At 66.7% G+C, this 56391-nt stretch carries 46 protein-coding genes (1 of these 46 cut by a window edge); 19 read left to right on the plus strand and 27 right to left on the minus strand.

Features of this window, described 5'->3' with window-relative positions; genetic code table 11:
* Positions 1 to 412, minus strand: partial view of an MFS transporter gene (locus AB1A62_RS15175; protein ID WP_366662292.1) — the 5' portion only. Its footprint begins 842 nt before the window's first position; only the first 412 of its 1254 coding nucleotides appear in the window; it begins with the start codon at positions 410 to 412; its stop codon lies beyond the left edge, outside the window.
* A 245-nt stretch (positions 413 to 657) separates the two neighbouring features.
* Here AB1A62_RS15175 and rffA point away from each other — a divergent pair, with 245 nt between their 5' ends.
* The 5 genes from rffA to AB1A62_RS15200 all read left to right on the plus strand — a co-directional run bounded on the left by rffA (position 658) and on the right by AB1A62_RS15200 (position 5344).
* The gene (gene rffA, locus AB1A62_RS15180) at positions 658 to 1803 is read left to right on the plus strand and encodes a dTDP-4-amino-4,6-dideoxygalactose transaminase (RefSeq protein WP_366662293.1); all 1146 of its coding nucleotides are present in this window, start codon (positions 658 to 660) and stop codon (positions 1801 to 1803) included.
* Positions 1803 to 2366 carry a hypothetical protein gene (locus tag AB1A62_RS15185; protein ID WP_366662294.1) on the plus strand — a complete coding sequence of 188 codons (564 nt, stop codon included), beginning with the start codon at positions 1803 to 1805 and terminating at the stop codon, positions 2364 to 2366. Before rffA ends, AB1A62_RS15185 begins: the two co-directional genes overlap by 1 nt.
* Positions 2367 to 2400: 34 nt before the next feature.
* Positions 2401 to 3300, plus strand: coding sequence for a hypothetical protein (locus AB1A62_RS15190; protein WP_366662295.1), 900 nt, complete (start codon positions 2401 to 2403; stop codon positions 3298 to 3300).
* Between the two features lie 65 nt (positions 3301 to 3365).
* On the plus strand, positions 3366 to 4442 hold the full coding sequence (zapE, locus tag AB1A62_RS15195) for a cell division protein ZapE (protein ID WP_366662296.1): 1077 nt from the start codon (positions 3366 to 3368) through the stop codon (positions 4440 to 4442).
* Positions 4439 to 5344: a bestrophin family ion channel gene (locus AB1A62_RS15200; RefSeq protein WP_366662297.1), complete on the plus strand. Its 906-nt coding sequence runs from the start codon at positions 4439 to 4441 to the stop codon at positions 5342 to 5344. Before zapE ends, AB1A62_RS15200 begins: the two co-directional genes overlap by 4 nt.
* 167 nt (positions 5345 to 5511) lie before the next feature.
* On the opposite strand, the gene AB1A62_RS15205 is transcribed toward AB1A62_RS15200, so the two are convergent.
* The 3 genes from AB1A62_RS15205 to AB1A62_RS15215 all read right to left on the minus strand — a co-directional run bounded on the left by AB1A62_RS15205 (position 5512) and on the right by AB1A62_RS15215 (position 8795).
* Entirely contained in the window at positions 5512 to 6780 is a 1269-nt protein-coding gene (locus AB1A62_RS15205; protein WP_366662298.1) for a folylpolyglutamate synthase/dihydrofolate synthase family protein, read from the minus strand.
* Positions 6781 to 6890: 110 nt separating this feature from the next.
* Positions 6891 to 7841: an acetyl-CoA carboxylase, carboxyltransferase subunit beta gene (gene accD, locus AB1A62_RS15210; protein WP_366662299.1), complete on the minus strand. Its 951-nt coding sequence runs from the start codon at positions 7839 to 7841 to the stop codon at positions 6891 to 6893.
* A 63-nt stretch (positions 7842 to 7904) separates the two neighbouring features.
* Positions 7905 to 8795, minus strand: coding sequence for a type II CAAX endopeptidase family protein (locus AB1A62_RS15215; RefSeq protein WP_366662300.1), 891 nt, complete (start codon positions 8793 to 8795; stop codon positions 7905 to 7907).
* A gap of 220 nt (positions 8796 to 9015) precedes the next feature.
* On the opposite strand from AB1A62_RS15215, the gene AB1A62_RS15220 reads away from it, so the two are divergent.
* The 3 genes from AB1A62_RS15220 to AB1A62_RS15230 all read left to right on the plus strand — a co-directional run bounded on the left by AB1A62_RS15220 (position 9016) and on the right by AB1A62_RS15230 (position 11062).
* Positions 9016 to 9792 (plus strand): hypothetical protein, encoded by a 777-nt coding sequence (locus tag AB1A62_RS15220; protein WP_366662301.1) that lies wholly within the window; start codon positions 9016 to 9018, stop codon positions 9790 to 9792.
* A 103-nt stretch (positions 9793 to 9895) separates the two neighbouring features.
* On the plus strand, positions 9896 to 10657 hold the full coding sequence (locus tag AB1A62_RS15225) for a DUF6478 family protein (RefSeq protein ID WP_366662302.1): 762 nt from the start codon (positions 9896 to 9898) through the stop codon (positions 10655 to 10657).
* A 27-nt stretch (positions 10658 to 10684) separates the two neighbouring features.
* Positions 10685 to 11062: a hypothetical protein gene (locus AB1A62_RS15230; protein ID WP_366662303.1), complete on the plus strand. Its 378-nt coding sequence runs from the start codon at positions 10685 to 10687 to the stop codon at positions 11060 to 11062.
* Positions 11063 to 11070: 8 nt separating this feature from the next.
* Here AB1A62_RS15230 and AB1A62_RS15235 read toward each other — a convergent pair whose 3' ends face one another.
* The 10 genes from AB1A62_RS15235 to AB1A62_RS15280 form a co-directional block, all read right to left on the minus strand.
* Positions 11071 to 11814, minus strand: coding sequence for an isocitrate lyase/phosphoenolpyruvate mutase family protein (locus tag AB1A62_RS15235; RefSeq protein ID WP_366662304.1), 744 nt, complete (start codon positions 11812 to 11814; stop codon positions 11071 to 11073).
* A complete protein-coding gene (locus tag AB1A62_RS15240; RefSeq protein ID WP_366662305.1) occupies positions 11811 to 12875 on the minus strand; it encodes a trifunctional transcriptional activator/DNA repair protein Ada/methylated-DNA--[protein]-cysteine S-methyltransferase in 1065 nt (354 codons plus the stop codon). The genes AB1A62_RS15235 and AB1A62_RS15240 overlap by 4 nt, the downstream gene beginning before the upstream one ends.
* Before the next feature lie 82 nt (positions 12876 to 12957).
* On the minus strand, positions 12958 to 13599 hold the full coding sequence (locus tag AB1A62_RS15245; RefSeq protein ID WP_366662306.1) for a LysE family translocator: 642 nt from the start codon (positions 13597 to 13599) through the stop codon (positions 12958 to 12960).
* Between the two features lie 243 nt (positions 13600 to 13842).
* Positions 13843 to 14541, minus strand: a complete 699-nt coding sequence (locus AB1A62_RS15250) for a hypothetical protein (RefSeq protein WP_366662307.1) — start codon at positions 14539 to 14541, stop codon at positions 13843 to 13845.
* Between the two features lie 502 nt (positions 14542 to 15043).
* Complete coding sequence (locus AB1A62_RS15255; protein ID WP_366662308.1) at positions 15044 to 16375, minus strand: S41 family peptidase; 1332 nt, start codon at positions 16373 to 16375, stop codon at positions 15044 to 15046.
* Positions 16376 to 16382: 7 nt separating this feature from the next.
* Entirely contained in the window at positions 16383 to 17516 is a 1134-nt protein-coding gene (locus tag AB1A62_RS15260) for a peptidase M23 (protein WP_366662309.1), read from the minus strand.
* On the minus strand, positions 17513 to 19030 hold the full coding sequence (gene gpmI / locus AB1A62_RS15265; RefSeq protein WP_366662311.1) for a 2,3-bisphosphoglycerate-independent phosphoglycerate mutase: 1518 nt from the start codon (positions 19028 to 19030) through the stop codon (positions 17513 to 17515). The genes AB1A62_RS15260 and gpmI overlap by 4 nt, the downstream gene beginning before the upstream one ends.
* Positions 19031 to 19120: 90 nt before the next feature.
* Complete coding sequence (locus AB1A62_RS15270) at positions 19121 to 19537, minus strand: hypothetical protein (RefSeq protein ID WP_366662312.1); 417 nt, start codon at positions 19535 to 19537, stop codon at positions 19121 to 19123.
* Complete coding sequence (locus AB1A62_RS15275) at positions 19534 to 19782, minus strand: hypothetical protein (RefSeq protein ID WP_366662313.1); 249 nt, start codon at positions 19780 to 19782, stop codon at positions 19534 to 19536. The genes AB1A62_RS15270 and AB1A62_RS15275 overlap by 4 nt, the downstream gene beginning before the upstream one ends.
* Positions 19783 to 19875: 93 nt before the next feature.
* Positions 19876 to 22800 (minus strand): error-prone DNA polymerase, encoded by a 2925-nt coding sequence (locus AB1A62_RS15280; protein WP_366662350.1) that lies wholly within the window; start codon positions 22798 to 22800, stop codon positions 19876 to 19878.
* A 247-nt stretch (positions 22801 to 23047) separates the two neighbouring features.
* Between AB1A62_RS15280 and AB1A62_RS15285 the strand changes: the two genes are divergently transcribed.
* Entirely contained in the window at positions 23048 to 23512 is a 465-nt protein-coding gene (locus AB1A62_RS15285) for a DUF1203 domain-containing protein (protein ID WP_366662314.1), read from the plus strand.
* A 151-nt stretch (positions 23513 to 23663) separates the two neighbouring features.
* Here AB1A62_RS15285 and AB1A62_RS15290 read toward each other — a convergent pair whose 3' ends face one another.
* The 3 genes from AB1A62_RS15290 to AB1A62_RS15300 all read right to left on the minus strand — a co-directional run bounded on the left by AB1A62_RS15290 (position 23664) and on the right by AB1A62_RS15300 (position 27441).
* Entirely contained in the window at positions 23664 to 25100 is a 1437-nt protein-coding gene (locus tag AB1A62_RS15290) for a hypothetical protein (RefSeq protein WP_366662315.1), read from the minus strand.
* A complete protein-coding gene (locus AB1A62_RS15295; protein ID WP_366662316.1) occupies positions 25097 to 26089 on the minus strand; it encodes a lipocalin-like domain-containing protein in 993 nt (330 codons plus the stop codon). Before AB1A62_RS15295 ends, AB1A62_RS15290 begins: the two co-directional genes overlap by 4 nt.
* 422 nt (positions 26090 to 26511) lie before the next feature.
* Positions 26512 to 27441: an ABC transporter ATP-binding protein gene (locus AB1A62_RS15300; RefSeq protein ID WP_366662317.1), complete on the minus strand. Its 930-nt coding sequence runs from the start codon at positions 27439 to 27441 to the stop codon at positions 26512 to 26514.
* 71 nt (positions 27442 to 27512) lie between these two features.
* Here AB1A62_RS15300 and AB1A62_RS15305 point away from each other — a divergent pair, with 71 nt between their 5' ends.
* From AB1A62_RS15305 to polA, 4 genes are all read left to right on the plus strand, one after another.
* The gene (locus tag AB1A62_RS15305) at positions 27513 to 27695 is read left to right on the plus strand and encodes a zinc-finger domain-containing protein (RefSeq protein ID WP_174148337.1); all 183 of its coding nucleotides are present in this window, start codon (positions 27513 to 27515) and stop codon (positions 27693 to 27695) included.
* A 43-nt stretch (positions 27696 to 27738) separates the two neighbouring features.
* Positions 27739 to 28224 carry an NAD(P)H-dependent oxidoreductase gene (locus AB1A62_RS15310; RefSeq protein ID WP_366662318.1) on the plus strand — a complete coding sequence of 162 codons (486 nt, stop codon included), beginning with the start codon at positions 27739 to 27741 and terminating at the stop codon, positions 28222 to 28224.
* Between the two features lie 113 nt (positions 28225 to 28337).
* Positions 28338 to 29150 carry a hypothetical protein gene (locus AB1A62_RS15315; protein WP_366662319.1) on the plus strand — a complete coding sequence of 271 codons (813 nt, stop codon included), beginning with the start codon at positions 28338 to 28340 and terminating at the stop codon, positions 29148 to 29150.
* Positions 29151 to 29333: 183 nt separating this feature from the next.
* Positions 29334 to 32144: a DNA polymerase I gene (gene polA, locus AB1A62_RS15320; RefSeq protein WP_366662320.1), complete on the plus strand. Its 2811-nt coding sequence runs from the start codon at positions 29334 to 29336 to the stop codon at positions 32142 to 32144.
* Between the two features lie 339 nt (positions 32145 to 32483).
* Here polA and AB1A62_RS15325 read toward each other — a convergent pair whose 3' ends face one another.
* The 3 genes from AB1A62_RS15325 to AB1A62_RS15335 all read right to left on the minus strand — a co-directional run bounded on the left by AB1A62_RS15325 (position 32484) and on the right by AB1A62_RS15335 (position 33911).
* The gene (locus AB1A62_RS15325) at positions 32484 to 32720 is read right to left on the minus strand and encodes a DUF2798 domain-containing protein (protein ID WP_366662321.1); all 237 of its coding nucleotides are present in this window, start codon (positions 32718 to 32720) and stop codon (positions 32484 to 32486) included.
* A 90-nt stretch (positions 32721 to 32810) separates the two neighbouring features.
* Entirely contained in the window at positions 32811 to 33047 is a 237-nt protein-coding gene (locus tag AB1A62_RS15330) for a DUF2798 domain-containing protein (RefSeq protein ID WP_366662323.1), read from the minus strand.
* Between the two features lie 111 nt (positions 33048 to 33158).
* The gene (locus AB1A62_RS15335) at positions 33159 to 33911 is read right to left on the minus strand and encodes a TIM barrel protein (RefSeq protein WP_366662324.1); all 753 of its coding nucleotides are present in this window, start codon (positions 33909 to 33911) and stop codon (positions 33159 to 33161) included.
* Positions 33912 to 34119: 208 nt separating this feature from the next.
* Here AB1A62_RS15335 and AB1A62_RS15340 point away from each other — a divergent pair, with 208 nt between their 5' ends.
* Complete coding sequence (locus tag AB1A62_RS15340; protein ID WP_366662325.1) at positions 34120 to 34434, plus strand: cupin domain-containing protein; 315 nt, start codon at positions 34120 to 34122, stop codon at positions 34432 to 34434.
* A 4-nt stretch (positions 34435 to 34438) separates the two neighbouring features.
* Here AB1A62_RS15340 and AB1A62_RS15345 read toward each other — a convergent pair whose 3' ends face one another.
* Entirely contained in the window at positions 34439 to 35023 is a 585-nt protein-coding gene (locus AB1A62_RS15345; RefSeq protein WP_366662326.1) for a DUF1285 domain-containing protein, read from the minus strand.
* A gap of 64 nt (positions 35024 to 35087) precedes the next feature.
* Between AB1A62_RS15345 and AB1A62_RS15350 the strand changes: the two genes are divergently transcribed.
* From AB1A62_RS15350 to AB1A62_RS15365, 4 genes are read left to right on the plus strand one after another with little or no spacing between them, the layout of a single operon-like run.
* Complete coding sequence (locus AB1A62_RS15350) at positions 35088 to 36095, plus strand: MoxR family ATPase (RefSeq protein ID WP_366662328.1); 1008 nt, start codon at positions 35088 to 35090, stop codon at positions 36093 to 36095.
* Positions 36092 to 36985: a DUF58 domain-containing protein gene (locus AB1A62_RS15355; protein WP_366662329.1), complete on the plus strand. Its 894-nt coding sequence runs from the start codon at positions 36092 to 36094 to the stop codon at positions 36983 to 36985. The genes AB1A62_RS15350 and AB1A62_RS15355 overlap by 4 nt, the downstream gene beginning before the upstream one ends.
* A complete protein-coding gene (locus AB1A62_RS15360; protein ID WP_366662330.1) occupies positions 36982 to 39777 on the plus strand; it encodes a DUF4159 domain-containing protein in 2796 nt (931 codons plus the stop codon). The genes AB1A62_RS15355 and AB1A62_RS15360 overlap by 4 nt, the downstream gene beginning before the upstream one ends.
* A gap of 10 nt (positions 39778 to 39787) precedes the next feature.
* Entirely contained in the window at positions 39788 to 41830 is a 2043-nt protein-coding gene (locus tag AB1A62_RS15365; RefSeq protein WP_366662331.1) for a hypothetical protein, read from the plus strand.
* Between the two features lie 150 nt (positions 41831 to 41980).
* On the opposite strand, the gene AB1A62_RS15370 is transcribed toward AB1A62_RS15365, so the two are convergent.
* The 3 genes from AB1A62_RS15370 to AB1A62_RS15380 all read right to left on the minus strand — a co-directional run bounded on the left by AB1A62_RS15370 (position 41981) and on the right by AB1A62_RS15380 (position 50451).
* Positions 41981 to 42829: a hydratase gene (locus AB1A62_RS15370; RefSeq protein ID WP_366662332.1), complete on the minus strand. Its 849-nt coding sequence runs from the start codon at positions 42827 to 42829 to the stop codon at positions 41981 to 41983.
* 27 nt (positions 42830 to 42856) lie between these two features.
* Positions 42857 to 44860 carry a penicillin-binding protein 1C gene (gene pbpC, locus AB1A62_RS15375; RefSeq protein WP_366662351.1) on the minus strand — a complete coding sequence of 668 codons (2004 nt, stop codon included), beginning with the start codon at positions 44858 to 44860 and terminating at the stop codon, positions 42857 to 42859.
* A 143-nt stretch (positions 44861 to 45003) separates the two neighbouring features.
* On the minus strand, positions 45004 to 50451 hold the full coding sequence (locus AB1A62_RS15380) for an alpha-2-macroglobulin family protein (RefSeq protein ID WP_366662333.1): 5448 nt from the start codon (positions 50449 to 50451) through the stop codon (positions 45004 to 45006).
* Positions 50452 to 50601: 150 nt separating this feature from the next.
* Here AB1A62_RS15380 and AB1A62_RS15385 point away from each other — a divergent pair, with 150 nt between their 5' ends.
* Positions 50602 to 52902, plus strand: a complete 2301-nt coding sequence (locus tag AB1A62_RS15385) for a response regulator (protein ID WP_366662334.1) — start codon at positions 50602 to 50604, stop codon at positions 52900 to 52902.
* An 89-nt stretch (positions 52903 to 52991) separates the two neighbouring features.
* Here the strand turns inward: AB1A62_RS15385 and yaaA are convergent, their stop codons facing one another.
* The 3 genes from yaaA to AB1A62_RS15400 form a co-directional block, all read right to left on the minus strand.
* On the minus strand, positions 52992 to 53756 hold the full coding sequence (gene yaaA / locus AB1A62_RS15390; RefSeq protein WP_366662335.1) for a peroxide stress protein YaaA: 765 nt from the start codon (positions 53754 to 53756) through the stop codon (positions 52992 to 52994).
* A gap of 41 nt (positions 53757 to 53797) precedes the next feature.
* Positions 53798 to 55864 carry a DNA helicase RecQ gene (gene recQ, locus AB1A62_RS15395; RefSeq protein ID WP_366662336.1) on the minus strand — a complete coding sequence of 689 codons (2067 nt, stop codon included), beginning with the start codon at positions 55862 to 55864 and terminating at the stop codon, positions 53798 to 53800.
* 188 nt (positions 55865 to 56052) lie between these two features.
* Positions 56053 to 56340, minus strand: coding sequence for a YggT family protein (locus tag AB1A62_RS15400; RefSeq protein ID WP_366662337.1), 288 nt, complete (start codon positions 56338 to 56340; stop codon positions 56053 to 56055).
* Between the last annotated feature and the right edge of the window lie 51 nt (positions 56341 to 56391).

Genomic DNA, 56391 nt, shown 5'->3' on the forward strand with positions numbered 1-56391 from the left:
CCAGCGACATCGAGCGGTTTTCGTCGGAACTGGCGCGCCCGACCACCGCCAGCACCACGCCGAACCCGGTGCCGGCAATGCCAAAGCCCACCAGCCACTCATAGGCCTGCATCTCGAACGGCGTGGTGGACGCCGCGCTCAGCACCAACCCCGCGGCATAGACGATGGCGCCCATCACGATCGCCTTGCGGTCGCCGATCTTCTCGGCAATGGCACCGAAAACCGGCTGCCCGATGCCCCAGGCCAGGTTCTGGATGGCAATCGCCAGCGAGAACTCAGACCGCAGCCAGCCGAACTCCTCGGCAATCGGGATCTGAAAGACGCCAAAGGAGGCGCGCACCGCAAAGCTCACCATGATGATGATGCAGCCCACGATCAGAACGGGGGTAAACAGCGGCGCGGAACGGTCCATCGGCTCTCTCCTGACAAGCTGTGGAACCCTCAGGGAAATTCGCCGCCCGGTCAAATCAGGAATTTTGCGCGCATCATTAAGAAATTTTGATGTGAGGCGGTACGGCTCCCCGGCCAGGGCCGCCGGCGCACCTGAAACGCAGCAGCCAGCCGCCTGCCCTGACAGACCCCCGCCCCCGGTTCCCTTGCGGCTTGCGGCAAAGCCAATATAAAGGTCGGCGAAGATCAAACGAGGCGGGCTGGCACATGGCCACAGCGAGAATCCCTTTCAACAAACCCTCGATGATCGGCGGGGAGCTGGCGCATATCCAGGAAGCGCTGGAGTTCGGGCAGCTGTCCGGCGACGGGCGGTTCACCCATCTGTGCAACGCCCAGATCGCGGACAAGACCGGCGCCGATGCGGCGCTCCTGACCCATTCCTGCACCGCGGCGCTGGAAATGGCGGCGCTGCTCTGCGATCTGCAGCCGGGCGACGAGGTGATCATGCCTTCGTTCACCTTTGTCTCCACCGCCAATGCCGTGGCGCTGCGCGGCGCGGTGCCGGTATTTGTCGATATCGACCCCGAAACCCTCAACATCGACCCGGAGAAAGTCTCCGCGGCCATCAGCACCCGCACCCGCGCCATCTTTGCGGTGCATTACGCGGGCTTCCCCGCCGACATGGACCGCCTGGCAGAGATCACCCGCGCCCGCGATCTGGTGCTGGTCGAGGACGCGGCGCAGGCCTTCGGCTCCACCTACAAGGGCCGCCCGGCGGGGTCGCTGGGGGATATGGCGGCGTTCAGCTTCCATGAGACCAAGAACATCATCAGCGGCGAGGGCGGCGCGCTGACCCTGACCCGCCCCGACCTGGTGGAACGCGCCGAGATCATCCGCGAGAAGGGCACCAACCGCTCCCGCTTCCTGCGCGGCCAGGTGGACAAATACACCTGGGTCGACATCGGCTCCTCCTTCCTGCCGGGGGAGCTGATCGCCGCCTTCCTCTATGGCCAGCTGGAGCAGTCGGACGCGATTCTGGAAACCCGGCTGGCGCTCTACGACCGCTACTGCGCGGCCTTTGCCGATCTCGAGGCCGCAGGCCGCGTCACCCTGCCCAAGACGCCGCCGGACACCACCGGCAACGGCCATATGTTCTATCTGCTGATGCGCGACATGGACGACCGCGACGCCTTCATCGCCGGCATGCGCGAGGCGGGCATCATCGCCCCGTTCCACTATGTGCCGCTGCATTCGGCGCCCGCGGGCCTGCGCTACGGGCGCAGCGCCGGCGACCTGCCGGTGACCAACGATATCTCCGCCCGGCTGGTGCGCCTGCCGATGTTCTTCGCGCTCGGCAGCAGCATCGAAACCGTCATCGAGACAGCCCGCAGCTGGCTGCAGCAGAACCCCTGATGGCCTATTACACGCAGGACGCCCTGGCGCAGATGGGCTTTGCCTCCCTCGGCCGCAACGTGAAAATCAGCGACAAGGCGTCGCTCTACGAGGTGCACAAGATGCACATCGGAGACAACTGCCGGATCGACGACTTCTGCGTGGTCTCGGGCAAAATCAGCCTGGGGCGCAATGTCTATATCGGCCCCTTCTGCCTGCTGGCCGGCGGCACCCCCGGCATCACGATGGAGGATTTCGCAACCCTGGCCTACCGGGTGTCGGTGTTTTCCCAGTCCGACGATTACAGCGGCGCCACAATGACCAACCCCACGGTTCCTGCCGCCTACAAGACGGAAATCAAGGAACCCGTGCACATCGGCCGCCATTGCATTGTCGGCGCAGGCTCGCTGGTGTCGCCCGGCGTGACACTGGCAGAGGGCTGCTCGGTCGGCTCGGCCTCGCTGGTGCTGAAATCCACCAGCCCCTGGACCATCTACGCTGGCAGCCCGGCGCGGCGGCTGAAGGACCGCAAGCGCGATCTGCTGGAGCTGGAACAGCAGTATCTCGCCGCCGAGGCGGATTGAGCCGCCACGCGCCAAGCCATTGACAGGACCTCAGATGACAGAGCGGCCGAACTACATTGTTTACGCCCCCGCCTTCGACCCCGACAGCGGCGGCAGCATTTTCCTGCATGAGCTGGTCAACACGCTGAACGGTCTGGGCGAGCAGGCCTTCCTGTGGCCCTGGCGCCGCCTGCCGGCCTCTGGCCTGCGGGCAGAGGTGATGTCGCGGCTGCGCCTGCCCGGCTCCCGCTGGGCGCGCCCCTACGGCATCAACCCGGCCCTCAACACCCCCGTGGCCCGGCCCGCCGATTTCACGCCGTCCAGCATCGTCGTCTACCCCGAGGTCACCCTGGGCAATCCGATGCGGGCCCGGAACGTGGCCCGCTGGCTGCTCTATAAACCCGGTGTCGAGAACCCGTATGAGTTCACCGAGGGGGAGATGTTCTTCCGGGCGGGCAGCATCTGCGACATCCCCGAAATCACCGGCGGCGCCACCGATCTGTTCATGTGGCGCCGCAACCCGGTCTACCGGAACCAGAACCGGCCGGACCGCAGCGGCGCCTGCTACATCGTGCGCAAGGGCGCGCATAAGGACCGCATACCGGAGACGGAAAACGCGATCCAGATCGACGGCCTTTCGCATGAGGAGATCGCGGAGATCTTCAACCGCTGCGACACTTTCTATTCCTATGACGAGGCGACCTTCTATTCCCAGTACGCCGCCATCTGCGGCTGCCAGAGCGTGGTGATCCCGGGGATTTACGCCAGCCGCGCGGAATGGAACGAGAACCACGCGCCGGGGCGCTACGGCATTGCCTATGGCACCAGCCCGGCTGAGCTGGAGCACGCAGCGGCGACCCGGCATCTGGTCGCGGACCTCTTGCAGGAACAGGAGGACCGCGGCAGGCGCACGGTGGAGAATTTCGTGAAGCTGACGCAGGAGCGCTTCAGCTGAGCCTCCGGGCTGCTGCCGCCAATCCCCCGCTTCCCATCCCCCGCGCCCCGCGCTATCCCTGTCCCATGACCCATTTGAGTGCGCTTTACCGGCAGAAGATCGACGCGGGCGAATTGAAGCCCGATCCGGCCCAGGAAGCAGTGCTTCCGCAATTCGACCGCATCGCCCAAGGTTTGATGGCACCGCCGGTGAAACGCGGCTTTTTCCGCAAGGCGGAATATGAACCGGTCCAGGGGCTCTACCTCTGGGGCGGGGTCGGGCGCGGCAAGTCGATGCTGATGGACCTGTTCGTCGACAGCCTCGACGGCATCCCCTCGCGGCGGGTGCATTTCCATGCCTTCATGCAGGAAATCCACGCCAAAATGCATGAGGCCCGCCAGAACGGTGTCGAGGATGCGCTGGCCCCGGCAGCGGCTGAGGTGGCGGAGTCGGTGCGCCTGCTGGCCTTTGACGAGATGCAGATCACCGACATCACCGATGCAATGATCGTGGGGCGTTTGTTCGAGGCGCTGTTTGCCGCCGGCGTCACCGTGATCACCACTTCCAACCGGGTGCCGGACGACCTCTACAAGAACGGCCTCAACCGCCAGCTGTTCCTGCCCTTCATCGATCTGATCAAGGACCGCATGGCGGTGCATGAGATGGTCAGCGCCACCGATTACCGGCAGGACCGGCTGACCGGCGCGCAGGTCTATTTCGCCCCCATTGATTCCGAGGCCCGCGCCCAGATCCGTGCAATCTGGCAGGATCTTTCGGGCGGCGGCGCGGCCCAGCCGCTGACGCTGGAGGTGAAGGGCCGCGAAGTCACCCTGCCCGCCTTCCGCAACGGGGTGGCGCGGGCCACCTTCTATGACCTCTGCGGCAAGATGCTGGGGCCGGGCGACTACCTCGCCATCGCCGGGGAGGTGAAGGTGCTGATCATGGAGGATATTCCCCGCCTCAGCCGCAACAACTTCAACGAGGCCCGGCGCTTCGTCACCCTGATCGACGCTTTGTATGAGGCCAGGGTGCGGCTGATCTGCTCCGCCGCGGCGCAGCCCGAAATGCTCTATGTCGAGGGCGAAGGCACCTTCGAGTTCGAACGCACCGCCTCCCGCCTGCGCGAGATGCAGGACAAGAACTGGGGAAGCGAAGCCCCATGATCGTCCGCGACACGCCCCGGCGGCGGGAGATTTTCCTGATCCTGAGCGGATCGGTGGTGCCGCGCATCCTGCCCAACATCATCGGCGCCGCGCTCTGGGCGCTGCTGGTGCTGGTGCTGGACCGCTATGTCATTGCGATGCCGCAGATTTCCATCGCCGCGATGGGGGTGTTCGGCCTGTCGCTGTCGCTGTTCCTCAGCTTCCGCAACAACGCCGCCTATGACCGCTGGTGGGAGGCGCGGCGGATCTGGGGCCGCATGGTCTCCGACGTGCGCAGCCTGGCGCAGGAGCTCAGGATCTTTGCAGGCAAAGGCCCGGACGAGGAGTTCATCCTCACCCGCATCCTCGCCTTTCACCACCTGCACCGCGCCCAGCTGCGCGGCGACGAGGTGGCGGAAACGGTTCAGCACTGGGTCGGGCCGGAAGATGCAGAGCGGCTGATGCAGACGGAAAACAGCCCCAACGCCGCCCTGCGCGACATCGCCGCCCGGCTGCGCGAAATGGCAGAGGACGGCCGCATCGACGGCTTCGGCCAGCGCGCCCTGGCCGAACGGCTGGCCGCCTTCCCCGCCGCCCAGGCCGGAAACGAGCGGCTGCTGACCACGCCGCTGCCCTTCGTCTACTCATTGCTGGTCTGGCGCACCACGTATCTTTACTGCCTGCTGCTGCCCTTTGCCCTCCTGGACAGCGCCGGCTGGTTCGAGCCGCTGGTCGCTGCGGTGGTGGCCTATGTGTTCTTCGGCCTCGCCGAAGTGACCCATGAGCTGGAGCACCCGTTCCGCAAACAGGCCAACGCGGTGCCGCTCAGCGCCATGTGCCGGGTGATGGAAATCTCGGTCTGCAACGCGCTGGGGCGCGAGGTGCCGCCCAAGCTGGAGCCGGTGAACTACGTTCTGGATTAGGGGCTGAACAGGTCCGGGGGCGCTGCCCCCTCGGCCTCGCGGCCTCACCCCCGGAGTATTTCCGGAAAGATGAAACGCGGCCGCGCCGCGCCAGCGGCGCCTGGCCCAACGGGGTGAGACCGGCAGGTCGAAACCGGGCGGGAGAACCTCCCCCGCCGCTGCAAATCTCAGCCGTTTTCGCGCAGGATATGGCCCGCCAGATAAAGCGAACCGCAGATCAGCACCCGCGCCTGCGGATCCTTGGCGGTGATCGCCTGCAGCGCCGCCAGGGTGCTGTCCGCCGTGCCTGCCGCGATGCCCACCGACTTGGCTGCGGCCTCGGTGTCTTCGGCGCTGAGCGTGTTGATCTCATCCGGGATCGAAATCGCGGTCAGGCTGGCCACATGCGGCGCCAGCGGCGCCATGTAGCCGCTCACGTCCTTGGTGTTCAGCATGCCGCAGATCAGATGCGTCGGGCGTTCCGGCAGTTTCGCCAGCACATCCGCCAGCGCCACCCCGGCCGCGGCGTTGTGGCCGCCGTCCAGCCACAGCTCTGCCTCCGGCGCCGCCTCGATCAGCGGGCCGGTTTTCAGCTTCTGCATCCGGGCGGGCCATTCGGCGTTCAGCATCGCGGCCTCGCAGGCGGCCTCATCCGCGCCCAGATGGCGCAGTGCTGCCAGCGCCGCACCGGCGTTCTGGATCTGATGCGCGCCCAAAAGGGCCGGCAGCGGCAGGTCCAGCAGGCCGTTTTCGTCCTGGAACACCAGCCGGCCGCGCTCCTCGTAGACGTGCCAGTGCTGGCCGTAGGCGATCAGCGGCGCGCCAAGGCGGGCGGCGGTGGCCTCGATGACCTCCATCGCCTCGTCGGGCTGCGGGCCAACCACAACCGGCACGCCGCGCTTGATGATGCCCGCCTTCTCAGACGCGATCTTGGTCAGCGTGTTGCCCAGGAACTGCTCATGGTCGATCGAGATCGGGGTGATCACCGAAACCTCGGGGGTGATCACGTTTGTGGCGTCCAGACGCCCGCCCAGGCCGACCTCCAGCAGGGTGTAATCCGCGGGCGTGCGCGAAAACGCCAAGAGACCCGCCACCGTGGTGATCTCGAAATAGGTGATGTTCTCGCCGCCGTTCTTGGCATAGCACTCGTCCAGCACCTCAGTCAGATGCGGCTCGGAGATCAGCTCGCCCGCCAGCCGGATCCGCTCGTGAAAACGCGCCAGATGCGGCGAGGTGTAGGCGTGAACGCTCTTGCCCATGCCCTCAAGACCCGCCCGGATCATCGCCTGGGTCGAGCCCTTGCCGTTGGTGCCTGCCAGATGGATCACCGGCGGCAGCTTGTCCTGCGGGTTGTCCAGCGCCGCCAGCAGCCGCCAGACCCGGTCCAGCGTCAGGTCGATGATCTTGGGGTGCAGCGCCATCATGCGGGCGAGGATTGCGTCGGAGGTCTGAGTCATCGGCCAGGTCCTGTCAGAGCGGAAAGTCATACGTGGCAAAGAACAGCGCCCGCCCTGGCGGGGACGGGCGCAGCCCGGCCGGGCGGCCGGGCGAGTCACTATAGGCCGGATTACTCGGCAGCTTCTTCGCTGGGAGCGCCATCGGCCGGCGCATTTGCGGCTTTGGCGGCGTCTTCCTGCTCCGGCACCGGCAGGTCGCCCACCACCTGCGGCGGCAGGCCCATCAGCATGCGGATGATGGTGATCAGCTCTTCGCGCATCTCGGTGCGCGGGGTCACCCGATCCAGCATGCCGTGGTCCAGTAGGTACTCGGCGCGCTGGAAGCCGTCGGGCAGCTTCTCGCGGATGGTCTGCTCGATCACCCGCGGCCCGGCAAAGCAAATCAGCGCGTTGGGCTCGGCGATATGCACATCGCCCAGCATCGCATAGGAGGCGGTCACACCGCCGGTGGTCGGATGGGTCAGCACAACGATATAGGGCAGGCCCGCCTCTTTCAGCATCTCCACCGCAACAGTGGTGCGCGGCATCTGCATCAGCGACAGGATGCCTTCCTGCATCCGGGCGCCGCCGGCCGCAGAGAACAGCACCAGCGGGCGCTTCAGCTTCACCGCTTCCTCGGCAGCCGCAATGATGGCATTGCCCACATACATGCCCATCGAGCCGCCCATGTAGGAAAAGTCCTGCGCAGCAGCGATAATGGGCGTGCGGCCGATTTCACCGGCCGCCACCAGCATCGCGTCTTTCTCGCCGGTCTTCTTCTGCGCCGCCTTGATCCGCTCGGGGTATTTCTTCTGATCCTTGAACTTCAAGGGGTCGGCCAGCGGTTCCGGCACCGCCACCTCGGTGAAGACACCGCCGTCAAACAGCGCGGTGAAACGGTCGCGCGGGGTGATATGCATGTGATGGCCGCAGCTGGTGCAGACGTTCTGATTGTCGCTCAGCTCGCGGTGAAACAGCATGGTGCCGCATTCATCGCATTTCTGCCAAAGGTTCTCGGGCACTTCGCGGCGCGAAAAGATCGAATTGATCTTGGGCCGGACGTAGTTGGTGATCCAGTTCATATTGCTTGCCTCTCCGGGGGCGCGGTTTGCCCCCCAGATAAGGCGCATTTGCCGCAATTGCAATCAGCGGCGTATGGCAAGCCGCGCGCAAAGCCAGCTGACCAGCATCAGGACAAAGTCGACGGCCATCCAGGGCCGCAGCGCCTGCACGTCCGCCAGGTCAAAGGGGATCAGGTAAAGCGCCAGCCCGTTCAGGCTGGTTGGGGAGCCGAACAACAAGAGCGCGGTCACGTTGTTGAAGAAATGCACCGCGATGGCCGGCCCCAGGGTGCCGGCCCGGGCGGTCAGGTCCGCCATCAAGACTCCGAACAGCCCGGCCCAGGCGGTGATCACCAGCGCGTTGTCCCCGGCCTCGGCCGGCAGGTAGTGGCCCAGCGCAAACAGCGCCGAGGGCACCAGCAGCCAGACCGCCGGGTGCCGGAACCGCGCCGCCAGCGCCTGCTGGATGTAGCCGCGGAACAGGATTTCCTCCGATCCGGTCTGCACCAGCACCGCGGCGATGGACAGCGGCAGGATGCCCAGCCAGGTCCAGAACGGCAGGTTCTGGGTCATCGGCGGGCCCATGTCATAGGGCGGCAGCGCCATCAGCAGCAGGCTGAGCCCCAACAGGTACAGGCTGACCCGCCCGAACTGGTGCGCCAGCGGGCGCAGATGCCCGGTCACGGTGGCAAAGCCGCGCTGGTGGAACAGCCGCGCCGCCATCGCCACCCCCAGCGACAGAAAGGCGAAACTGCCCAACAGCACCAGCATCGCGCCAGGGGTGCTGCCATCCGCAAGCCCCTGCAGCCAGTCGCCCGGGAACAGCCCCGCCAGGATCACCTGCAGCGCGGCTGTCATCGCAAAGCTGACCGATGCCACCAGCACCAGCCCCAGCATCAGGCGCCACAGCGCCGGCTGTTGCCGGGCAAAGCGCACCAGCGCCTCATGCGCCCTGTAGCCGTGCAAGTCGAGCATGTGTCCTCCCGGGGAGCCGCAGCGGGCGGCAATCCGGCCCACGTTAGGCATTGCTGCAACGCCAAGGCAAGGGATGCGCGCGCCCTGGCGGTTCAGGGTTGCCGCCCAGGCGCCCGCTCCGTAATGATTCCTGCAAAAAACAAGACCGGCAGGAACAGCAGTGATCAGAACAAGCAACGGGAAACCCGTGCCTTTTGCCGCGCCCGGCGGAAAGGCGCCCATGCGGCGCGGCGCAGCGGCGGCGGTTGTGCTGGCGGCACTGGCCCTGGCGGGTTGCAGCCCGGCGCCCCGAAGCATGCCGTTTGCCGCCCGCACCGCCAGCCAGGCGCCGCAGGCCGGCGTTCAGGTGATGTCCTTCGGCGGCGGCGATGTGCTGCTGGCCGCACCCGGCGCCTATTGCTTTGACCGCCGCAGCAGCCAGCCGGAAAAAGACGGCGGCTTTGCCCTTTTGGCCCATTGCAGCCGCATGGGCCGCCAGAACTGGTTCGGCGCCCGCAAATCGGCTGTGCTCACCGCCTCCATCGGCCCCGCCAAAGCCTCTGTTGCAGCGCCGCAGGCCGCCGACATCGCGGCCATGTTCCCGGACGCCAGGGTGCTGGAAACCCGCGAGGACCAGCTCTTGCCGCTGGTCAAGCTGGAGTTCCCCGGCGCCGTTGCCGACAGCGCCAGCCCGGTGCACTGGCGCGGCGCCTTTGTGCTCGACCGCCACCTGGTCGCGCTGGCGCTTTACGCGCCTGAGGGAAGCCGGGCGCTTGGCAGCCACGGCGCCGCCCTGCTGAACGAGATGACCCACCGCACGCTGGAGGCCTCCACCCTGCCCGCGCTGGACGCCGCCGAGAGTGCCGCGCCCGCCGCGCCAGCCGTCTCCGCAGCCGCAGCAGAGGGCCTGCGCCCGCAGCCCCGCCCGGCGCAGTTGCGGGCACAGGCTGAGAGCGCGGAACCGGAGCCGCGCAAAAAACGCGGGTTCCGCCAGCGGATTGCCGGTTTATTTCAATAGCCGCCCCCGGTTACACTGCCGCCAGCCCCGCGGCGGCCCGCACAGGGGCCGGCCGGAGGCCGGACAGGCACGCAAGACCTTAAACCAGGCAAGAGAGAGCACGATGGGCAGGATCATGGACCGGTTGCTTCACCTGCGCAGCCTGCGCCGCTGGCGCGCCGCGGCAGAGGAATCCTCGCGCGCGCCGCTCTCCGAACTGCGCCGCCAGCGCAACCAGGCCCGCCAGCTGCGCACCCATCTGGACCGGCTGATCCACACCGCCGACGGCCGCCTGGCGCTGCCGCAGATCGCCTCCTCCTTCTTTCCGCGCCCGCATGGCACCGACTGGTCCTGGCGCCCGGAAATGTGGCGCGGCCCGCTGCCGGAGCGGGGGCTGGCCTCGGTGCCGCCCAAGGCCCGGCTGGGCAATGAGGTGCAGCTGTTCCACGACTGCGCCTTTTCCGAACTGACCCTGCGCCAGCTCAGGAACACCCGCGAGGAGGACCTCGCCCCCTTCGGCCTGCGCATGGACGTGTTCAAGTTCGACGGCTCCTTCCTGTCGCTGGTGATCGACCTGCCGCCCGAGGCCGCCGAGGGCATCACCCGCCAGCACCTCCTGCGCATCGACAGCATCATCGAATCCGAAAAACCGATCGAGATCTTCGCCCGCCTCAACATCCAGCACGGCCCCAACACCGAACAGCTGGTGCGCGAGCTGCCGCAGGAGGAAAAGAACATCGTGGTGGAGTTCGACCTGGCCTATTCCAAGCTGAACGAAAAGCGGATCGAGAAGATCTGGCTCGACCTGATCTTCGAGGCGCCGGACCTGAACCAGGTGATCCTGCGCGACCTGACCTTCTCGCGCCACCGCCGCGCGGCGATCTGAGGAGCCCAGCCTTATGAGTAACCTGACATGAGCGACCTGACACTGACCAAAATCCGCTTCCGCAACGGGGTCTGGGAGGGCAAGATCAGCAATGCCCCCGCCAGCGGCGCGCGGCCGGATGTCACGGTGATGTTCCAGGATCAGCCGCTCAAGGACGTGATCCTGACCGAGGGCCAGACAGAGGGCGACTGGCTGCTCGCCGTGCCGGTGCCGCCGGAGGCCGTGGCCGACGGGGTGCAGACCTTCGTGATCTTCGACTCCGGCAGCAGCACCCGGCTGGGCGATTTCACCCTGATCGCAGGGGAGGCAGTGGCGGACGATCTGCGCGCCGAGGTCGAACTGCTGCGCGCCGAGCTCGACATGCTCAAACGCGCCTTCCGCCGCCACTGCCTGGAAACCATGTAAGCGGCGGCTTACTCCAGCGCCTGGAAATGCTCGGCCAGCACCTGCATCAGCTTTGCGTGCGGGATCGGGCCATAACTGCAGCGCGCCACACCGGCCTGCCGCGCGGTCTCCAGCGCGATGCCGCGCATCATCGTGTTGACCGGCAGGGGGCAGCCCTCGCAGACCCGCGCAATCAGGTCAGGGTCCGTCAGGCCCGGCACAAAGAATCCGTTGCCGCCGGCCTCCGCATAAGCCGCCGCGCGCTCCAGCGCCTCCGGCAGCAGTGCGGCATGTTTGGCAGCGTCTTTTTCCTTCAGAAACAGATCCGTGCGTGCGTTCACGAACAGATCCGCATGGGCCGCCCGCGCCGCGGCCACCCGCCGGGCCTGCTCTTCAATGCTGTAGAACTCCGCGGTGCCGACCACCTGATCCTCGAAATTGAGGCCCACCGCGCCGGTCTCTGCCAGCCGGGTCACATTGGCGGTCAGCTGCTCCGGCCCGCGGGCATAGCCGCCCTCGAAATCAATGGTCACCGGCAGCTCGGTGGCGGCCACGATGCGCGCCGCATTGCCCAGCACGAAGTCCAGCGGCACCTGCTCGCCATCCGGGAACCCCTGCGCCGCTGCCACCGGGAAACTGCCGGTCGCCAAGGCCGATGCCCCTGCCCCGGCAATCGCCCTGGCACTGCCCGCGTCCCAGATGTTGTAGAGAACAACCGGGTTGCCCGGCTGGTGCAGCGCCGCAAAAGCCTTGGCGCGGTCGGAATATGTCATGCGGAAATCCTCTGTCTGTAGCCTGTTTCAATTTCAATAAGCCGCTGCTTGCGCCAAAGGCCCCCGCCATAGCCGGTCAGCGCGCCGTCAGCTGCAATCACCCTATGGCAGGGCACCACCAGTGCCAGCTGATTTGCGCCGTTTGCGCGCGCCACTGCGCGCGTGGCCGAGGCCCGCCCCAGCTCCCGCGCGATCTGCGAATAGCTGCGGGTCTCGCCCGCCGGAATGGTCAGCAGATAACGCCAGACTTCGCGCTCGAACCCGGTGCCATGCAGCGCCAGCGGGGCCCGGAAATCCGCGCCTTCGCCTGCAAAGAACCGGCGCAGCTCCTCTGCAATCTGCTCGGTTGGTGCCGGGCGGCCAAAGCCCAGGCCGCCCGGCTGCGCTTTCTGCAGCTTGGCCACCTCCCGCGGCAGCGCCTTGCGGTCGGCAAACTCCAGCAAATGCAGCTGATGGGCGCAGCTGATCGCGATCATCGCCCCCAGCGGCGTGTCGATCCAGTCCGCCAAGAGCAGCGCATCCTTGCGGAACGCCCCCGGCGCAATCCCCACCAGCTTGGCAAAGGCGGCGCGGAAGGCGCTGGCGCTTTCGAAACCGGCATCGATCTGCGCCGCGATCACCGGCTCGCCCGCCTTCAGCGCGGTGAAGCCCTCGCGCAGCCGGCGCTGCCGCGCCATCTCCAGGAAGGTCATGCCGAAATGCCGCTTGAAGGCGCGCCGCACGGTCGACGCATCCAGCCCCAGCCGCACCAGGTCGCCCTCGCCCCAGCGGTAGGCGGGCCGTTCCTCCAGCCGCGCCAGCAGGCCCTGCACCATCGGGTCATCCCCCGCGGCGGCGGCCAGCGGCTTGCAGCGCTTGCAGGCGCGGAACCCCGCCTCGATGCACTCGCCCGGCGTGGCATGGAACCGGCAGTTCTCGAACTTGGGTTTGCGCGCCGGGCAGGTCAGGCGGCAGAAGATGCCGGTGGAGGTCACGCCGACATAGGCGCGCCCCTCGTATGCGGCATCACGGTCTAGCAGCGCCTGGTAGAGCGTGCGGGAATCAGGCAGGTCAAACATCATGGGCGGAGCATAGACCAGCCTGCCCGTTCAGTACGCCGAAGATCGGGCGTTGATTTTCAAATCCCGTTGATCTGCCCGGACGTCACGCCCGGCGAACGACCGCCGTTGCCGCCTGGCCAAGGATGAAAACCCCGGCACCGCCGATGATGGCGCCGGCCAGCCGGTTCAGCTTTTGCAGGGCGTCCGCCCGCGTCATCATCGTCCGCGCGCCCGAGGCCAGCAGCGCATAGGGCAGCAGCGTCACGAACAGCACCGCAACGGTCAGCACGCTCAGCGCGGCCCATTGCGACAGCCCCACTGCCTCCAGATCAATGACGGTGGGCAGCAGCGCGAGGTAGAAGATGATCGTCTTGGGGTTGCCCAGCGTCAGCGCAAAGCCCGACAGGAACGTCTTCAGCCCGCGGCGGCTGCCGGCCTTGCGCACATGGGTGAGCCCGGCCTCGTTGCGCCAGAACTTGCTGGCGAGATAGACCAGATACAGGCCGCCCAGCACCTTGATCGCCATCAGCGCGCCGGAGAACAGCTGCGCGATCGCGGCCAGGCCCGCAATGGCGATGGTCAGATAAACCACATCGCCCAGCGCAATGCCCGCCAGAAAGAACAGCGACACCTGCAGGCCATTGCCAAGGGATTGCCCGACCAGACCCGCCACCCCCGGACCGGGAATGACAGCCGCGATCGACAGGGCGACGGAATAGGCGATGAGCGGGGCCAGCAAATCCATTGGTTCAATCCTGAATGCAGTTTCCGCGCGACCCTACCAAGGCTTTTGCAGCTTGCAAGCCGGATATAACGTCCCGGCGGAAGAGACCGGTGGAGGCCATGCCTCCGCAGGCGCCCCGCACAGGCGGCTTCAAGGACCAGCAGCATCTGGCAGAAAATGCGGAAACCAGGCGGGCCGGAGACCGGGCGTTTTATCACGAGGGCCCGACAGACGCAGGGCTGGCGACCCCCCTTAAGCCCGGTGTCAGTTGACGTACTCGACACCGCTGCAGGACTGTGGCCCCTGGTTGCCCGCTTTGCGGTCCGCGATCCCTGCCAGCAGGTCCGCCTCGTTGGCGAATTTCAAGTCAAACGCCACCAGGGGCGCGCCGTTGTCATCAACCGGCATGGCGACAGACAGGTTGCGGACGACCGTTTCCATCGCATGTTTCACCACCTCTTCCCGGTACAGGATCATGTCCCGGCTGCAGGTGTCGGCAGCGCCCCTGCGCGCATTGGCTGCGCCGCCCAGGACAGTTTCCTCGTCAAAATTGACGATCCGGCTGGCGACTTCGTTCTTCTCACTGCCTTTGACAACGTATTCATGCAGCACCTTCAGTTCCGGAATGGTCCCGCGGACGATATTGCCGCCCTGTTGCAGCTTGTCCCCGATGCCGCTGACTGTTTTCCAGTCGAACCCGGTGAAATCCACACCGATGACCACCTTCTGCTGCCATTGAGAGACATAGACCGCGTTGTTTTCCTTGCCCAGCAGCTTGCGCTCCTTGACCAGGACCAAGGCATTGGCGGAATAGGCCTCGGTTGTTTCCAGCGCATTGATCAGCCGCGGCTCGGAAATGACCGGCGTCGTCTCGACCACGACCGGCTGCTGGCTTTGCAGGTAAAAATACACCCCAGCGGCGCCGGCAAAGGCGCACACGATCATCAGCAGAATTCTGTCCATGATTTTCTCCGTCCCTTCGGGCAGGAACGGCCGGCAGCCTGCTCCCGCGAAATGCCTTGCTCTAAATCTGGCCGCAGGTTGGGTCGGCGCTGGGTCCGCAGTCAACAGGTTTGCGGCCTGTGCAGGGAACGCGGCAGGCAGGTGTTGCGCACCCACCGTACGCCCCCTTCACGCGATCCTCACACCCTCATGCCACACTGCCGGAAGATCGATCACCCGCCATGGCTCAGCGCACGGGCCATGATACGAGGCGCAGGCATCTATGGGCTGCCTGCGTATCCCCCGGAGACCGGCCCTGATAAAAAGGGGGTCGTTCAGGAAATCCTGTCCGAGCAGGCTCCCGGCGGGGTCTGTCCACCTCCACCCGGCGGCGCCGCCCCCTTAACTGGGACACCGCGCTTAAACGGCACAGCAACTACCACCCGCCAGACCCGGCGGCACAGCAAAAATGAAAAAGGCCGCCCAACCGGACGGCCCTTCCTGATGCGTGTTTGCGCGAGCCTTACTTCGGCCCCAGCGCCACCATCCCCTTCAGGATGTCGATGGCATAGGCCAGCTGGTAATCCTGCTCGCGCAGTTCCGCGGCTTTCTCGGCCTTCTCGCGCTCTTCCTCGATCTGGCGGATTTCATCCTCGGACAGGGAGTCGTTGTTCAGGCTGCCGCGCAGGTCGGCTTCCGAACGCGACCGGCGGGACGGGCTGTCCTCGTCCTCAGCCGCCGCGGTCCGGCGCGGCTGCGCCACCACGATATCCGGCGAAACCCCCAGCGCCTGGATCGAGCGGCCCGACGGCGTGTAATAGCGCGCGGTGGTCAGGCGCATAGCGCCCTCGCCCTTCAGTGGCATCACGGTCTGGACCGAGCCCTTGCCGAAGGATTTCGTGCCGACCACGATGGCGCGGCGGTGGTCCTGCAGGGCGCCTGCGACGATTTCCGACGCCGAGGCCGAACCGCCGTTGATCAGCACCACGATCGGCTTGCCCTCGGCCAGGTCGCCGGGGGTCGCGTTGAAGCGCTCGCCGTCTTCCGGATCGCGGCCGCGGGTGGACACGATCTCACCCGACTCCAGGAAGCTGTCAGCCACCTTGATCGCCTGGGTCAGCAGGCCGCCCGGGTTGTTGCGCAGGTCCAGCACGATGCCGTTCACCTTGTCCATGCCGCCGGCTTCTTCGATCTGCTTCTTCAGGCCGGATTCCAGGTTCGGCGTGGTCTGGTCGTTGAAGGTGGTGATCCGCATCACCACGGTGTCGCCCTCGGTGCGGCCGCGCACCGCGGTCAGCTTGATGGTGTCGCGGATGATCGACACGTCGAACGGCTCCGCCTCGCCCTCGCGCACCACGGTGATCACGATCTCGGAGCCGACCGGCCCGCGCATCAGCTCCACCGCCTCGTCCAGCGACAGGCCCAGCACGCTTTCGCCGTCCACATGGGTGATGAAATCGCCGGCTTCCACTCCGGCCTCATCCGCCGGGGTGCCGTCGATCGGGGAGACGACTTTGACAAAGCCCTCTTCCTGGGTGACCTCAATGCCCAGGCCGCCGAATTCGCCGCGGGTCTGCACCCGCATCTTGTCGGCGTCATCGGGCGACAGGTAGCTGGAATGCGGGTCCAGGGACGCCAGCATGCCGCCGATGGCCGCCTCGATCAGTTCCTTCTCGTCGACTTCCTCGACATATTGCGCACGGATGCGCTCGAAGATGTCGCCGAACAGGTCCAGCTGCTCATAGACGTTTGCCTCGCGCGCGCCTTCCTGCGCCAGCAAGGGGGCCGCCACGTAAGATGTTGCAACGATACCTGCCAGCGTGCCGCCAATGGCGGCCATCGCAAATTTTTTCATCAAGCCTTCATCCACCTTTTCCAGTGCGGAACCATGTTTCCGGGTCCACCGGGCTGTTGTCCATTCTCACTTCTATATAGAGCGTTTCTGTCCGGTCAGTTCCACCCCCTTCACCGCTTGTTGACAGGATTGCGTCCGGTTTCGGGTTTTCTCCGCTCATCAATCCGACAGGGGTGCCCTCGGGGATCACCTGCCCCGCCTCGCCGAACACCTCGGCCAGGCCCGACAGCACAAACAGCGTATCCGGCTGCGGTTCCAGAATCACCACGTTGCCCAGGTCCAGCAGCGGCCCGCGGTAGCGGATGGTGGCCGCCGCGGGCGATGTCACCAGCGCGCGGGGACGGGCGGCAACCAGCCAGCCGGGCCGCGCAATGCCCGCGGCATCGCGCTCGCCGTAGCCGCGCAGCAGCAGCCCCTCGACGGGCAATGGCAGGCTGCCGCGCAGGGCGCTGATGTCGGCCTCACTGGCGGTGATCTCGCCGCCGGCGATCTCGGCCAGGCCATCGGCAAACCCCGACAAGGTTTCGGTCGAGGAGATCAGGATCGCGGTGCGCACCGGATCCTCGGTAAAGCGTTTCGGCAGGGTGGTGCGGTCGGCAATGGCGGTGGACAGCTGCACCCGGGCGCTCTGCACGCCCGCCAGCCCCTCCTCCAGCGTCTTGGCGGCGTTCTGCTGCAAGAGGCGCAGGCTCTGCACCTCGTCCAGATCCGCCTTCAGCATCTGCGCCCGCGCCTGCAGCGCCGGCGTCACCTCTGCCAGCATCATGGCGGAGCGCGCCGCGCCCAATGGCCCGGAGGGATGCACCATCAGCACCGGCGGCGGCGAGGTTTCGATGGTCTGGATGATGCCCAGAAGGCCCGACACCTCCTCCTGCCGCGCTGCCAGCTGGGCGCTCAGCTGCCCTTCGCGCCGCGCCACCCGGCGCAAGCCGTCGCGCATCGCGGCAAGACCTGCCTCATAGGCCTGCACGGTGGTGGTCAGCGCCTTCACCCGGTCGCGGGAGCTGTCGGCCTCCTGCAGTCTGACAGAGGCCGTCTCCAGCTGCTCCGCCGCCTGCCGCGCAGCATCCGCCGGGTCCGCCGCCGCCGGCAGCGGCGTTGCCAGCACGGCCAGCAGCATCAGGCCCGCACAGCGGATCATGACAGCAGGCTCTCCCCGGTCATCTCGGCCGGCTTCTCCAGCCCCATCAGCTCCAGGATGGTCGGCGCCAGATCGGCCAGGCGCCCGTCGCGCAGTTTCGCACCCTCCGGCCCGCCAACCAGCGCAACCGGCACCAGGTTCAGCGTATGGGCGGTGTGGGCGCCGCCGGACACCGGGTCCACCATCACCTCGCAGTTACCGTGGTCGGCGGTGACGATCATCGCGCCGCCCGCCTTCTCCAGCGCCGCCACCACCCGGGCCAGCCCCTGGTCCACCGCCTCGCAGGCGCGCATCGCCGCCTTCAGATCGCCGGTGTGGCCGACCATGTCCGGGTTGGCGTAATTGGTCACAATCAGGTCATAGCCCGCCTCGATCGCCTCGACGAATTTCTCCGTCACCTCCGGCGCGCTCATCTCCGGCTGCAAATCATAAGTCGCCACGTTCGGCGACTTCGGCATATAGCGGTCCTCGCCCTCCTCCGGCTCTTCCTTGCCGCCGTTGAGGAAGAAGGTCACATGCGGGTATTTCTCGGTCTCGGCCAGGCGGAACTGGGTCTTGCCGTGCTTGGCAACCCAGGCCCCCAGGGTGTTGACGATCTCCGCCTTGGGATAGGCGGTGGTCATGTAGTCATTGTGGCTGTCGGAATATTCCACCATGCCCAGGAGCGCCGCCAGTTTCGGGCGGGTGCCGGCGTCGAACTCGGCAAAGCCCGGCTCGCCGATTGCGCGCAGGATCTCCCGCGCCCGGTCGGCGCGGAAATTGAGGCAGAAGAACCCGTCGCCGTCCTTCACGCCCTCATAGCCTTCCAGCACGGTGGCGCCGATGAACTCGTCGGTTTCCGACTGGTTATAGGCATGGTCCACCGCGCCATGGGCGGTCTGCCCGGGGCGGCCCTTGGCGTGGATCATCGCGTCATAGGCCTCGCTGACCCGGCCCCAGCGGTTGTCGCGGTCCATCGCGAAATAGCGGCCGGTGACGGTGGCAATCCGCACGCCTTCGGGCAGCCGCTCCTCCAGCCGCCGGAAGTGGCGGAAGGCCGATTTCGGCGCCACGTCGCGGCCGTCGGTGATTGCATGCAGCCAGACCGGCACGCCGGCCTCATGGATCGCCTTCACCGCCGCCAGGATGTGGTTGATATGCCCGTGCACGCCGCCGTCCGAGACCAGCCCCATCAGATGCGCCGCGCCGCCGGTTTCCTTCAGCCGCTTGATGAAATCCAGAAGCGCCGTGTTTTCGAAGAACGACCCCTCCTCGATCGCCAGGTCGATCTGGCCCAGGTCCATCGCCACCACCCGGCCCGCGCCGATGTTGGTGTGGCCGACCTCGGAGTTGCCCATCTGCCCGGTCGGCAGCCCCACATCCGGCCCGTGGGTGATCAGTTTCGCTGCCGGCCCCTTGGCCATGATCGCATCGAAGGTGGGGGTCTGCGCCAGATAGGGCGCGTTGGCCTTGCCAGGCTCGCCGCTGCCCCAGCCGTCAAGAATGCACAGGACAACGGGTTTGGGTGCGGGCATGGATCATCTCCGGGGCAAGGAAAGCTTCGCAAGCCTTCTAACGCCTTGCCGCGCCGGGGTGAACCGGCTTTCCTGCCACAGTTGGCGTTATCACGGCGCGGCATCCCTGCTGCCGGCGTTCTGCGGCACCAGCACCGGCACCCGCCGCGCCAGATCGCTGGCCAGCGTGTCCGCCGGGAAGTAGCGGCCCAGCACGCCGGGCTGCAGCAAGTCGGCATTGCCGTCCAGAAAGGCCTCCGTGCCCGGGTAATCGCCCGCCGCCATCCGTTCCGCCGTCAGGCTCAGGAAGGCCAGCGTCACCGTGGCGTTGAATTTCTCCGGCACCCCGGCGGCCTCTGTCAGCCGGCGCAAGCCGCGGGCATAGATGGCCATGCCCTCGAACACCTCGTGGCGGGAGAGGATTTCATAGGCCACCCCCAGGTGCGCCCGGTGGCTGAAGCCCTGCGGCTGCAGCGTGCCCGCGGCCAGTTCCGCTGCCATCACGGCATAGTCTGTGCGTTCGCTCATTGCGGATCCTCCGTCAGGCTGTGGCTGTCGGCGGCGGTCAGGTCCAGCCCGTAGACGGCCCGCAGCGCCTCGATCTTGCTCAGGGTTTCTTCCGAGAACGGCGCCTTGCCCTCAAAGGCGTGCAGCGCCATGCCCTCAACCAGCTCCGCCACTGAAATATCCAGGTATTCCGCCAGCGCCTTCATGGTTTTCAGCAGCCGCGCCTCCAGGCGCAGGCCGGTTTGCACACGGGTTACAGATGTCATCGCACCCTCCTTTCAGAGGGCTGATATATGATGAGGGCCAAATGTTATCAAGGTACCAAGATAACACTCCTCGCTTCATCTTTCCCCAAATACTCAATTCCCCGGCCCGCCCTCCGCGCCGCCGGGGTTCTGCGGCGTCAGCAGATGCCGGATCAGCGCCACCGGATGGGCGCGCAAGCTCAGCCGCATGGCGACGTAATCCTCCACCACCTCCTCGCCCAGGCCCATCTGCGGCAGGTCCGCTTCCGGCTCATAAATCCCCTCGCCCTCCAGCTCGCGGGCAAACAGCGGCAGGGGCTTGCGGGCGGTGATCGCCTTGGCGGCCCATAAGGCCTCGCGCCGGTTCAGCCCAAGCGCGGCAAAGGCATCCGCTTCCGCCAGCCGCTCGATCACCGGCGGTGAGATGCCGGCCTTGCGCCAGACGTCCTCCACCTCGTGGTAGCCGTTGCCGCGGGCGGCGGTCAGCCAGGCGGCGTCTTCATCGCGCAGGCCCTTCACCTGCCGGAACCCCAGCCGCAGCGCCAGGCCGCCCTGGCCGTCGGGCTCCATCACGTTGTCCCAGTAGGAGTTGTTGATGCAGACCGGGCGCACCTCGACGCCGTGCTCGCGGGCGTCGCGGACGATCTGGGCGGGCGCGTAGAAGCCCATCGGCTGAGAGTTCAGCAGCGCGCAGGCAAAGATCCCCGGGTGGTGGCATTTGATCCAGGCCGAGGCATAGACCAGCAGCGCGAAACTGGCGGCATGGCTTTCGGGAAACCCGTAAGAGCCGAAGCCCTCAATCTGGGAAAAGCAGCGTTCGGAGAACTCGGCATCATAGCCGTTTATTGCCATGCCGCGCAGGAACAGGGAGCGGAATTCGCTGACGTTGCCGTGCTTCTTGAAGGTCGCCAGCGAACGCCGCAGCCGGTCGGCCTGTTCCGGCGTGAACCCGGCGCCGACGATTGCGATCTGCATCGCCTGCTCCTGAAACAGCGGCACGCCGAGGGTCTTGCCCAGCACCTCGCCCAGCGCATCGGAGGGGAAATGCACCGGCTCCTCACCATTCCTGCGGCGGATATAGGGGTGCACCATGTCGCCCTGGATCGGGCCGGGGCGGACGATGGCGACCTCGATCACCAGATCATAGAAATTGCGCGGCCGCATCCGCGGCAGGAAGTTCATTTGCGCCCGGCTCTCGACCTGGAAGACGCCGATGCTGTCGGCGCGGCACAGCATGTTGTAGACCGCCGGGTCCTCCGGCGGCAGGGTGGCTAGGCTGTAGTCCAGCTGGTGGTGCTGGCGCATCAGATCAAACGCCTTGCGGATGCAGGTGAGCATCCCCAGCGACAGCACATCGACCTTGAGGATGCCCAGCGTGTCGATGTCGTCCTTGTCCCAGCAGATGACCGTGCGCCCCTCCATGGTGGCATTTTCAATGGGCACCAGCTCGTCCAGGCGCCCTTGGGTGATGATGAAGCCGCCCACATGCTGGGACAGATGCCGGGGGAAGCCGATGATCTGCTCCACCAGCTGCAGGGTCAGCTGCAGGCGGCGGCTATCCGGGTCCAGCCCGATCTCGCGCATCCGCTCGGCCTCCACGCCCTTGGCGCTGAAGAAGCCCCAGAGCTGTGAGGACATGGCGGAGATGGTATCCTCCGTCAGCCCCATGGCGCGGCCCACCTCGCGGATGGCGCGCTTGCCGCGGTAGTGGATCACCGTGGCGCAGAGGCCCGCGCGGTGGCGGCCGTAGCGTTCATAGATCCACTGGATCACCTCCTCGCGCCGCTCGTGCTCGAAATCCACATCAATGTCGGGCGGTTCGTCGCGGGCCTCACTGACGAAACGCTCGAACACCATGGTGCCCAGTTCCGGGCTGACGGAGGTGACGCCCAGGCAGTAGCAGACCACCGAGTTCGCCGCCGAGCCGCGCCCCTGGCAGAGGATCCCGCGGGAGCGGGCAAAGGCGACGATGTCGCGCACGGTGAGGAAATAGGGGTCGTATTTCAGCTTGGCGATCAGGGCGAGCTCATGCTCCAAGAGCGCCCGCACCCGCTGCGGCGCGCCGCCGGGATAGCGCCAGCTGAGGCCCTCCTCGGCCAGCCTTCTCAGGCGCTGCGGCGGCGTTTCCTGTTCGCTGCCCTCGTCCGGGTAGTCATAGCGCAGCTCATCCAGCGAGAAGGTGAGCTGGTCCGCCAGCCGGGCAGCATTGTCCACCGCCTGTTCATGATCGCGGAACAGACGGCGCATTTCGCGTTCCGAGCGCAGCCGCTGCTCGCCGTTGGCCATGGCGGCGCGGCCCAGGGTTTCGACCTTGCGGCGCAGGCGGATCGCAGTCAGCACATCACCCAGGCGGCGGCGGCTGCCGTGGTGCATCCTTGGCTCGGCGCTGGCCAAGGGGGGCAGGTTCAGCTGTTTTGCCAGCTCCGCCAGCTGCGCAAAGCGCGCCCGGTCGCCGCCGTCATAGGCGGGCGCCATCAGCAGGTGCATGCGGGGGCCAAAGCGGCGCGTCAGCGCGTCCATATGCGGTGCCCATCCATCCGCGCCGCGCGGGTCCTGTCCCGCCTGCGGCAGCAGGAGCAGGTGGAGGCCGTCCGCAAACTCCAGAAGGTCGGCGAGATGCAGAATGCAGCTGCCCTTCTCTGCCCTCAGCCGCCCGGTGGACAGCAGCCGGGTCAGACTGCCCCAGCCCGCGCGGTTCACCGGCAGCGCGATCACCTCCGGCGCGTCGGTGAATATCAGCTTTGCCGCCGGGATCAGCCGCACGGTGTCATAGACCGGGAAGGAGGCGGGCTGCGGAATATCTGCGGGGCGCGGCGGGCCGATCGGCGTGTGTGTGCGGTCCCAGGCCAGCCGCTCGCGCGCCCGGCGGGCAATGTCGCGGCATTCCGCATGGGCGCGCACGATGCCGGCCACCGAGTTTTCATCGGCAATGGCGACCGCCGCGATCCCCAGTTCCAGCGCACGGGCCGCATACTCCTCGGGGTGGGAGGCCCCGGTGAGGAAAGTGAAGTTCGAGAGGCAGGCGAATTCGGCGAACATGAGTCGCATAATATTCCCGTTTTGTTCTCATGTGGAGTCGAACCGGACGGGCCTTCCGCGAGCTGCCCCCGCGCCGCGCGCCAGCGCGGCGCTTGGCCCAACCGCCGCAGGGCATTTCCAATGCCTGCACGGCGGGCGGGAGGGTTTTGCTTCCAGCCCTGCCCGCCCCTCCTGCGGGATGCGCAAGATCCGGGTCGATTGCGGCGGCGCGGTTCGGGCAGGGTGCAGGCAGCAAAGGAGAAACGCCATGACCAAGATCACCGCCCTGCCCACCGAAATTGTCCGCGCCCTGCAGGATGGCGGCGCCGACGCCCACGGCCAGCTGCCGGAGCGCACGGTGTCTGACGGCGGCAAGAACCCCTGCCGCCACTGCCTGCAGTACATCCCCGAAGGCAAGGGCATGCTGATCCTGGCCCACCGCCCCTTCCCCGAGGCGCAGCCCTATGCCGAGACCGGGCCGATCTTCCTGTGCGCCGATCACTGCGCGCGGCATGACGGCGAGGCGGTGCCGGAGGCTCTGGAAGGCTCCCCCGATTACCTGATCAAAGGCTACAGCGCCGATCACCGGATCGTTTACGGCACCGGCATCGTGATCCCGCAGGCGGAGATGATGGGGCAGGCGGAAGCGATTTTCGGGGATGAGCGGGTCAGCTACATCCACATCCGGTCGTCGCGCAACAACTGCTACCAGGCGCGGATCGACCGGGGGTGAGGGCATGAGAGGGCGGGCGGTGGCTGCGGTGTCTCACTCCGTCAGCCAATGGCAGGACTGAGCCCTCAATTTCCTTCGCCGCTCAATGTGCCAACAACCGCAGTCGGCCGAGATTTCCTTTTTCGTCTGTTCAATCGAACCGGCAATTCGGTCAAAGCGTCTTCAAATACTCAATGACTGCATTACGCTCATAGTTACTCAGATGGTCGCCGAAACCGTGCCCGCCGTTTCCGTAACCTGGGAGGGTTGTATCGTAAACATGCCTAGCCATTTCTGGATCGTCGACGTTCGCCTTTCCGTGATTCAGGCGATCATAGCGCCACCCCAGGCTTGACGGATCATATTCACGAGGAGCGACCCGGTGCCGCCAAAATTTGGGGCGAGTGCTGCTGTCCAGGAGCGACTGAATGTCGGGCACTGATCCGTTGTGAAGATAGGGAGCTGTCGCCCAGACCCCATCAAGCGGTGGCGCAATGTATCCTGGTGCAGGAGCAATTTGCACGGAGTTGCCGTAGTAGGAATTCTCAACCCACTGGTAAAAACGATCACGCCTGCCGTCAGTGGCGGCGAGCGCATATTCGTTGTCTGTTTCGATCTCGTCGAGCGGAACAACCAGATTTGGGTAGCTCCCATCCTCGCCATAGGTGCCGTGACACCGGCTGCAATTCTCCTCAAATACTGTGCGGCCTTCCTCGGCCAGATCGATATCGACGGGATAGGGATAGGGTGGCGGTCTGAGACTTTCCAAATAGGCGCGTATATCCGGGCCGTATGCATCCACAATCTCCACCTCTTCTAGCGTGTCCGCACAGAGCAGCGAGGCCATGATCATGAAACGGGCATGATCACCGCGCCCAATGGTCGTGTAGAACATCGCGTTCTTTTTCTGCATCCGCCACCAGGGCGGGACACTGACCGGCAGCGGCGAAGTGGGCGGGGGCTCGATAAGCGGCTCCGCGGACCACTCCAGGGTCTTGTTGTCTCGATGTGCCATCAGAGCCCAGGTCAGATTGGTCGCCGGGTTAACCCCGACTGTCTGCATCTGAATGTAAGGCGCAATCCCATCAACCCGATCCGCCCAACGCTGCCAGGCAGCGGAATCCGCCTCACCCTGTACGTAACTGCCGACCTGATTCACTATCCTCCGAGGGTCTTGGGTGAAATCGAGAAACTCATTTCCGAGACCAACCACGAGTTCGCCATTGAAGCGCGACGCGTGGCACAACAGGCAGTTCGACGAGACGATTTCGACGCCGTCCGCGTTTACATGAGAAGTGAACGCATAGGGAAGTTCTGCGTTCCGGGCCTCTCGTTCCGGCAGAAGATCGACAGGATCGACCTCCGGATTGAAACGGCGATATGCGCGATAAGGCATGCCACAATTGACATAAGGTTCATTAACCAGCGCGCGGTATCCCGCCTCCGCATCACCCGGGCGTTGCGGTGTTGCCGGAACCGGGCCGACCGCTGACCGGAAACGGTCGCTACCTTGGCTTTGAACCGCCACGATGTCGCCGGTTATCCAAATGTAAGCTGTCACCACTGCGGCGAGGCCCAATACGGCGACTAATACACCCCTATGCTTCATTGTGCCTGGTATCCGGTCAACTGCATCATTCCAACGCCACCTATACGTCTGATCCCTGGCTTACTTTCGGCCCTGACCATGCCGTTCCAGACCGGCACTGCAAAATCATACTCCTGTTCGTCGATGAGTGGCGTCACCTGAAAATTCAAGTCATTCGCTTTGAGTTGCCAATCAACTGGATAGGCACCGCGTGCGCCACGCCATATCCGGGCGATGACGAGCTCTGTCGAAGCTTCATCCAGCGAACTGAATTGACCTTCGGAATCGACGACGTAGCCATCAACTGTCGCAGCTCCGCTGCCATCTCGTCTCCTGGATCTGATAAGAGACAAGTCTCGTCCGTCATTAAGATGAAGTTGCAGGCGATCCCAGACAATCGGTGAGGCACCGGGTACCGGCAATTCTCCCCAAATATGATCGAACCAAGCAGTACCTGAAACAACGTCGCGGCCTTGCGAACCATTGAGGTGACCATTGACGCTCAGGCGAGTGACTGAGTATCCGCGAAACGGGGCCGCATCATCATCCGTGGCAATTGGCGCTTTGAGCGGGGTAAGGGACAGTTCGGCACGAACCTTCCCCACCGCAACATCGAGCTGCATTTCGCCCCGCCCTGTATCCTCAACGAATTGCAGAGACCAATTATCGATCCTCAGTTCATGAATATCAGGGTCGAAGCCTGCCACCCCAGGCATTCCCCGAGATATACGCTCGTCACCATCAACCCCGCCTTGCAGCATTCCATTAACAGTGACATTCCCAAGATAGATGTCGCGGACCTCCCAGACCGACGACGGCGGCGGCGCACCAGGCGACACGATACCGACGCGAAATACTGAAAATTGAAAGCCAATGTCCTCACCGCGTTCATTTCGAAGAAATGCCGTGAGTTGCCATGTTTCCATTCGGCCCTCCGGATGGGCGCCGTGGTCCCTGGGTAAATCGAGAGTCCATGAACCAGAAAGTTGTTCATGGCTCTCGTTCGACATGTTGCCGGTAGCTGCTATCCAATCAATTCTGTCAGGCGAGCGCTGCGGAGCAGGTTCGGGGGTGGAAAGCCCGACTGTAATGCAGAAACTCACAGCGCCGAATATCAGCAACAGTAGCCCCACGACAAGAAGGCTTCGGAGTCTTTGCATACCAGCCAATTCTATCGATCTGCGGAGTGTTCAAAGCCTCATCGCCAAGAGACAGCCTGTCAAGCGTTCCCGTCGGTATTGCACTTGCCTCAAAGGTCGCAATGGCATCGAACCCGACACTGGATTTTTCATTTATGGCAGCTTCACTGCGCATCTTGGAGAACTCCAAATCGAGCAATCAATGCCCGGTATGGACTGGCAGTGGTCAATGGTCCCAGACTGGCGAAAGGGAGCTTTGTCCGCAACTTGTTCACCAGGCTGAGGCCACCCCCTCACCCCGCCTTCGTCAGCGACAGGAACACATCCTCCAGATCCGCCTCTTCGGTCTTCACGTCGCGGATCGAGATCCCCGCCGCATGCACCGCGGCCAGCACCTCCTCGGCGCTGGTGGCCTGGCTGCGGTAGCGCAGGGCGACGGCGCCGTCCTCGCGCAGGTCGGCCTCGATGCCCGCGCCCTGCGGCAGCGCCGTCACCGGCACCGCGGGATGCACCACCATGGTCTTGGCATCGAGCCGGCCCAAGAGGCTGGCCTTGCTGTCCCGCGCCACCACCTCGCCCTGGTTGATGATGGCGATCTCGTCGCACATCTCCTCGGCCTCCTCCAGGTAATGGGTGGTGAGGATGATGGTCATGCCCTGGGCATTGAGCTTGCGGATGTTCTCCCACAGCATCTGGCGCAGCTCAATGTCGACGCCCGCGGTGGGTTCGTCCAGCACCAGGACGCTCGGGCGGTGGACCAGCGCCTTGCCCAGCAGGAGCCGCCGGCGCATGCCGCCGCTCAGCGTCCGCGCATAGGCCTCCGCCTTGTCCGTGAGCCCGATCATCCGCAGGATCTCGTCGCTGTGGCGCTCGTGCTTGGGCACGCCGTAGAGGCCCGCCTGCACCTCCAGCGCGCCGCGCGGGGTGAAGAAGGGATCCAGGTTCAGCTCCTGCGGCATCACCCCGATGGCGGCGCGGCTCTGGCGCGGGTTTTCGTCCTGGTCGAAGCCCCAGATCGACACCTTGCCGGAGGTCTTGCGCACCAGCCCTGCCAGGATGTTGATCATCGTCGACTTGCCCGCGCCGTTCGGCCCCAAGAGGCCGAAGACGGAGCCGCGCGGCACCGTCAGGTCGACGCCCTTCAGCGCGTGTTTCTCCGGCTGCCCCTTGTGGCCGCCATAGATTTTCCGCAAAGCCTCGATACGGATTGCATCGCCTGTCATCGCCGCTCTTGCCCCCGGTTTTTCCTTGGCTCATAAAAGCGCCTAGCCGAAAAGTGAAAGGACTGCCAGCCATGACCATCGAAGCGCCGGAAACCAGGACCGTGAACAGCCGCAAGGTGGCCTGCGACGGCAGCGAGGGCGCGCTGGGGCATCCGCGGGTCTATCTGCAGATCCCGGAAGGGCAGGATTGGGTCGAATGCCCCTATTGCGACTGCAAGTTCATCTACGAGGACGCGGCCAAGGCGGCGGAGTGATCCGGGCTTCTGGCCTCTGTGCCGGCGGCATGGGCTGCGGCTGATGGCACAGCTTCTGATCGTCTATCACTCGCGCACCGGCGGCAGCCGCCGGATGGCGGAGGCCGCGTTTGACGCCGCGCGGGCTGAGACGGACACCATTCTGAAACGTGCTGAGGATACCGGGCCGGAGGATCTGCTGGCGGCGGACGGCTATGTCTTCTGCGCACCGGAAAATCTGGCGGCGCTGTCCGGCCAGATGAAGGAATTCTTCGACCGCTGCTATTACCCGGTTCTGGGGCGCCTCAACGGGCGGCCTTATGCGCAGATGGTCTGCGCCGGGTCGGACGGCGAAAACGCGGCGCGGCAGTGCGCCCGGATTGCCACCGGCTGGCGGCTGAAGGAGGTGCAGCCGCCGCTGATCCTCTGCACCCATGCGCAGACGCCGGAGGCGATCCTGGCGGAGAAGGTGATCCCGGAGGAGGAGCTGGAGGCTTGCCGCGAGCTGGGGCAAGCCTTGGGCGCGGGGCTGGCGATGGGGGTGTTCTAGGCGCCCGCCAGGGATTGATTTACACGCCGCAAATGCACTCAAAGGTTGCAATTCCGAAAGCCTTCGCTCCATACTGCCTCATCACTGTGTGCCTGACAGCGTAAGAGGTAATTATGAAACGGCTTGGCCTGATTGCCATTCATGGAATGGGCGAAACTAAAGAAGACTTTGCGGATGCATTTTTCGCGGAAATCCGGAGCAGGCTCGGCGCCGCGCAATCCGAAAAACTTGTAACGGAGCCGGTGTACTACCAGAACATTCTGCAGGAAAATCAGGAGAAGTACTTTAACCGCGTCCGGCAGCACATCGATTGGATGAGGCTACGCAAGTTCATGTTGTACGGCATTTGCGATGCCGCCAGCCTGGAGTCGCGGAAAGACGGGCCGGACAGCCCTTATTTCATTGCCCAGACACGCATTCTAGAGGCTTTCCGCCGCGTCTACCGCGCGCTGGAGGGAAGCAACCGGAGAGTGATCGTTGTGGCGCAGTCGCTGGGCGGGCAGGTATTGTCGAATTATCTTTGGGATGCCTCCCGGGCCTCGAAACCAGCGCATGGTGTCTGGTCGGGCACACCCGGTTTCGCCTCCCCGGAAGAGGAGGAATTTTGCCGCGGGAATTTCATCGCGCGGCTGAACACAACCGGGTGCAATATTCCGGTATTCGTGGCTGGCCGTGACCGCGAAGACATCAAGCCGATCCCAAGGCCGAACAGCTATTTCGAATGGCATAACTTCTATGATGAGGATGACGTGCTGGGCTGGCCGCTGCGCGACCTGAGCGATAGCTACGCCGCACTGGTCGAAGCGGACCACCGGATAAATTCCGGCGGACTGCTGACCAGCTTCAACCCGCTCAGCCATTCGAATTACTGGGATGACCGAAGTTTTCTGAGACCGCTGCTCGATCAGATCAGGCAGCATGTCTGAGGGCTGAGTTCACGGCACCAGAAAAGCAGCCGTAAACTTCCGGCTGCCTTGGCGCGTTTCCGCCAGCTTTGCGGCCGCGATGTCGGCGCTTCCCGCCCCAAACTCCAATTGCCCTTCCCTGCCGGATCACCGATAACCGGGAAACAGAACACGAACGGATTTTCCAGGGGAGCGCGGCGCACAATGAGCGGGACACAATTCGGCAAGGGCTGCCATCTGCATCTGATCGACGGCTCGGCCTTCATCTTCCGCGCCTATCACGCGCTGCCGCCGCTGACCCGCAAATCCGACGGGCTGCCGATCGGTGCGGTGGCGGGGTTCTGCAACATGCTGTTCAAGCAGGTGGAGGACAACAAGGGCCCGGATGCGCCGACCCATGTGGCGGTGATTTTCGACTATTCCGGCAAGTCGTTCCGCAACGAGATGTATGATCTCTACAAGGCCAACCGCCCGCCGGCGCCGGAAGATCTGGTGCCGCAGTTCCCGCTGACCCGCGAGGCGACCCGCGCCTTCAACATCGCCTGCAAGGAGATCGAGGGCTTCGAGGCCGACGACATCATCGCAACGCTGGCGCATCAGGCGCGCGATGCGGGCGGCCGGGTGACCATCATCTCCTCCGACAAGGACCTGATGCAGCTGGTCGGCGGCGGGGTCGAGATGCTGGACGCGATGAAGAACAAGCGCATCGACAGCGACGGCGTGGTGGAGAAATTCGGCGTCGGCCCCGACCGGGTGGTGGATGTGCAGGCGCTGGCGGGCGACAGCGTCGACAACGTGCCGGGGGCGCCGGGGATCGGGATCAAGACCGCCGCCCTGCTGATCAACGAATATGGCTCGCTGGAGGAGCTGCTGGACCGGGCGGAAGAGATCAAGCAGCCGAAGCGCCGCCAGACCCTGATCGAGAAGCGGGACCAGATCGAACTCAGCAAGAAGCTGGTGCAGCTGGACTGCAACATGGAGCTGGACTTCACCCTGGACGATCTGGAGGTGATGGAGCCGGATGCGGAAACCCTGCTGACGTTCCTGAGCGAAATGGAATTCCGCACCCTGTCCAAGCGCATGGCCGACCGGCTGGGCATGGAGGCGCCTGCAATCCCGGAAGCGCCGGCAGCGGCAGCGGTGTCCGCGGCGGCGGAGGCGCCGGAAGCGGTGCCGTTCGACAAGGAGAAATACGAATGCGTCCGCGATGCCGCGGCGCTGCTGGCCTGGATCGACCGCATCCGGAACCGCGGCTGGGTGGCGGTGGATACCGAAACCACGGGCCTCGATGAAATGGTCGTCGACCTGGTCGGCATCTCGCTGTGCGTCGAGGCGGGCGAGGCCTGCTATATCCCGCTGGCGCACAAGGCCGGGGGCGATGACCTGTTCGGCGGCGAAGGACTGTCGGAGGGGCAGATGCCGCTGGAGGAAGCGGTGGCGCTGCTGAAGCCGGTGCTGGAAGATCCGGCGATCATGAAAATCGGCCAGAACATGAAATACGACGCCAAGATCCTGCACCGCTACGGGGTGGACGTGGCGCCGATCGACGACACCATGCTGATGTCCTATGCGCTGCACGCAGGCATGCACGGGCATGGCATGGACACGCTGTCGGAACGCTACCTGGACCACACGCCGATCCCGATCAAGCCGCTGCTGGGCAGCGGCAAATCGGCAATCACCTTTGACCGGGTGCCGATTGACGATGCGGTGCCTTATGCCGCAGAGGACGCCGACATCACCCTGCGCCTATGGCAGCTGTTCAAGCCGCAGCTGCATCAGGAGCGGGTCACCACGGTCTATGAAACGCTGGAGCGGCCGCTGGTGCCGGTGCTGGCGGATATGGAGCGCAACGGCATCAAGGTGGACCGCGATACGCTCAGCCGCATGTCCAATGCCTTTGCCCAGAAGATGGCGGCGCTGGAGGCTGAGATCCACGAACTGGCAGGCGAGACGTTCAATGTCGGCTCGCCCAAGCAGCTGGGCGAGATCCTGTTCGACAAGATGGCGCTGCCGGGCGGCAAGAAGGGCAAGACCGGCGCCTATGCCACCGGTGCCGACATTCTTGAAGACCTTGCCACCGAGCACGACCTGCCGGCCCGCGTGCTGGACTGGCGGCAGCTGTCAAAACTGAAATCGACCTACACCGATGCGCTGCAGGATCACATCAACGCAGAGACCGGCCGGGTGCATACCTCCTACGCCCAGACAGGCGCCAGCACCGGCCGCATGGCCTCGACCGACCCGAACCTGCAGAACATTCCCGTGCGCACCGAGGAAGGCCGCCGCATCCGCGAGGCGTTTGTGGCGGAAGAGGGCAATGTCTTGCTGTCGCTCGACTACAGCCAGATCGAGCTGCGCATTCTGGCCCACATGGCCGGGATCGACACGCTGAAACAGGCCTTTGCCGAAGGTCAGGACATCCACGCGATGACCGCCTCGGAGATGTTCGAGGTGCCGCTGGAGCAGATGACGCCGGAGATCCGCCGCCAGGCCAAGGCGATCAACTTTGGTGTGATCTACGGCATTTCCGGCTTTGGCCTGGCACGCAACCTGCGCATTCCGCGCAAGGACGCGCAGGGCTTCATCGACCGCTATTTCGAGCGTTTTCCGGGCATCCGCAAATACATGGATTCGACTGTCGAGTTCGCCAAGGAGCACGGCTATGTGCAAACCTTGTTCGGGCGCAAGATCCACACCGCGGAGATCAACGCCAAGGGGCCGAAGGCGGGCTTTGCCAAGCGGGCAGCGATCAACGCGCCGATCCAGGGCACCGCGGCGGATGTGATCCGCCGGGCGATGATCCGGATGCCGGAGGCGATTGCCCATCTGCCCGCGCGGATGCTGCTGCAGGTGCACGACGAACTGCTGTTCGAAGTGCCGGAAGCGGCGGTGGAGGAAACCATCGCCGCCGCCCGCCAGGTGATGGAGAACGCCGCCGACCCGGCGGTGCATCTGGACGTGAAACTGGTGGTGGACGCAGGCCGCGGTTCCAATTGGGCCGAAGCGCACTAAGAACCGCCCCGCAAAGCCGGCGGGACGCTCCCGCCCGGCTTCGATCTGATGATCTCATCCCGTTGGGCATGGCGCCGCTGACGCGGCGCCGGATTTGCCGCACCCTCCCCTCACCGGGTCAAGGGAGGCGCCAGCCGCCGCGCGCCCAGCGCGGCTTGCCCTTGACGCGGCCCGCCCTGAAAACAATCGGCAACGCCCCTCAAGGGCAGACCTGCCCTTAGGGGCTTCTCAGCAAAACCCTTGCGCCGCGCCAGCGGCGCCACGCCCAACGGCTGCTGCTGCATCTTTGATGCGGCTTGCAGCGGGCGGGAGCACCCCCCTGCCTGAATTGCCCCCTCCTCAGCCGCCTGCCGGCTGTTTGACCAGTTTCGCGACCAGCCTGCGCACCAGCGGCGCGGCGGTGAAGGCAACGGCAAAGGCGATCGGCCAGCTGAGCGTCCAGGCCTGCATCCAGGCGCCGCCGAAACCCGCGCCGAAATCAAGCGCCTTCCAGGTTGCGACGCCGGTCACGATGAAGGACATCAGGCCCGACAGGATCAGGCTGAACAGAACCGGGGCAAAACGGGCGGGCAGCATCGGCGGCATCCTCTCACTGGTCCCGCACCTTATGCCGCGCCGGCTGATACATTTCAATTCACGAATATGTATACCGGCCATCCGCGGGCATCATGCCGCATCCGGTGTGCGGATGGCGGCGGCCACGATGCGGCGCACCAGCGGCGCCACCAGCAGCACAACCGGGAAGGCCACCGGCCAGCTGTAGGCCCAGGCGGTCAGCCAGGCGGCGGCGAAGCCCTCCCCAGTGCCGCTAACCCGCAGGGTGGAGATGCCCGACACGATCGAGGACATCATCAGCGACATCAGGAAACCGGACAGAAGCGGGGCGAAACGGGCGGGGATCATGGCTGTCTCCTTGGCGTCGGCGGTGGCCGGGGGCTGCAGGAGATATGCGGTGCCTGGAATGCGGAACAATCTGCGCCGCTGCACAGGTCTCTGCGCAGAGCGGCCTGGCGGTCAGCCCATCCAGCCGAGGCTGTCCTCGGTGCGCCGGGTCGAGGGGGTGTATTCGGCGCTGACCCAGCCGTCGTAACCGCTGGCGTCGATGGCGGCGAACAGCTCCTGGAAATCCACCGGCCCGGTGCCCGGCTCGCAGCGGCCAGGGGCGGCGCCGATCTGCACATGCACGGCGCGGGGGCCGAAGGTCTCCCACACCTTGAGCGCGTCACCGTGGATCATCTGCGCGTGGTAGGCGTCATACTGCAGGCCGACATTGGGCCGGTCCACCGCATCCAGCACCTCGACCGCGAGATTGTAGTCGTCGAGGAAATAGCCGGGCTGGTCGCCGCTGTTCAGCGGTTCGATGGTGAACTGCTGCTCCGGCGCCCGGTCGGCGGCCCATTGCAGGTTTTCGACAAAGGTCTTTTGCGCCGCCTCGCCCTTGGCGTAGCCAGCCATCACGTGGACCTTGCCGGCCTTCAGCGCCTCGGCGTAGCGCAGCACCCGGCGGATGTCGCGCTGGAAGCGGTCAACGCCTTCGGGCACCGCCGCATAGCCTGGCATGCCGCCGGTGTAATTGGGCGGCGGCGCGTTGATCAGCAGCAGCCGCAGCCCGTTGGCCAGCAGAGCCCGCTGGGTTTCCTTGGCCGCCAGTTCGAAGGGATAGAGAATCTCCACCGCGTCGAACCCCGCCGCGGCGGCGGCCTGGAACCGGTCGAGATAGGGCAGCTCGGCAAACAGCAGCGAGATATTGGCCGCGAAGCGGGGCATAGGAGTCTCCTTGTTGACTGATGGTCTAGCGCCGCGCGGCGGGGCAGCCAAGGCGTCAAAAGTGCAGAATTTTCCTATTAAACTTTCGTTAACCTCGGGCGGGCTGGTTTTTGCCGTCTGCAAGCAACTGGCTGCATTGGTGCAGGAAAGTGGAGATAATGCCTGTGCCCGGTACCGGCCTAGGCTGGCGCCATCAAAGGAGGAAGCCATGTGTGATGCAAAAGGATCTGCCAAACCGTGCATCAGAATAGATAACAGCCGGGTCCGCGTAACCGAATGGCGCTTTGCCAAACGCGGCGACAACACAGGCTGGCACCGGCATGAATTCGACTATGTCGTGGTGCCTCTGTTTGACGGGGTGCTGGAGATCGCACATCCCGACGGGTCACGAACCGAAGCTGTGATGCGGCACGGAGTGCCTTACTTCCGCCAGGCCGGAGTCGAACACGATGTGATCAACGGCAACGATTTTGCATGTGCCTTTGTCGAAACCGAGCTGCTGGAGGATGCTCCCGCCAGCTAGGAGTTCAGGTCTCGTCCAGCTCAGCGGACGGAATCAGCGGGAAGAACTTGCCGCCGGACCAGACTCCGAACCAATCTTCGTAGTGTTCGCCCAGTTCCGCCAGCCGGTAGAAGCTCTTGCGGTCGATCAGCGCCTCCAGCCCGGCGCGGATCATGACATAGGGGGACGGCTCGCCGGTTTCGGGGTCACGCTCTGCCCGGATCATATGGTCCGGCCCGGCTGCGGCGGTGTCGCCGATGCTGGTGGTGAAGGTAATGACCTGGTCGCGCCCCTGCCCGGCCACCTCGAAATCCACCGCCACAAAAGGCGCGTCCTCGACGGTGATGCCGACCTTTTCGACCGGGGTCACCAGGTAGTATTTGCCGTCCTCAAGCTTGAGGATCGAGGCAAACAGCTTGACCAGCTCGAAGCGGGTGAACGGCGTGCCGAGGTAGTGCCAGCTGCCGTCGCGGGCGATGCGGATGTCCAGATCGCCGCAGAACGGCGGATTCCACAGGTGGACGGGCGGCAATCCCCTGCCCTTGCCGGCCGCTTTCGCCGCCGCGGCGATGCCTTCGGCGTCGGGGGTCACAGGTTTTTGTCCGCTCATTGCTTTTGCCATTTCCTGTCAGCACGATAGAGTAACAGCATATATCCGGGAAACGAGGAATGTCATGCCTGAAACGGACGATCTGCTGGCCGGTATCGAAGCGCTGGAAGCCAAGCTGCAAGAGGCGCGCGCGTCGATCACCAAGCGCTTTATCGGACAGGAGCGGGTGGTGGACCTCACCCTCTCGGTGCTGCTGTGCGGCGGTCACGGGCTGCTGATCGGCTTGCCGGGGCTGGGCAAGACGCGGCTGGTGGAAACCCTGAGCACGGTGATGGGGCTGGACGGCAACCGGATCCAGTTCACCCCGGACCTGATGCCCGCCGATATCCTGGGCTCCGAGGTGCTGGACACCGCCGCCGACGGGCACCGGTCGTTCCGGTTTGTGCCGGGGCCGGTGTTCTGCCAGCTGTTGATGGCGGATGAGATCAACCGCGCGAGCCCCAGGACCCAGTCGGCGCTCTTGCAGGCGATGCAGGAGCGGATGGTGACGGTGGCGGGCGAGGACCGCTCCCTTGGCGCGCCGTTCCATGTGCTGGCGACCCAGAACCCGATCGAGCAGGAGGGCACCTATCCGCTGCCGGAAGCGCAGCTGGACCGGTTCCTGCTGCAGATCGACGTGAATTACCCCGACCGCGCGACCGAGCGGGACATCCTGCTGGCCACCACCGGCGCCGAGGAAGACGAGGCCTATCAGGTGTTTGCCCCGGCTGAGCTGATCGCGGCGCAGACCCTGCTGCGGCGGATGCCGGTGGGCGAATCGGTGGTGGAGATGATCCTCGATCTGGTGCGCGCCTTCCGCCCCGAGGAGCCGGGCGTGTCCGATCACGTGGCGCAGACCGTGGCCTGGGGGCCGGGTCCGCGGGCGGCGCAGGCGCTGATGCTGGCGGTGCGGGCGCGGGCGTTGCTGGAGGGGCGGCTGGCGCCCAGTGCAGAGGACGTTCTGGACATGGCCAAGCCGGTCCTCAGCCACCGGATGCAGCTGAACTTTGCCGCGCGGGCGCGCGGTGAGAGCCTGGCGGCGCTGATCGAGGAAACCGCAGCGGATCTGGCCCGGACCGGGGCCGCCGCGTGACCAGGCCTGCCGCCTCTCAGGCTGCGGTTGGACTGCGGCACCGGGCAGAGGCCGAGGCCAGCACCCTGCCGCCCTTGCTGGTGCAGGCGCGGCATCTGGCCGGGTCGGTGCTGATGGGCGAGCATGGCCGCCGCCGGGCCGGCACGGGGGATGATTTCTGGCAGTACCGCCCGGCCCAGGCCGGCGACAGCCGCCGGATGATCGACCACCGGCGGTCTGCCATGGGCGACATCCAGTATGTGCGCGAGCGGGAGTGGCATATCTCGCAGACGGTGCATCTGTGGGTCGATACCGGTGCGTCGATGCGGTTTGCGTCCTCTGCGAAGCTGCCCCAGAAGATTGATCAGGCCCGGCTCCTGGGCCTCGCCGCGTCGGTGCTGATGGTGCACGGCGGCGAGCGGGTGGGCCTCACTGGCGGCAGCCTGCCGCCCCGGCGCGGCAATGTGCAGATCCTGCGGCTGGCCGAGGCGCTGTCGGACGACGAAGAGGAAGATTACGCTCCGCCCAATGGCCGCGCGCTGATCCCGCACGCGCGCGCCCTGTTCATCTCGGATTTCCTGGGCCCCTATGAGCCGGTGGAGCAGGCGCTGTCCAAGGCAGCCGCGCGCGGCGTCCGGGGCGTGCTGCTGCAGGTGCTGGACCCGGCGGAGGAGGCGTTTCCCTTTTCGGGACGCACCTTGTTCGAGAGCATTGCGGGTGGTGTCACACATGAAACACTGAAGGCCTCTGCCCTGCAGGAGCGCTATCTGGAGCGGCTGGCGGAGCGGCGCGCGGCCCTGGAGCGGCTGTGCCACGAGGCGGGATGGCGGTTCGGGCAGCATCACACTGGCGACTCAGCGCAGAACGCGCTGATGTGGCTTTATCACGCACTGGAGCGGACCGCGCCATGACCATGATTGCAGGCATCGGCTTTACCGCGCCCTGGCTTTTGCTGGGGCTGCTGGCGTTGCCGGTGCTGTGGCTGCTGCTGCGGGCGATTCCGCCCGCGCCGAAGCGCCAGCCGTTCCCGGCGGTGACGCTGCTGCTGGGCCTGAAGGATGACGAGAGCCTGTCGGACCGTACGCCCTGGTGGCTCTTGCTGCTGCGGCTTTTGGCGGTCGCGGCGGCAATTGTCGGGTTGGCCGGGCCGGTGCTGAATCCCTCCACCGAGGAGACCGGCGGCAGCGGGCCGCTGCTGATTGTGATGGACGCCAGCTGGGGCGGCGCCGAGGGCTGGAAACAGACCAGCGGCCAGGCCGCGGTGCAGCTGGAGGAAGCCGGCCGGGCGGAGCGCCCGGTGGCAGTGCTGCGCCTGAGCGCCCCGGAGGCCTTGCAGTTCCGCGCCGCCAGCGACTGGCAGCGGCAATTGGCCGGGCTGGCGCCCCTGCCCTGGCAGCCGGGGCCGGAGCAATTGCAGCAGGCCTTGGCAGCGATTGGCGGCGCCGAGGGCGGATTTGACACCGTGTGGTTCAGCGACGGGCTGGAATATCCGGGCCGCGAGGGGCTGATCGAGGCGCTGGGGCAGCGCGGAGACATCGAGGTCTTTGAACAGCCCCTGCCGGTGCTGGGGCTGATGCCCGCGCGCTATACCGGCGGGACGATCGAACTGACGGTGCAGCGCAGCCGTGCGGGGCCGGCGCAGGAGGTCTCGGTGGTGGCGCAGGGCAAGGATCCGGGCGGCACCGAGCGCAGCCTGGCGTCGCTGCCGGTGCGGTTTGCAGATGGGGCGCGGGTGGCTTCGGCGGAACTGTCGCTGCCGGCCGAATTGCGGGCGCGGCTGTCGCGGTTCGAAATCCGCGGCGTGAAGTCTGCGGGCGCGGTGGCGCTGACCGATGACAGCCTGCGCCGCCGCGAGGTGGCGCTGGTGTCCTCTGAAAGCGCCGATGAAGGTCTGGCGCTGCTGTCGCCGCTGCACTACCTGCGCCAGGCGCTGGCGCCCTCGGCGGAGCTGCTGGAAGGGGCGCTGCGGGATCTGCTGCCTGCCAACCCGGATGTGATCGTGCTGGCCGACGTGGCGCGACTGGCGCCGGCGCAGGAAGAGGCGGTGATCGAATGGGTGGAAAACGGCGGGCTGCTCTTGCGCTTTGCCGGGCCGCGGCTGGCGGCCAGCGATACTGCCCGCGCGGGCGAGGAGCCGCTGATGCCGGTGCGCCTGCGCATTGGCGGGCGCAGCATCGGCGGCGCCATGAGCTGGGGCGAGCCGAAGACGCTGGCGCCCTTTGCCGAGAGCTCGCCCTTCTACGGGCTGGCGGTGCCTAATGAGGTCTCGATCAGCTCGCAGGTGGTGGCGCAGCCCGACCCGGAGCTGGCGCAGAGGGTGATTGCCGAGCTGGCAGACGGCACGCCCCTGGTGACGCGCAAGACGCTGGGCCAGGGCCAGGTTGTATTGTTTCACGTGACCGCCAATGCGGAGTGGAGCAGCCTGCCGCTGTCGGGCCTGTTCGTGTCGATGCTGGAGCGGCTGGCGGTGTCGTCCTCTGCCGCGGCGCCCAAGGCCGGCGACCTGGAAGGCACCACCTGGACACCGGTGGAGGTGCTGGACGGCTTTGGCCGGCTGGAGGCGGCGGAGACGCTGCCCGGCGTGGCAGGCCCGGATCTGGTGGCGGCGCCCGCGGGGCCGGAGCTGCGGCCCGGGGTCTATGACGGCGGCCGCCGGATGCTGGCGCGCAACGTGCTGCGCCCGGGCGATGAATTGATGGCGGCGCGCTGGCCGGCCTCGGTGGCGGTGAGTGGTTACGGCGCGCCGCAGGAGCTGCCGCTGGGCGGCGCGCTGCTGACGCTGGCGCTGGGGCTCTTGGCGCTGGATGTGCTGGGCACGCTGCTGGTCTCCGGCCTGCTGGGTCCCGCCCGCACCGCGGCGCTGGCGGCGGCGCTGGGGCTGGCGGCGCTGGCCGCGCCGCAGGAGCTGCGGGCGCAGGAGGCCACTCCGCGGGAACAGGCGCAGGCAGATCTGCGTGCGGCGGCTCTGGCCTCTGAACTGGTGCTGGCGCATGTTCTGACCGGCGATCCTCAGGTGGACCGGGTTGCCGCGGCGGGGTTGCGCGGGCTGACGGACACGCTGTTTTTCCGCACCTCGGTCGAGCCTGCCGCGCCCGCCGGTGTCGATCTGGAGCGCGATGAGCTGGCATTCTATCCGCTGCTCTACTGGCCCGTCACACGCGACCAGCCGCTGCCCTCGTCGGAGGCTTACGGCAAGCTCAACACCTATTTGCGGGCGGGCGGGATGATCCTGTTTGACACCCGCGATGCGGATCTGACGGCCTCCGGCGCCACCAGCCCGGCGGCGCGGCGGCTGCAGCAGATTGCGCTGCCCCTGGACATTCCGCCGCTGGAGGTGGTGCCGCAGGACCATGTGCTGACCCGCGCGTTCTACCTGCTGCAGGATTTCCCCGGCCGCCACAGCCGCGGCCCGGTCTGGGTCGAGGCGGCACCGCCGGATGCGGAACAGGCCGAAGGGATCCCCTTCCGCAATCTGAACGACGGGGTGACGCCGGTGGTGATCGGCGGCAACGACTGGGCCGCGGCCTGGGCGGTGGACGGCAACGGCCGCCCCTTGCTGCCGGTCGGGCGCGGCTATGCCGGCGAGCGGCAGCGGGAGCTGGCGTTCCGGTTCGGCGTCAACCTGGTGATGCATGTGCTGACCGGCAATTACAAATCCGACCAGGTGCATGTGCCGGCCCTCTTGGACCGGCTGGGGCAATAGGGGTGGTTTCATGACACAGACGATCCTGTTCGACCCGCTGGTGCCCTGGCCCGTTATCTGGGCCGCGGGGGCGGTGACCCTGGCCGCGCTGCTGCTGGGGCTGTGGAAGGGCCTGTCGGGCTGGGCCTTGCGGGCGCTGGCGGCGCTGGTGCTGCTGGCCGCTCTCAGCGGACCGGTGCATCAAAGCGAGGACCGCGCGCCGCTCAGCGACATCGTGATCGTGGCCGAGGACCAGACCGCCAGCCAGCAGCTACGGGACCGCCCCGAGCAGCTGGCGCGCGCCCGCAGCCAGCTGAAGGCGGCACTGGCGGACCGGCCCGGCACCGATGTGCGCTGGGTCACGGTGCCGGATGGCGAGGGCGACGAGGGCACAAGGCTGATGGCGGCGGTGGCCCAGGCGCTGGCGGATGAGCCGCGGGCGCGGGTGGCGGGGATCATTGCCCTGAGCGACGGCCAGGTGCATGACGCCGGGCAGCCCGTGAACCTGCCCGCGCCGATGCATCTGCTGCTGACCGGCCGCGAGGACGACTGGGACCGGCGCCTGATTGTCAAGAACGCGCCCGGCTTTGCCATCATCGGCGAACCGGTGAAGCTGACGCTGAGGATCGAGGATCAGGGCGCGGTGCCGGTTCAGGGCGGTTTTGCCGATCTGGATATCTCCGTGGGGGGCGAGGCGCCGCAGCGCTTTGCCCTGCCAGTGGGCGTCGATTTCGAACTGCCGATCGTGCTGCAGCACGGCGGCCGCAACGTGATCCAGTTCAGCGTGCCGGAAGAGCCGGGCGAGCTGACCGCGCGCAATAACCAGGCGCTGGTGCAGATCAACGGGGTGCGCGACCGGCTGCGGGTGCTCTTGGTCTCGGGCGAGCCGCATGCGGGCGGGCGCACCTGGCGCAACCTTTTGAAATCCGACAGCGCGGTGGACCTAGTGCATTTCACCATCCTGCGGCCGCCGGAGAAGCAGGACGGGGTGCCGGTGGAGGAGCTGTCGCTGATCGCCTTCCCGACCCGCGAGCTGTTCCTGGAGAAGATCGAGGATTTCGACCTGATCATCTTTGACCGCTACAAGCGGCGCGGCATCCTGCCGGCGGTCTATCTGGACAATGTCGCCAATTACGCGATGGGCGGCGGCGCGGTGCTGGTGGCGGCCGGCCCCGATTTTGCCAGCGCCGACAGTATCTACCGCTCGCCCCTGTCGCTGATCCTGCCCGCGGAACCCTCGGCGCGGGTGCTGGAGGAGGCCTACCGCCCCGAGGTGACCGATCTGGGCAAGCAGCATCCCGTGACCTCGGGCCTGGAGGGCGCTGCGGACTGGGGCCGCTGGCTGCGCCAGATCGAGCTGCGCACGCCGGAGGGCCATGTGCTGATGAGCGGCGCGGGCGAGCGGCCTTTGCTGGTGCTGAACCGGGTCGGCGAGGGCCGGGTGGCCCTGCTGGCCTCGGACCACGCCTGGCTGTGGAGCCGCGGATACGAGGGCGGCGGCCCGCAGCTGGAGCTGCTGCGCCGCCTGGCCCATTGGATGATGAAGGAGCCGGAGCTGGAGGAGGAGGCGCTGTGGGCCGAAGTGACGGGGCAGCGGATGCGCATCCTGCGCCGCACGCTGGCGGGTCAGGCGGGGCCGGTGACGGTGACCGCGCCGGATGGCTCGGCGGTGGCGCTGGAGCTGCGCCGGACCGCGCCGGGCCAGTGGGAAACCCGCTTTGAGGGGCCGGAGCCGGGATTGTACCGGCTGGAAGAAGGCGGCGAGACCACAGTGGTGGGGCTTGGCCCTGCCGCGCCGAAGGAGTTCGAGGAGACCATCGCCACCGGATCAGTGCTGGCGCCGGTGCTGGAGCCCCTGCGCGGCGGCGTCTTGCGGCTGGAGGACGGGATGCCTGCCTTGCGCAGCGTGCGGGCCGGGCGGCCGGCGGCGGGGCGCGGCTGGATCGGCCTGACCCCGCGGGAGGCTTATGAGACGCTGTCGGTCAGCCAGGGCCCGCTGCTGCCCGGCTGGCTGGCGCTGCTGCTGGCGTCCTTCTTCATCGTTGCAGGCTGGCTGCGCGAAGGGCGGCGGTAGGCAGTTCAGCAAAAAAACCGGGGCGCTCCCGCCCATTCCTGGCTTCCTTGCGGAAACCATTCTGGTTGGGCTAGGCGCCGCGCCGAAGGCGCGGCGCGGGTCGCTTCGGGCTTTGCCCGAAGCGAAATGCCTCTTAAAGGCGGTGGCGGATTATTCTTTGAACTGCACCTGCACCACCGGATCGCCCGGCAGCCCCTGATAGGTGACGCTGACCCCGCCCTTGCCCGCGCGCGGCGGGAACAGCGGGCCGAAGGAGCCGACGGAAATCAGGTCGCCCGCTTTGAACTCCACGCCCTTGGAGCGCAGCCACAGCGCGGCGTTGACCGGGTTACCCAGCACCGCCCGGCCGGGCGCCTGCACCAGCACCCCGCCGGCCGCATCGCGCATCGTGACGGACATCTCCTCCAGCATCCGGGCCATCTCTGCCGGCTCCTCTACCCTCACTGGCGCGCCGAGGACGCCGAGCCGAGTGCCGACGCCCATCGCGGTGATGGTTTCCGGGGTAAAGAGCTGGCCCTTGGCAAGCGTCAGGTCGGGCAGTTCGATGAAGGGACGGATGGCAGAGATATGGGCCAGTGCCTCCGCAGGCGTAGTTGCGCTGTTGATGCCCGTATCCGCAACCACCAGCACCAGGTCTGCCTCTACCATCGGGATGGCGCCCCAAGGGGCGTCCAGCGTGGCACCGTTCTCGAGCATCATGCGTTCATAGAGCACACCCTGCACCGGCTCGGAGGCGCCGAAGCGCTCCTGCGCGGGTTTGCTGGTGAGGCCGGCCTTGTAGCCGATCACCGGACCCGAATGCGGCTCCAGCGCGGCGGCGAGTTTGGCCTGGGAGCAGAGCGCGTCATGCATGCTGCCGCCGGGGGAGAGTGCTTGGGCCGGGGTTTTGGCGAGGTAGCTTTCGACAAAGGCAGCAATTTCAGCGTCCGTGGCGCAGGCGGCCATGGCGGCGGGAGACATGAGGGCAAGGGCGCAGGCGGCAAGGAGCGGTTTCAGCATGAAAAGGGCCTTGGGATAAATCATGGGTCAATCGATCCGCAGGTTAACCCGGTCGGAGCGGCCGGCGCCATCGACAATCACCAGCGAGGAGAAGCCGGGGCCGGGGCTGGGCAGGGTGAATTCGCGGCGACGCTGGCCGGAGTGCACCGGCTGGCCGTTTGCCATCACCAGAAACGGCGCGGTGCCGCCGCGGAGTTTCAGGGTGAGGTCTGCGCCGTTCAGCGCCAGCCGGGCGCCTTCGGGCGGGAAGATCAGTTCGGGCGCGTCTGCGGGCTCCGAGAAAGCCGCGTCGCGCGGGCGGAAGCGCTGCAAGGGCGGCGGCAGGTCTGCGGAGCTGACGATCAGCGTGGCGGGCGGCGGCGGCGGCAGCGGGTCGAGCGCAGGTTTCAGGCGGCCGAAGGCCTCAAACAGCACCGGCGCGGCGAGGTCGCCGCCAAAGATGCCGGGAACCGGGGTGCCATCGGCGCGGCCCATCCAGACGCCGATCACATGGCGCCCGTCCCAGCCGATCGCCCAGGCATCGCGGTGGCCGTAGGAGGTGCCGGTCTTGTAGGCGATGCTGCCTGCGCGCGCGCCCGCGGGCGCCGGCAGCCCGCGCAGGATGTCTGCCACCTGCCAGGCGGCCTCGGGTGAGGTCAGGCGGCCTGCGAGCTGCGGCGCCTCGCCTTGCATCACGCGCAGTTTGGGCCCCTGGCCGCCTGCCGCAAGACCGGCGTAAAGCTGCACCATGTCCTGCAGGCTGATGCCGAGGCCGCCGAGCGACAGCGCCAGGCCGGGGGTGCCGCCGGGCAGTTGCGGTCTGGCACCGCCTGCGCGCAGGGCGGCCATCACCCGCGCCGGGCCAAGTTCTTGCGTCAGTTTCACGACGGGGATGTTGAGAGACAGGTGCAGCGCCTCACGCACGGTTATGTCGCCGCGGAATGCACCGTCGAAGTTCTGCGGCGCGTAGCCTGCGAAATTGACCGGCCCGTCGTGGATCAGGGTTTCCGGGTGGGCCAGCCCCTGATCGAAGGCGAGGCCGTAGATCAGCGGTTTCAGGGTGGAACCGGGGGAGCGGATGGCCTGGGTCATGTCGACGAAGCCGCGGCGTGCGGCGTTCGAGTAGCCGGGAGAGCCGACCAGCGACAGTACCTCGCCGGTCTGGTGGTCGGCGGCGATGAGGGCGGCGGAGAGGCGGGGGCTGGTGCGGACGGCCTCTGCCAGCAGCTGCTGCATCCGCGATTGCACCGCGCCGTCGAGGGTCAGGTGCAGCTGGCGTTTGCCGGGGTCCTGATCTGTCACCCGGTCGGCCAGATGCGGCGCGAGGCGCGGGAAGACAGCCATTTGGTGCGGCAGCGGGGTGCGGCGGGCGGCTTCGGTTTGTTCGTTGGTCAGGAGACCCTGCCGCTGCATTCGTGCCAGCACCCGGTCGCGGGCATCATTCGCGGCTTCAGGAAAACGGTCGGGGCGGCGGCGCTCGGGGGATTGCGGCAGGGCGACCAGCAGCGCGGCCTCAGCGGGCGTCAGGCGTTTCGGCTCCTTGCCGAACCAGCTGTAGGCCGCGGCGCGGATGCCTTCCGCTGCACCGCCATAGGGAGCGTGGGTCAGGTAGAGGGTGAGGATCTGATCCTTGCTGAGACGGCGTTCCAGCGCCAGCGCCACTCGCATCTGCCGCAGCTTGCCCGCCCAGCGCCCGGTGGTGCCGTCTTCCAGCAGGCGCGCCACCTGCATGGTGAGGGTAGAGCCGCCGGAGACTGTGCGGCCGTTCCACAGCGCCTGGCCCGCAGCGCGCAGGAGGGCGATGGGGTCAACGCCGGCATGGGCGCGGAAGCGTTTGTCCTCGTAGCGCAGGAGCATCTGCAGGAAGCGCGGGTCGACGTTTGCGGGCTGCACGGCAAGGCGCCAGAGGCCGTCGCCGACCGGGTAGGCACGCAAGAGCTTGCCGTTGCGGTCGAGGACTTCGGTGGAAGTTTCGGTGAGGGTGAGCGGCAGGTTTGTGCGGTCGATCCAAGTGTCGAAGGCGCGATAGGCCGTAAAGATTGCAATAAGCAGAAACGCTAAAGCAGCGGCATACCATTTCAGCCTTTTGCCTGGCCAAAGGCCGGGCAGCGCCCGTCCCGCCCCCCACGGGGCGGGCGCTTCGCTTCCCACCCCGCCGGGCCGGGCCCTGCCCTTAGGTTTGGTCCGCCAGCGCTTCACTTCACAACCACACGCCCCGTGCCGGTACGGGCGCGGTAGGCGGGGCGGTACATGTCCTCGACCGAAGCCGCCGGGTGGTGGAACACCCCGGGTGTCACTGCACGAACCACATAGGCCAGCGTCACCTGCCCTGCATCGCGCACGTTCACCGCCGCCAGGAAGCGGTCGCTGCGGAATTCGGCGTGTTCGGCCTCAGCCGGGTTCAGCCAGTCCAGGTCGCGCAGGTCGCCGGAGCGCAGGAGGTTGGGGTTGTCGATCTCGAACCCCGCGGGCAGCGGGTCGTTCACCATCAGCCGGGCGCCGGTCTTCTCATGCGGCTTCACCCGCAGGACCGCGACGAAGCGCGCGCCGGCCTGAACGGACTGCACCTCCAGCGGCTGGCCCTCCAGCGTGTAGTAGCTGCGCTCGATAGTGTAGCCGAAGCCGCCCGCGGCGGGCGGGACCTTGGGCACGCCAAGGGTGGTGAGGGTGATTTCCGCGGTGCGGCCGCTGGCAGCGGTCAGCGCGAGTTCCGGCGTGTTCTGTCCGTCCGCGGCCTGCACAAACGGGCCCTGGACCGGCTGGCCGTTGACCAGAAGACCGGAGTCTTCGGGGTTCTGGGCCAGGGCATGGGCGGCCATCAGGGTCCACGCGGATTCCTGTGTGGAGCGGATACCGCTTGCGTTCGAGAGCCGCGCCGACAGGCTGGCGCGATCCACCGCTTCCGATCCGGCCTCCGCCGCCAGCGCCAGAACGCCTGCGGTGTCGCGCAGGCGGGTGCCGAAGTCGGCGCGCCAGAGACGGGCTTCGCCCTGCGCCTCAGAGCCGATCACCTGCGCGGCGCGGGCGAACATCCGGTCGGCGCGGCGCTGGTCGCCATAAGCCGCAAGGGCTGCGCCCAGCTGGGCGGCGGAGAGGGGCGTGGCAAAGGAGTCGCCCTTCACATCAGCGTAATAGCGCAGGTCGCCCATCTGGGCGGCGCCTTCGCGGGCCAGCACCAGGAGGGCATAGGCGATCTCCTCGCCGCCCCTGTCGAAGTCGGCGGCGTAGTTGATGCGGTTGCGCAGGTTGTCCATTGCCAGGGCGAAGGCCTGCTGCGGCACCGCGTAGCCTTGGGCCCGGGCGCGGCTGAGGAAGTCGCTGGCATAGGCGTCGAGCCAGAACTCGCCGCTGTCGGCGCGCCAGAGGCCGAAGGCTCCGCTGGGGGCCTGGCGGGTCAGCACCTGGCGGATGGCGGCGTTGATGCGGGCGTCCACCGCCGGACCGTTCCCCAGCCCCGCGGCTTGCGCCACACTGCTGAGGTAGAGGAGCGGCAGCGCCTTGGAGGTGACCTGCTCGGTGCAGCCGTAGGGGTACTGATCCAGTTCCGCCAAGAGGCCCGGCACGTCGAATTTCGCCAGCGGGCCGGAGGAGATGGTGGCCCGGGCGGTGCCGGGGCGGAGGCCCGCGAAGACGTCCTTGCTGAACAGGAAGGTGTCGCCACCCGCCAGGGTGAAGCGGCGGGTCTCGGACGTCACCGGATCATTGGCGCGGACCGGCAGGCGCAGGGTCTGGCGCAGGTCCTGCCCGTCCGGGGTGGTGAGGGTGAGGGTCAGCTCATGGTCGCCCACGGTTTCAGCCGTGACCGGAAGTTCCAGCACAGCCTTGCCCTGCTCGGCCAGGGTGACTGCGGCGGGCAAAATGCCCAGCGTCAGGCCGCCTGCGGTGCTGGCGGTCAGCTGCATTTCACCCGCCGGGCCGTCGGCATGCACGATCTCAATGCGGGCGCGGCTTTCATCGCCCGGCGCCAGGAAGCGCGGCAGCGAGGCGGTGACCACCACCGGGTCGCGCACCAGCATGTCGGCCTCTGCCTGGCCGACGGCCTTGCCCGACCAGGCGACGGCCATCAGCCGCACGGTGCCGTTGAAGGCAGGCAGGGTCATCGGGAACTCCGCCTCGCCATTGGCGTCCACTTTCAGCGGGCCGGAGAACAGCGCCACCAGATCCTGCGTTGGCGGCGGCGATTGCATCTTCATACCGCTGTCAGCGTCACCGCCCGAGCGGATCCGGCCCATCGCACCGTTGCCGGGGTCGATCAGGCGGCCGTAGACGTCGCGCAGCTCCATTCCCAGACGGCGCTGGCCGTAGTAATGCGCGCTGGGGTCGGGGCTGGTGAAGCCGGTGAGGTTGAGGATGCCGAGGTCCACCGCGGAGACGGTGAGCCAGACCTCGTCGCCCTCAGCCGCGCCATCGACGCGGAGTTTCGCAATTTGGGTGCCGCGCGGGCGGATGACTTCGGGGACGTCAATTGCGACCTGCAGCTGCTGGCCGGGCTGGGTGACGCTGGCGTGGGCCAGCCCTAGGGCGCGCAGCGGGGTGCGGCCCCTGTCGCCAGCCACGGGCTGGATCACGGTTGCGGTCACATAGGCGCCGCTGCCCCAATCCTGCGTCACCTCCAACGGGATCACGGTTTCGCCTGCAGGCACTTCGACGGCCATGCGGTGGATCAGATGATTTGAGACCACAGAGACCAGCGCCGTGCCCGCGGCCTGCGGCACGATGCGCAGGCGGGCGGTGTCGCCGGGGGTGTAGCTCTCGCTGTCCAGCGACAATTCCAGCCGGGCGGGTGTCTCGGTGCTGCCTTCGGGCGCGTACCAGCCGGCGTAGAAGTCATAGGCGGCGGAGGCATAGGCGCCATCAAGGCGTTCCACCACCAGCTCATAGCGGCCCCAGTCGACGGGCTGCGACAGCGGCATGGGATCGCTGCCCAGCTGCGCCTCGCCGGTGGCGATGCGGGTGCGGCGCGTGATGGGCTCCCAGTTCCAGTTGCCGTAGAGCTGATACCATTGGTAGCGGGTCTCGACCCGGTTCAGGGTCCATTTGACCCGCATCGGCATGGGTGTCAGGTCCGGGGACAGGGCGATGAGTTCGAAGCCTGCCTCAGAGCCTTCTGCCGCCACCTCGTCAAACTGCGGCTTGATGCCGAGGACCGGGCCAGCGGGGCGCACGGGCAGTTCCAGCACGCGCTCAACCGGGCGGGCAGACCCGTCAGCGACGCGGGTGGTGAGGGTCGCCAGAAGCGGCTTGCCCTCTGCCGGGGTGGCGGCGGGGAGGCTGGCAGAGAATGCCGCACGGCCATCCGCGCCGGTTTCCTGGCCACCGAAATACTCGGTTTGGGCCGAGGAGGGGTCGTCATAGCGGCCGAAGCGGAAGCCGGGCCATTGCTCCAGTGTGTTTGCCGCGGTGAGGCGGAGGCTGCCCTCCACCTTCAGGCCCGCGCCCGGCGCGCCAAACAGGTAGTCGGCTTGCAGGGCAATCTGCGCGGCACTGCCGGGGCGGAGGCTGCCGGCATTTGTGACCTGCTGTTCGAAGTCTATCCGTTCGGGCAGGAAATCCTCGACCAGGATCTGGCGGCTGGCGAGTGCGGGGGCTTTGAGGTCGCTCTTGATCTCGATCCGCCAGGTGCCGCGCGGGGCGGCGGGGCCGGTGGCAAGCGCAAAGACATGGCCGCCCTTATGGCCTGCGGCGGAGGTCTGGCGGGTGTATTCCACGCCGTCGGGGCGCAGCAGGATCGCGGTGAGCGGCAGGCCGTCGATGGCCTGCGCGTTGCTGTCACGGGCCAGCGCGGTCGCATGCACGGTTTCGCCGGCGCGGAAGGCGCCGCGGGTGGTGGCGAGGAACACATCCACCGGTCCCGGCGCGGGGCGGCCGGCAACGCCGCGGTCCGACAGGTCAAAGGCCGCGTCATTCAGCGGCAGGAAGGTGAAGTCGCCCTCCCCTGCCCGCGCGGTGATCAGCGCCGGTGCCGCGCCGCCGGAGCCGCGGGTGAGGCCGGGGGCGAACTGCACATAACCGCTGGAGTCGCTGGTTGCGGTCGCTAAAACCTCATTGGCGGAAGAGATCAGGCTGACCTCGGCGCCCTCATGCGGCTGAGCATCCGCCAGGGATTGCACCTGCACATGGAGGCCGTCGCTGCCGGACATGGTGGAAAGGCCCAGGGAGGTCAGCACAAACCACTGGGTGGCGCCCGCGTCGTCATAAGGATCGGCGCCCGGCACCCGCGCGGTGAGCGCAAATAAGCCCGGTTTCTGCCCATTTAGAGCCTCATCCAGCGGCAGACGGCTGGTCATCACCTGATTGATGGCGGTGTTCACTTCAGCACTGCCGGTCCAGATTTCCTCGGCAATATCCGCGGCGAAATGCTCATCCTCCCACTGGGACAGCGGCTTGGCGAAATAGCCCTCCTGCAGGGTGCGCAGCACGTTGCGGCTGCTGACTCGGCGCAGGCGCAGGTCGAGGCCGGTCAGGTTCACGGTTTCCACCGGCAGCGCGGCCTGGCCGCCCGCGGGCAGCACATAGGCGCGGCCCGGAAAGCGGACCTGCGGGGCGCGGTCGCGCACGTAATGGGTCAGCTCCACGTCTTTGTAGAGCTGCTCGCCGCTGGCCGCGGGCAGGCCGCTGCGCAGGGTGATGCGGTAGCGCTTGCCATGCTCCACCCCCTCGAGGCACAGCTGGCGGCCCTGGGCGGTGACGGCGAGGCTGCCCTCGGGCAGGCGGACGTAGTTCTCGTAATCGGTACCGGCCTGTTCCAGATTCTCGGAGAACTCGGCGCAGATGCGCGGTGCGGCGCTGTCGCTTTCCACCGTGCTGGAGGTGACTCGGAAGCCGTATTTGGCAATGGCATCCTCCAGCTGCGCGGCACGGGCGGCATCCGGAGCGATGTCCTGCGCCAGCCGCAGCAATGGCAGCATGGCGCGGCCCCTGCCCTGCAGCTGCTGTGCATCAGCGGCCGCTGACAGCGCCTCAGCCTGGCTTTCCGGGGCACTGGCCCGCAAGTAGCCGTTCAGCGCGGCGGAATACGCCTGCGCGCGGTAGCGGCGCTGCTGGCTGCGGCTGCTGCTGTCCTTGGCGGCGCGCAGCAAATACCCGGAGAATTGCGTCCAATCCGCGGCCTGATCGCTCAGCACAACCGCCTGCGCCATCAAGCGCAGGGCGGCCCGGGACTCGCCGCCCCGCAGCAGGGTGCGGGCGGCGGCGCGGGCCTCTGCCGCGTCATCCGTGGACAGCGGGTAGTCCAGCCCGAGGCTGCGGGCGAGGCCGGCGGCGCGCTGCAGCGCCTGCTCCGGAACAAAATCCAGCCGCGCGGCGCGCGAGGCTGCCGCGGCAGCCAGCCCGGATGCGGCAGGCTGTTTCACTGCGGACACGGCGCCTGCATAGGGGCTGGATTGCCCCAGCGCGGATTTGGGGAAACAGGCGTTGGCCCTTTGATTGAACACGAAGCCTGCGCAATCCGCCTGCGCCGAGCAGGTGCGGGCGCAGGATTCCACGTCTGTATCGAACAGCGGCTGCAGGTCGGAGCCGAAGAAATCAGTGTCCGCATACGCGCGGTAGCGGAATTCAGGAACCGCCTGCTGCGCCCGGGCAGCGGGAAGAAACGCAAGAAAAGCAATAAAGTAGCATAAGGTAAAAGCAAACAGACGCGGCATGGCACCCTCCAATACTGGAGGCAGGCTGGCACGGGCTTAACGTCATAGCAAGATTCCTCCGCGTAACACTAACGCAAAGCAGCCCGGCTGCGTTTGCGCGCGGAATTAGCCGTGCGCCGTTCTTGTTTATGTATTGCGGAGAGTGCAGGGATGAGCCTTGCCGACAAATTAGCGGAAGAAAGGCGCGCCCGCCTGGCCGCCGAACGGCTGCTTGAGCTGAAGCAAGCCGAACTCTCTGCTGCCAACCGCAAGCTGGGCCGCCATGCGCTGGCGCTGACCAAGCAGATCGGCCAGACCCAGGCTGAAGTTGCCACGGTGCGCGACGAAAACGCCAAGGTGAAATCCGACCTCCACACCGCCAACGAGAAGATCGAGACCGCCGAACGGCGGCTGTGGCATTCGATCCAGGCGTTTCAGGACGGGTTTGCCTTCTTTGACGCCGCCGGCCATCTGATCGGCGCCAATACCGCCTACCTCAACATCTTTGACGGGCTGGAGGAGGTCACGCCGGGCATCACCTATGAGCGGATCCTGGAGCTGCTGATCGAAGAGGGGCTGATCAGCACCGGCAGCATGAAGGCCAGGGACTGGCACGCGATGATGACGGAGCGCTGGAAGTCCGTTTCCCCGGAACCGGTTGTGGTCCAGCTCTGGGATGAGCGTTACTTGCGGCTGATCGACCAGCGCTGCCACGGCGGCGACGTGGTGACGCTGGCACTCGATATCACCTCGACCGTGCATTATGAGCAGGAGCTGCAGGACGCCCGCGCCCGGGCCGAGGCGGCCAACCGGGCCAAATCCGCCTTCCTCGCCAATATGAGCCACGAGATCCGCACCCCGATGAACGGGGTGGTGGGCATGGCCGAACTGCTGAACGATACCGACCTGAACGACGAACAGCGGCTTTACGCCAGCACGATCAAGAACTCGGGCGAGGCGCTGCTGGTCATCATCAATGACGTGCTGGACTATTCCAAGATCGAGGCCGACAAGCTGGAGCTGCATCCGCAGGAGTTCGACCTGGAGCGCAGCCTGCATGAGGTGGTGATGCTGCTGCAGCCCACCGCCCGCGACAAGGGGCTGGCGCTGCTGGTGGACTACGACCTGTTCCTGCCGACGCGTTTCACCGGCGACCCGGGCCGGATCCGGCAGGTGCTGACCAACCTGGCCGGAAATGCGGTGAAATTCACCAAAGACGGCCATGTGACCCTGCGGGTGACCGGCATCACCTCCCCGGAAGACGGCCAGTGCGCGGTGCATGTCACCATCGAGGACACCGGCATCGGCATCCCGGCAGAGAAGCTGGAGCATGTGTTCGGCGAATTCAACCAGGTCGAGGACGAGCGCAACCGCAAGTTCGAGGGCACCGGCCTGGGGCTGGCGATCTCCAAGCGGCTGATCGAAATGATGGGCGGCGAGATCTGGGTCGACAGCGAAGAGGGCAAGGGCTCCTGCTTCGGTTTCCGCCTGCCGCTGCCGGTTGCCGCAGGCGCGGCAGAGCAGACGCTGCCGAAACTGCCCGGCAGCCTGCGCCATGTGCTGCTGGTAGACGATGTGCCTCTGAACTGCGAGATCCTGCAGAAGCATTTGCAGATGCTGGGAATCCAGGTCACCACGGCGGGCACCGCAGGCGCCGCGCTGGCGGCCATGCAGGAGGGCATCAGCCTGGTTCTCAGCGGCCACAACCTGCCGGGGCTGGACGGGCTGCAGCTGGCCCGCGACCTCAGGTCTTCCGGCTGGGACGGGGTGCCGGTGCTGCTGCTGAACTCCAGCCCGCATGCGGCCATCGGCGCCGATGTCCGGCAGCTGGTCAGCGGCGTGCTGCAAAGCCCGGCGCCGCGCGACGATCTGTTCAGCCAGCTGGCCCGGCTCAGCAGCCATGCCCCGGCTCCGGCACCAGTCCTCTCGCCACCCTCCCCCGCTGCGGCCCCGGCCGCCGTGCCAGGGCCCGCGGCGGCACCCGGGCCCGCCGCAGCCGCGCCGCTGCCGCCGGCCCGGCCTGCAGCCCCCGGTCTGCGCAAGATGCGGGTGCTGGCCGCGGAGGACAACAAGACCAACCAGCTGGTGTTCCGCAAGATCGTGAAAGAGCTGAACATCGACCTGCAGTTCGCCGGCAACGGGCTGGAGGCGGTGGAGGCGTTCAAGAGCTTCCGCCCCGACCTGATCTTCATGGATATCTCGATGCCGATGATGGACGGCAAGGAAGCCACCGCGGAGATCCGCAGGCTGGAGGCGGGGACCGGCGGCCACGTGCCGGTTGTGGCGCTGACCGCGCACGCGATGGCCGGCGATTCCGAGGGCATTCTGGCCGCCGGGCTGGACCATTACCTGACCAAACCGCTGCGCAAGGCGCTGATTTTCGAGCAGATCCGCACCCATGCCCCTGCCGGCATCCAGCCGCTGGAGGCTGATGCCCCGCCTGCCCGGGCCGCGGCGGGAGGCACGCACTGAGCGGCAATGCCCCCGCGCGCTGCCGGGCCCAGCCGGGGCGGTTCATTCCTTGAATGTGCCGGAGCGGGCGGGCGCCTTGCCGCTATGCCTCAGGCCTTGCGCAGGAAGACGGGCTTATCCGGTTCCGACATTTGCGGCTGATAGGCGTATCCGCCGGCATCGAAGTCCAGCAGGCTCTGTGCATCCGTCAGCCGGTGCTGAATGATATACCGCGCCATCGCACCGCGGGCGCGTTTAGCATAGAAGCTCACCACCTTCGGCGTGCCGTTCTTGTCTTCCATGAACACGGGCGTGACCACCCGCGGCTTCAGCGCCGCCAGATCCACCGCGCCGAAATATTCCTGGCTGGCGCAGTTCACCAGCACCTCCGCGCCCGCGGCCTCTGCTTGCGCGTTCAGCGCGTCAGAGATCTTGCGGCCCCAGAACTCATAGAGGTTCTTGCCGCGCGGGTTTTTCAGGCGCGAGCCCATCTCCAGCCGGTAGGGCTGCATCGCGTCCAGCGGCCTCAGCACGCCATAAAGCCCCGACAGGATACGGAAATGCTCCTGCGCCCAGGCCATTTCCTCGGCGTCCAGCGAGGCGGCCTCCAACCCCTGGTAGGTGTCGCCGGCAAAGGCCAGCGCCGCCGGGCGGGTGGCCTCTGTTTTGGGGTCGGCGGCAAAGTCCTGGAAGCGGGCGTGGTTCAGCTTGGCCAGATCCTCGCTGATGTGCATCAGCTTCATCAGATCCGCCACGGATTGCCCGCGCGCCACATCCGCCAGTTCCACCGCGTCGTCATGCAGCGCGGGCCAGGTCATCTCCTGCTCCCGTTCCGCCCAGTCCAGCTTCTTGGCCGGAGAGGTCACTACCAGCATATCTGCCCCCTTTGGTGCCTTGCCCGTTTCTTGGCGCGACCCTAGCCCGCGCCGCGCAGGACGTCCAGAAACGCCGCCGCGAAACGTTCGGCGCGTCGCTCCCCCAGCAGCCTTGCGAGGCCGTCCTCGTCGCCCTCGCGCAGCTGCGCCACCTTGGCCAGCAGCGACGCCGAGCAAGTGAGCGGTTTCAGGGTGCCGCATTCACCGCGTGCCAGCTGCGCCTGCACTTCCAGAAGCCCGTCGTAGATCGAGCCGGACTCACGCCCCGCCAGCTTGCGCCGCGCCGGATGCAGCTGCTCAGACGCGCCGGTGATCACGCCCAGGAAATCATCGCCGTAGCGTTCCAGCTTCTTGGCGCCGACGCCGTTGATGCGGGCCATCTGGTCGAGGGTTTCCGGGCGCATCTCCGCCATCTCGATCAGGGTGCGGTCGGGGAAAATCACATAGGCCGGCACTTTCTGCGCCTCCGCCAGCGCCCGGCGCTTGGCCTTGAGCGCGGAGAGGAGCGGCGCGTCCTCCTCGGAGACCAGCGCCTTCACCGCCGGGCGGCGGTCGGCGGATTTGATGGTGTCGCGGCGCAGTTCGATGGACTTCTCGCCGCGCAGGATCGGCAGGGCGGCTTCGGTAAACCGCAGGGCGCCGTGGCGGTCCGGGTCGGGCCGCAGCAGGTCGTGGCCCATCATCTGCCGGAACACCGCCTGCCACTGGCGCTTGCCGAACTCCTTGCCGCAGCCGTAAACCGACAGCTCATCATGACGCTTGGCGCGGATCCGCTCGTTGTCGGCGCCCAGCAGGATGTCGATCAGGTGGCCGGAGCCGAACCATTCTTCTGTCCGCAAAACAGCCGACAGCGCCTTCCGCACCACGGTGGTGCCGTCGAACACATCGGCAGGCGTATCGCAGAGGTCGCAATTGCCGCAGGGTTCCGCGTCTTCGCCGAAGTAGCCCAGCAGTTTCTGGCGGCGGCAGTGCAGCGCCTCGGCCAGGCCCAGCAGAGCATTCAGGCGCGCGTGGTCGGCGGCGCGGCGTTCGGGCGGGGCGAGGCCCTCGTCAATCTGGCTGCGGCGCAGGCGGATGTCGTCGGGGCCGAACAGGGTGAGGGTTTCGGCCGGCGCGCCGTCGCGGCCGGCACGGCCGATTTCCTGGTAATAGGCCTCGATCGATTTCGGCAGATCGGCGTGGGCGACCCAGCGGATGTCGGGCTTGTCGATGCCCATACCGAAGGCGACGGTGGCGACCACGATCAGCCCGTCCTCGCGCGCGAAACGCGTCTCGACGATGCGGCGGTCCTCGGCCTCCATGCCGCCGTGGTAGAAACAGGCGGAATGGCCCGCTTCGCGCAGGGCGGCGGACAGGGCCTCTGTCTTGGCGCGGGTGCCGCAGTAGACGATGCCGGACTGGCCCTTGCGGGCGGCGGCAAACTCCAGGATCTGGCGGCGCGGGCTGTCCTTGGCACCGAAAGCCAGATGGATGTTGGGCCGGTCAAAGCCGCGCAGGAAGCTGCGGGGGGCCTCGCCGTCGAACAGTTTCTGGACGATCTCTTCCCGGGTTTCCTGGTCGGCGGTGGCGGTGAAGGCCGCCAGTGGCACGTCCAGGGCACGGCGCAGCTCGCCGATGCGCAGGTAATCGGGGCGGAAGTCATGGCCCCACTGGCTGACGCAATGGGCCTCGTCCACCGCAATCAGGCTGACACCGATGCGGCGCAGCATGCCCATGGCAGCACCGGAGGCGAGGCGTTCAGGCGCCATGTAGAGGAGCTTGAGCCGCCCGGCCTCGATCGCCTCCCAGACCATTTCGGTCTCTTCGTCGGTGTTGCCGGAGGTGAGGGCGCCTGAGTTGACGCCGGCCTCCTGCAGGGCGCGGACCTGGTCGCGCATCAGGGCGATGAGGGGGGAGATCACCACGGTGATGCCATCGCGCAGCAGCGCGGGCAGCTGGTAGCACAGAGACTTGCCGCCGCCGGTGGGCATGATCGCCAGCACGTTCTCCCCGGCGGTCACCGCATCGACGATTTCCTCCTGCCCCGGGCGGAAGGCATCAAAGCCGAAAATCTCGCGCAGGATCGGGGACGCGCCAGTCAGTTGTGCCGGGGATGCCGGGGCTGTCATGGGGGCGGTGTGCCTTGTTGTGGTGGTCTGCTCTTGCTTGGCAGGCACAATCCCACAGGAGGCATGGGGCAGCAAGAGGCATAGGCGCCTATTCTCCCACATACCGAAACGCCACAAAGGGCGGCGTCCGTCCGTGGGCGGACGGGCGCTGCCCGGCGTGCCGCCGGGCGGAACTTTTCAGGCTGGGTTCAGTAGAACGCCGAGACGTTGTTCACCAGGATGATGCGCAGCGCGTAGACGGCGACCAGCACCACCAGCGGCGCCAGGTCCAGCCCGCCCATATTGGGCATAAAGCGGCGCACAGGGGCGTATAGCGGTTCCAGGATCCGGTTCAGCCCGTACCAGATCTGTGCCACCAGCTGCTGGTGCAGGTTCAGCACCTGGAAGTTGATCAGCCAGCTCATGATCACATGGGCAATGATGAAGAACCAGACGATGTCCAGGATCAGCATCAGGATTTGGAACAGCGAGACCATCGGTATTTCCCTCTTTCGAACAGCCACACAGGTAAGCAGACGCGGCGAAAT

This window comes from Leisingera sp. JC11 (genome assembly GCF_040704725.1).
Taxonomy (GTDB): domain Bacteria; phylum Pseudomonadota; class Alphaproteobacteria; order Rhodobacterales; family Rhodobacteraceae; genus Leisingera.

Excerpts from the sequence above, each read along its gene's own strand:
- rffA (WP_366662293.1), top strand. The coding sequence starts at position 658 with ATGGCCACAGCGAGAATCCCTTTCAACAAACCCTCGATGATCGGCGGG.
- AB1A62_RS15185 (WP_366662294.1), top strand. The coding sequence starts at position 1,803 with ATGGCCTATTACACGCAGGACGCCCTGGCGCAGATGGGCTTTGCCTCC.
- AB1A62_RS15190 (WP_366662295.1), top strand. The coding sequence starts at position 2,401 with ATGACAGAGCGGCCGAACTACATTGTTTACGCCCCCGCCTTCGACCCC.
- zapE (WP_366662296.1), top strand. The coding sequence starts at position 3,366 with ATGACCCATTTGAGTGCGCTTTACCGGCAGAAGATCGACGCGGGCGAA.
- AB1A62_RS15200 (WP_366662297.1), top strand. The coding sequence starts at position 4,439 with ATGATCGTCCGCGACACGCCCCGGCGGCGGGAGATTTTCCTGATCCTG.
- AB1A62_RS15205 (WP_366662298.1), bottom strand. The coding sequence starts at position 6,780 with ATGACTCAGACCTCCGACGCAATCCTCGCCCGCATGATGGCGCTGCAC.
- accD (WP_366662299.1), bottom strand. The coding sequence starts at position 7,841 with ATGAACTGGATCACCAACTACGTCCGGCCCAAGATCAATTCGATCTTT.
- AB1A62_RS15215 (WP_366662300.1), bottom strand. The coding sequence starts at position 8,795 with ATGCTCGACTTGCACGGCTACAGGGCGCATGAGGCGCTGGTGCGCTTT.
- AB1A62_RS15220 (WP_366662301.1), top strand. The coding sequence starts at position 9,016 with ATGCGGCGCGGCGCAGCGGCGGCGGTTGTGCTGGCGGCACTGGCCCTG.
- AB1A62_RS15225 (WP_366662302.1), top strand. The coding sequence starts at position 9,896 with ATGGGCAGGATCATGGACCGGTTGCTTCACCTGCGCAGCCTGCGCCGC.
- AB1A62_RS15230 (WP_366662303.1), top strand. The coding sequence starts at position 10,685 with ATGAGCGACCTGACACTGACCAAAATCCGCTTCCGCAACGGGGTCTGG.
- AB1A62_RS15235 (WP_366662304.1), bottom strand. The coding sequence starts at position 11,814 with ATGACATATTCCGACCGCGCCAAGGCTTTTGCGGCGCTGCACCAGCCG.
- AB1A62_RS15240 (WP_366662305.1), bottom strand. The coding sequence starts at position 12,875 with ATGATGTTTGACCTGCCTGATTCCCGCACGCTCTACCAGGCGCTGCTA.
- AB1A62_RS15245 (WP_366662306.1), bottom strand. The coding sequence starts at position 13,599 with ATGGATTTGCTGGCCCCGCTCATCGCCTATTCCGTCGCCCTGTCGATC.
- AB1A62_RS15250 (WP_366662307.1), bottom strand. The coding sequence starts at position 14,541 with ATGGACAGAATTCTGCTGATGATCGTGTGCGCCTTTGCCGGCGCCGCT.
- AB1A62_RS15255 (WP_366662308.1), bottom strand. The coding sequence starts at position 16,375 with ATGAAAAAATTTGCGATGGCCGCCATTGGCGGCACGCTGGCAGGTATC.
- AB1A62_RS15260 (WP_366662309.1), bottom strand. The coding sequence starts at position 17,516 with ATGATCCGCTGTGCGGGCCTGATGCTGCTGGCCGTGCTGGCAACGCCG.
- gpmI (WP_366662311.1), bottom strand. The coding sequence starts at position 19,030 with ATGCCCGCACCCAAACCCGTTGTCCTGTGCATTCTTGACGGCTGGGGC.
- AB1A62_RS15270 (WP_366662312.1), bottom strand. The coding sequence starts at position 19,537 with ATGAGCGAACGCACAGACTATGCCGTGATGGCAGCGGAACTGGCCGCG.
- AB1A62_RS15275 (WP_366662313.1), bottom strand. The coding sequence starts at position 19,782 with ATGACATCTGTAACCCGTGTGCAAACCGGCCTGCGCCTGGAGGCGCGG.
- AB1A62_RS15280 (WP_366662350.1), bottom strand. The coding sequence starts at position 22,800 with ATGTTCGCCGAATTCGCCTGCCTCTCGAACTTCACTTTCCTCACCGGG.
- AB1A62_RS15285 (WP_366662314.1), top strand. The coding sequence starts at position 23,048 with ATGACCAAGATCACCGCCCTGCCCACCGAAATTGTCCGCGCCCTGCAG.
- AB1A62_RS15290 (WP_366662315.1), bottom strand. The coding sequence starts at position 25,100 with ATGAAGCATAGGGGTGTATTAGTCGCCGTATTGGGCCTCGCCGCAGTG.
- AB1A62_RS15295 (WP_366662316.1), bottom strand. The coding sequence starts at position 26,089 with ATGTCGAACGAGAGCCATGAACAACTTTCTGGTTCATGGACTCTCGAT.
- AB1A62_RS15300 (WP_366662317.1), bottom strand. The coding sequence starts at position 27,441 with ATGACAGGCGATGCAATCCGTATCGAGGCTTTGCGGAAAATCTATGGC.
- AB1A62_RS15305 (WP_174148337.1), top strand. The coding sequence starts at position 27,513 with ATGACCATCGAAGCGCCGGAAACCAGGACCGTGAACAGCCGCAAGGTG.
- AB1A62_RS15310 (WP_366662318.1), top strand. The coding sequence starts at position 27,739 with ATGGCACAGCTTCTGATCGTCTATCACTCGCGCACCGGCGGCAGCCGC.
- AB1A62_RS15315 (WP_366662319.1), top strand. The coding sequence starts at position 28,338 with ATGAAACGGCTTGGCCTGATTGCCATTCATGGAATGGGCGAAACTAAA.
- polA (WP_366662320.1), top strand. The coding sequence starts at position 29,334 with ATGAGCGGGACACAATTCGGCAAGGGCTGCCATCTGCATCTGATCGAC.
- AB1A62_RS15325 (WP_366662321.1), bottom strand. The coding sequence starts at position 32,720 with ATGCTGCCCGCCCGTTTTGCCCCGGTTCTGTTCAGCCTGATCCTGTCG.
- AB1A62_RS15330 (WP_366662323.1), bottom strand. The coding sequence starts at position 33,047 with ATGATCCCCGCCCGTTTCGCCCCGCTTCTGTCCGGTTTCCTGATGTCG.
- AB1A62_RS15335 (WP_366662324.1), bottom strand. The coding sequence starts at position 33,911 with ATGCCCCGCTTCGCGGCCAATATCTCGCTGCTGTTTGCCGAGCTGCCC.
- AB1A62_RS15340 (WP_366662325.1), top strand. The coding sequence starts at position 34,120 with ATGTGTGATGCAAAAGGATCTGCCAAACCGTGCATCAGAATAGATAAC.
- AB1A62_RS15345 (WP_366662326.1), bottom strand. The coding sequence starts at position 35,023 with ATGAGCGGACAAAAACCTGTGACCCCCGACGCCGAAGGCATCGCCGCG.
- AB1A62_RS15350 (WP_366662328.1), top strand. The coding sequence starts at position 35,088 with ATGCCTGAAACGGACGATCTGCTGGCCGGTATCGAAGCGCTGGAAGCC.
- AB1A62_RS15360 (WP_366662330.1), top strand. The coding sequence starts at position 36,982 with ATGACCATGATTGCAGGCATCGGCTTTACCGCGCCCTGGCTTTTGCTG.
- AB1A62_RS15365 (WP_366662331.1), top strand. The coding sequence starts at position 39,788 with ATGACACAGACGATCCTGTTCGACCCGCTGGTGCCCTGGCCCGTTATC.
- AB1A62_RS15370 (WP_366662332.1), bottom strand. The coding sequence starts at position 42,829 with ATGCTGAAACCGCTCCTTGCCGCCTGCGCCCTTGCCCTCATGTCTCCC.
- AB1A62_RS15380 (WP_366662333.1), bottom strand. The coding sequence starts at position 50,451 with ATGCCGCGTCTGTTTGCTTTTACCTTATGCTACTTTATTGCTTTTCTT.
- AB1A62_RS15385 (WP_366662334.1), top strand. The coding sequence starts at position 50,602 with ATGAGCCTTGCCGACAAATTAGCGGAAGAAAGGCGCGCCCGCCTGGCC.
- yaaA (WP_366662335.1), bottom strand. The coding sequence starts at position 53,756 with ATGCTGGTAGTGACCTCTCCGGCCAAGAAGCTGGACTGGGCGGAACGG.
- recQ (WP_366662336.1), bottom strand. The coding sequence starts at position 55,864 with ATGACAGCCCCGGCATCCCCGGCACAACTGACTGGCGCGTCCCCGATC.
- AB1A62_RS15400 (WP_366662337.1), bottom strand. The coding sequence starts at position 56,340 with ATGGTCTCGCTGTTCCAAATCCTGATGCTGATCCTGGACATCGTCTGG.